The 56,955-nt window shown below is 59.8% G+C and carries 57 protein-coding genes and 2 pseudogenes (1 of these 59 only partly in view); 27 read left to right on the top strand and 32 right to left on the bottom strand.

Features of this window, described 5'->3' with window-relative positions; genetic code table 11:
• A protein-coding gene (locus EII30_RS05880) for a YncE family protein (RefSeq protein ID WP_124886400.1) crosses the window boundary here: on the top strand, positions 1–253 show its 3' portion. It extends 1,880 nt beyond the left edge of the window; 253 of the gene's 2,133 nt are visible here — the last part of the coding sequence; the start codon falls outside the window, past its left edge; it ends in the stop codon at positions 251–253.
• On the opposite strand, the gene ftsY is transcribed toward EII30_RS05880, so the two are convergent.
• The 8 genes from ftsY to EII30_RS05840 form a co-directional block, all read right to left on the bottom strand.
• Positions 250–1,125, bottom strand: coding sequence for a signal recognition particle-docking protein FtsY (ftsY, locus tag EII30_RS05875; RefSeq protein WP_124886399.1), 876 nt, complete (start codon positions 1,123–1,125; stop codon positions 250–252). The genes EII30_RS05880 and ftsY overlap by 4 nt on opposite strands.
• Before the next feature lie 121 nt (positions 1,126–1,246).
• Positions 1,247–4,996, bottom strand: a complete 3,750-nt coding sequence (locus EII30_RS05870) for an AAA family ATPase (protein ID WP_124886398.1) — start codon at positions 4,994–4,996, stop codon at positions 1,247–1,249.
• Between the two features lie 17 nt (positions 4,997–5,013).
• Entirely contained in the window at positions 5,014–5,991 is a 978-nt protein-coding gene (gene mutM, locus EII30_RS05865) for a bifunctional DNA-formamidopyrimidine glycosylase/DNA-(apurinic or apyrimidinic site) lyase (protein ID WP_124886397.1), read from the bottom strand.
• Complete coding sequence (gene rnc, locus EII30_RS05860; RefSeq protein WP_370267007.1) at positions 5,984–6,718, bottom strand: ribonuclease III; 735 nt, start codon at positions 6,716–6,718, stop codon at positions 5,984–5,986. The genes mutM and rnc overlap by 8 nt, the downstream gene beginning before the upstream one ends.
• Before the next feature lie 28 nt (positions 6,719–6,746).
• A complete protein-coding gene (rpmF, locus tag EII30_RS05855; protein WP_124886396.1) occupies positions 6,747–6,950 on the bottom strand; it encodes a 50S ribosomal protein L32 in 204 nt (67 codons plus the stop codon).
• Between the two features lie 51 nt (positions 6,951–7,001).
• A complete protein-coding gene (locus tag EII30_RS05850) occupies positions 7,002–7,520 on the bottom strand; it encodes a DUF177 domain-containing protein (RefSeq protein ID WP_124886395.1) in 519 nt (172 codons plus the stop codon).
• A gap of 124 nt (positions 7,521–7,644) precedes the next feature.
• On the bottom strand, positions 7,645–8,232 hold the full coding sequence (locus EII30_RS05845; RefSeq protein ID WP_124886394.1) for a pantetheine-phosphate adenylyltransferase: 588 nt from the start codon (positions 8,230–8,232) through the stop codon (positions 7,645–7,647).
• Between the two features lie 17 nt (positions 8,233–8,249).
• Positions 8,250–10,409, bottom strand: coding sequence for an ATP-dependent DNA helicase RecG (locus EII30_RS05840; protein ID WP_124886393.1), 2,160 nt, complete (start codon positions 10,407–10,409; stop codon positions 8,250–8,252).
• 59 nt (positions 10,410–10,468) lie between these two features.
• Between EII30_RS05840 and rsmD the strand changes: the two genes are divergently transcribed.
• Positions 10,469–11,047 carry a 16S rRNA (guanine(966)-N(2))-methyltransferase RsmD gene (gene rsmD, locus EII30_RS05835; RefSeq protein WP_124886392.1) on the top strand — a complete coding sequence of 193 codons (579 nt, stop codon included), beginning with the start codon at positions 10,469–10,471 and terminating at the stop codon, positions 11,045–11,047.
• Positions 11,048–11,244: 197 nt separating this feature from the next.
• Here rsmD and EII30_RS05830 read toward each other — a convergent pair whose 3' ends face one another.
• Both EII30_RS05830 and thiL read right to left on the bottom strand, forming a co-directional pair.
• Positions 11,245–12,714, bottom strand: coding sequence for an NAD-dependent succinate-semialdehyde dehydrogenase (locus EII30_RS05830; RefSeq protein WP_124886391.1), 1,470 nt, complete (start codon positions 12,712–12,714; stop codon positions 11,245–11,247).
• Between the two features lie 86 nt (positions 12,715–12,800).
• A complete protein-coding gene (thiL, locus tag EII30_RS05825; RefSeq protein WP_233569305.1) occupies positions 12,801–13,796 on the bottom strand; it encodes a thiamine-phosphate kinase in 996 nt (331 codons plus the stop codon).
• A gap of 92 nt (positions 13,797–13,888) precedes the next feature.
• Between thiL and EII30_RS05820 the strand changes: the two genes are divergently transcribed.
• Entirely contained in the window at positions 13,889–14,431 is a 543-nt protein-coding gene (locus EII30_RS05820) for a DUF3515 family protein (protein WP_233569304.1), read from the top strand.
• A 46-nt stretch (positions 14,432–14,477) separates the two neighbouring features.
• On the opposite strand, the gene EII30_RS05815 is transcribed toward EII30_RS05820, so the two are convergent.
• The 7 genes from EII30_RS05815 to EII30_RS05785 form a co-directional block, all read right to left on the bottom strand.
• Complete coding sequence (locus EII30_RS05815) at positions 14,478–15,608, bottom strand: D-alanine--D-alanine ligase family protein (RefSeq protein ID WP_124886390.1); 1,131 nt, start codon at positions 15,606–15,608, stop codon at positions 14,478–14,480.
• Positions 15,605–16,711: an NAD(P)H-dependent glycerol-3-phosphate dehydrogenase gene (locus EII30_RS05810; RefSeq protein WP_233569303.1), complete on the bottom strand. Its 1,107-nt coding sequence runs from the start codon at positions 16,709–16,711 to the stop codon at positions 15,605–15,607. The genes EII30_RS05815 and EII30_RS05810 overlap by 4 nt, the downstream gene beginning before the upstream one ends.
• Before the next feature lie 2 nt (positions 16,712–16,713).
• Entirely contained in the window at positions 16,714–17,481 is a 768-nt protein-coding gene (locus EII30_RS05805; protein WP_199731586.1) for a 1-acyl-sn-glycerol-3-phosphate acyltransferase, read from the bottom strand.
• Between the two features lies 1 nt (position 17,482).
• Entirely contained in the window at positions 17,483–18,802 is a 1,320-nt protein-coding gene (gene murA / locus EII30_RS05800; RefSeq protein ID WP_370267013.1) for a UDP-N-acetylglucosamine 1-carboxyvinyltransferase, read from the bottom strand.
• 65 nt (positions 18,803–18,867) lie between these two features.
• Complete coding sequence (gene leuD, locus EII30_RS05795; protein ID WP_124886388.1) at positions 18,868–19,470, bottom strand: 3-isopropylmalate dehydratase small subunit; 603 nt, start codon at positions 19,468–19,470, stop codon at positions 18,868–18,870.
• 2 nt (positions 19,471–19,472) lie between these two features.
• Entirely contained in the window at positions 19,473–20,963 is a 1,491-nt protein-coding gene (gene leuC, locus EII30_RS05790) for a 3-isopropylmalate dehydratase large subunit (protein ID WP_124886387.1), read from the bottom strand.
• Positions 20,950–21,951 carry a TerC family protein gene (locus tag EII30_RS05785; protein ID WP_124886386.1) on the bottom strand — a complete coding sequence of 334 codons (1,002 nt, stop codon included), beginning with the start codon at positions 21,949–21,951 and terminating at the stop codon, positions 20,950–20,952. The genes leuC and EII30_RS05785 overlap by 14 nt, the downstream gene beginning before the upstream one ends.
• 266 nt (positions 21,952–22,217) lie before the next feature.
• Between EII30_RS05785 and EII30_RS05780 the strand changes: the two genes are divergently transcribed.
• Together EII30_RS05780 and EII30_RS05775 are read left to right on the top strand one after the other, a co-directional pair.
• The gene (locus EII30_RS05780; RefSeq protein ID WP_370267004.1) at positions 22,218–23,006 is read left to right on the top strand and encodes a queuosine precursor transporter; all 789 of its coding nucleotides are present in this window, start codon (positions 22,218–22,220) and stop codon (positions 23,004–23,006) included.
• Between the two features lie 3 nt (positions 23,007–23,009).
• The gene (locus EII30_RS05775; RefSeq protein ID WP_124886385.1) at positions 23,010–23,300 is read left to right on the top strand and encodes a YdeI/OmpD-associated family protein; all 291 of its coding nucleotides are present in this window, start codon (positions 23,010–23,012) and stop codon (positions 23,298–23,300) included.
• Between the two features lie 85 nt (positions 23,301–23,385).
• Here the strand turns inward: EII30_RS05775 and EII30_RS05770 are convergent, their stop codons facing one another.
• The 4 genes from EII30_RS05770 to EII30_RS05755 are packed head-to-tail and all read right to left on the bottom strand — an operon-like array spanning position 23,386 to position 25,722.
• Positions 23,386–24,216 (bottom strand): formate transporter FocA, encoded by an 831-nt coding sequence (locus tag EII30_RS05770; RefSeq protein ID WP_124886384.1) that lies wholly within the window; start codon positions 24,214–24,216, stop codon positions 23,386–23,388.
• Between the two features lies 1 nt (position 24,217).
• Complete coding sequence (locus tag EII30_RS05765) at positions 24,218–24,577, bottom strand: hypothetical protein (protein WP_124886383.1); 360 nt, start codon at positions 24,575–24,577, stop codon at positions 24,218–24,220.
• The gene (locus EII30_RS05760) at positions 24,578–25,174 is read right to left on the bottom strand and encodes a hypothetical protein (protein WP_124886382.1); all 597 of its coding nucleotides are present in this window, start codon (positions 25,172–25,174) and stop codon (positions 24,578–24,580) included.
• On the bottom strand, positions 25,171–25,722 hold the full coding sequence (locus tag EII30_RS05755; RefSeq protein WP_233569302.1) for an RNA polymerase sigma factor: 552 nt from the start codon (positions 25,720–25,722) through the stop codon (positions 25,171–25,173). Before EII30_RS05755 ends, EII30_RS05760 begins: the two co-directional genes overlap by 4 nt.
• 240 nt (positions 25,723–25,962) lie before the next feature.
• On the opposite strand from EII30_RS05755, the gene EII30_RS05750 reads away from it, so the two are divergent.
• From EII30_RS05750 to ychF, 7 genes are all read left to right on the top strand, one after another.
• Positions 25,963–26,382, top strand: coding sequence for an Asp23/Gls24 family envelope stress response protein (locus EII30_RS05750; RefSeq protein ID WP_124886381.1), 420 nt, complete (start codon positions 25,963–25,965; stop codon positions 26,380–26,382).
• Complete coding sequence (locus EII30_RS05745) at positions 26,382–26,570, top strand: DUF2273 domain-containing protein (RefSeq protein ID WP_124886380.1); 189 nt, start codon at positions 26,382–26,384, stop codon at positions 26,568–26,570. Before EII30_RS05750 ends, EII30_RS05745 begins: the two co-directional genes overlap by 1 nt.
• Positions 26,567–26,911, top strand: a complete 345-nt coding sequence (locus EII30_RS05740; RefSeq protein ID WP_124886379.1) for a hypothetical protein — start codon at positions 26,567–26,569, stop codon at positions 26,909–26,911. The genes EII30_RS05745 and EII30_RS05740 overlap by 4 nt, the downstream gene beginning before the upstream one ends.
• Positions 26,908–27,492 (top strand): hypothetical protein, encoded by a 585-nt coding sequence (locus EII30_RS05735; RefSeq protein WP_124886378.1) that lies wholly within the window; start codon positions 26,908–26,910, stop codon positions 27,490–27,492. The genes EII30_RS05740 and EII30_RS05735 overlap by 4 nt, the downstream gene beginning before the upstream one ends.
• Positions 27,493–27,494: 2 nt before the next feature.
• Positions 27,495–28,109 (top strand): hypothetical protein, encoded by a 615-nt coding sequence (locus EII30_RS05730; RefSeq protein WP_124886377.1) that lies wholly within the window; start codon positions 27,495–27,497, stop codon positions 28,107–28,109.
• 78 nt (positions 28,110–28,187) lie between these two features.
• Entirely contained in the window at positions 28,188–28,454 is a 267-nt protein-coding gene (locus tag EII30_RS05725; RefSeq protein WP_124886376.1) for a GlsB/YeaQ/YmgE family stress response membrane protein, read from the top strand.
• A 157-nt stretch (positions 28,455–28,611) separates the two neighbouring features.
• Positions 28,612–29,685 carry a redox-regulated ATPase YchF gene (gene ychF, locus EII30_RS05720; protein ID WP_124886375.1) on the top strand — a complete coding sequence of 358 codons (1,074 nt, stop codon included), beginning with the start codon at positions 28,612–28,614 and terminating at the stop codon, positions 29,683–29,685.
• 27 nt (positions 29,686–29,712) lie between these two features.
• Here ychF and EII30_RS09180 read toward each other — a convergent pair whose 3' ends face one another.
• From EII30_RS09180 to EII30_RS09175, 4 genes and pseudogenes are all read right to left on the bottom strand, one after another.
• On the bottom strand, positions 29,713–29,841 hold the full coding sequence (locus EII30_RS09180) for a DUF3825 domain-containing protein (protein WP_370267012.1): 129 nt from the start codon (positions 29,839–29,841) through the stop codon (positions 29,713–29,715).
• Positions 29,837–30,598 (bottom strand): annotated as a pseudogene (locus tag EII30_RS05715) (DUF3825 domain-containing protein); the annotation flags it as partial. The gene EII30_RS09180 and the pseudogene EII30_RS05715, both read right to left, overlap by 5 nt.
• 66 nt (positions 30,599–30,664) lie before the next feature.
• Complete coding sequence (locus EII30_RS09075; RefSeq protein ID WP_233569301.1) at positions 30,665–31,402, bottom strand: ATP-binding protein; 738 nt, start codon at positions 31,400–31,402, stop codon at positions 30,665–30,667.
• 138 nt (positions 31,403–31,540) lie between these two features.
• Positions 31,541–31,918 (bottom strand): annotated as a pseudogene (locus EII30_RS09175) (AAA family ATPase); the annotation flags it as partial.
• Positions 31,919–32,096: 178 nt separating this feature from the next.
• Between EII30_RS09175 and EII30_RS05705 the strand changes: the two are divergent.
• Positions 32,097–32,519, top strand: a complete 423-nt coding sequence (locus EII30_RS05705; protein ID WP_124886373.1) for a hypothetical protein — start codon at positions 32,097–32,099, stop codon at positions 32,517–32,519.
• 38 nt (positions 32,520–32,557) lie between these two features.
• Positions 32,558–32,737 (top strand): hypothetical protein, encoded by a 180-nt coding sequence (locus tag EII30_RS05700; RefSeq protein ID WP_124886372.1) that lies wholly within the window; start codon positions 32,558–32,560, stop codon positions 32,735–32,737.
• A 183-nt stretch (positions 32,738–32,920) separates the two neighbouring features.
• Here the strand turns inward: EII30_RS05700 and EII30_RS05695 are convergent, their stop codons facing one another.
• A complete protein-coding gene (locus EII30_RS05695) occupies positions 32,921–35,812 on the bottom strand; it encodes a penicillin acylase family protein (protein WP_124886371.1) in 2,892 nt (963 codons plus the stop codon).
• Positions 35,813–36,184: 372 nt separating this feature from the next.
• Between EII30_RS05695 and EII30_RS05690 the strand changes: the two genes are divergently transcribed.
• The 4 genes from EII30_RS05690 to EII30_RS05675 are packed head-to-tail and all read left to right on the top strand — an operon-like array spanning position 36,185 to position 40,086.
• On the top strand, positions 36,185–36,667 hold the full coding sequence (locus EII30_RS05690; RefSeq protein WP_124886370.1) for a thioredoxin domain-containing protein: 483 nt from the start codon (positions 36,185–36,187) through the stop codon (positions 36,665–36,667).
• Positions 36,668–36,669: 2 nt separating this feature from the next.
• Positions 36,670–38,355 (top strand): redoxin domain-containing protein, encoded by a 1,686-nt coding sequence (locus EII30_RS05685; RefSeq protein ID WP_124886369.1) that lies wholly within the window; start codon positions 36,670–36,672, stop codon positions 38,353–38,355.
• Positions 38,356–38,371: 16 nt separating this feature from the next.
• Positions 38,372–39,055 (top strand): response regulator transcription factor, encoded by a 684-nt coding sequence (locus EII30_RS05680; RefSeq protein WP_233569300.1) that lies wholly within the window; start codon positions 38,372–38,374, stop codon positions 39,053–39,055.
• Positions 39,040–40,086, top strand: a complete 1,047-nt coding sequence (locus EII30_RS05675; RefSeq protein WP_199731584.1) for a sensor histidine kinase KdpD — start codon at positions 39,040–39,042, stop codon at positions 40,084–40,086. Before EII30_RS05680 ends, EII30_RS05675 begins: the two co-directional genes overlap by 16 nt.
• Positions 40,087–40,171: 85 nt before the next feature.
• On the opposite strand, the gene trpB is transcribed toward EII30_RS05675, so the two are convergent.
• The 3 genes from trpB to EII30_RS05660 form a co-directional block, all read right to left on the bottom strand.
• Positions 40,172–41,377 carry a tryptophan synthase subunit beta gene (gene trpB, locus EII30_RS05670; RefSeq protein WP_124886367.1) on the bottom strand — a complete coding sequence of 402 codons (1,206 nt, stop codon included), beginning with the start codon at positions 41,375–41,377 and terminating at the stop codon, positions 40,172–40,174.
• A gap of 94 nt (positions 41,378–41,471) precedes the next feature.
• The gene (locus tag EII30_RS05665; RefSeq protein ID WP_124886366.1) at positions 41,472–43,100 is read right to left on the bottom strand and encodes an inorganic phosphate transporter; all 1,629 of its coding nucleotides are present in this window, start codon (positions 43,098–43,100) and stop codon (positions 41,472–41,474) included.
• A 253-nt stretch (positions 43,101–43,353) separates the two neighbouring features.
• On the bottom strand, positions 43,354–44,805 hold the full coding sequence (locus EII30_RS05660) for an APC family permease (protein ID WP_124886365.1): 1,452 nt from the start codon (positions 44,803–44,805) through the stop codon (positions 43,354–43,356).
• A 230-nt stretch (positions 44,806–45,035) separates the two neighbouring features.
• Between EII30_RS05660 and EII30_RS05655 the strand changes: the two genes are divergently transcribed.
• A complete protein-coding gene (locus tag EII30_RS05655) occupies positions 45,036–46,388 on the top strand; it encodes a DNA recombination protein RmuC (protein ID WP_158608671.1) in 1,353 nt (450 codons plus the stop codon).
• A 123-nt stretch (positions 46,389–46,511) separates the two neighbouring features.
• Here EII30_RS05655 and glpX read toward each other — a convergent pair whose 3' ends face one another.
• Entirely contained in the window at positions 46,512–47,498 is a 987-nt protein-coding gene (gene glpX / locus EII30_RS05650) for a class II fructose-bisphosphatase (protein ID WP_124886363.1), read from the bottom strand.
• 163 nt (positions 47,499–47,661) lie between these two features.
• On the opposite strand from glpX, the gene fbaA reads away from it, so the two are divergent.
• Together fbaA and EII30_RS08985 are read left to right on the top strand one after the other, a co-directional pair.
• A complete protein-coding gene (gene fbaA, locus EII30_RS05645; RefSeq protein ID WP_124886362.1) occupies positions 47,662–48,693 on the top strand; it encodes a class II fructose-bisphosphate aldolase in 1,032 nt (343 codons plus the stop codon).
• Between the two features lie 2 nt (positions 48,694–48,695).
• Positions 48,696–49,406 (top strand): DUF6264 family protein, encoded by a 711-nt coding sequence (locus EII30_RS08985; RefSeq protein ID WP_199731582.1) that lies wholly within the window; start codon positions 48,696–48,698, stop codon positions 49,404–49,406.
• 163 nt (positions 49,407–49,569) lie between these two features.
• Here EII30_RS08985 and EII30_RS05635 read toward each other — a convergent pair whose 3' ends face one another.
• Both EII30_RS05635 and EII30_RS05630 read right to left on the bottom strand, forming a co-directional pair.
• Positions 49,570–50,295, bottom strand: a complete 726-nt coding sequence (locus tag EII30_RS05635) for a type I 3-dehydroquinate dehydratase (RefSeq protein ID WP_124886361.1) — start codon at positions 50,293–50,295, stop codon at positions 49,570–49,572.
• A gap of 23 nt (positions 50,296–50,318) precedes the next feature.
• The gene (locus EII30_RS05630) at positions 50,319–51,158 is read right to left on the bottom strand and encodes a GTP pyrophosphokinase family protein (RefSeq protein WP_370267001.1); all 840 of its coding nucleotides are present in this window, start codon (positions 51,156–51,158) and stop codon (positions 50,319–50,321) included.
• Positions 51,159–51,234: 76 nt separating this feature from the next.
• Between EII30_RS05630 and xseA the strand changes: the two genes are divergently transcribed.
• The 6 genes from xseA to EII30_RS05600 all read left to right on the top strand — a co-directional run bounded on the left by xseA (position 51,235) and on the right by EII30_RS05600 (position 56,892).
• Positions 51,235–52,440, top strand: coding sequence for an exodeoxyribonuclease VII large subunit (xseA, locus tag EII30_RS05625; RefSeq protein WP_124886360.1), 1,206 nt, complete (start codon positions 51,235–51,237; stop codon positions 52,438–52,440).
• A gap of 18 nt (positions 52,441–52,458) precedes the next feature.
• Positions 52,459–52,695: an exodeoxyribonuclease VII small subunit gene (locus EII30_RS05620; RefSeq protein WP_124886359.1), complete on the top strand. Its 237-nt coding sequence runs from the start codon at positions 52,459–52,461 to the stop codon at positions 52,693–52,695.
• A 77-nt stretch (positions 52,696–52,772) separates the two neighbouring features.
• Positions 52,773–53,453, top strand: coding sequence for a DUF4245 family protein (locus EII30_RS05615; protein ID WP_124886358.1), 681 nt, complete (start codon positions 52,773–52,775; stop codon positions 53,451–53,453).
• Between the two features lie 51 nt (positions 53,454–53,504).
• The gene (locus EII30_RS05610; RefSeq protein ID WP_370266999.1) at positions 53,505–54,224 is read left to right on the top strand and encodes a carbonic anhydrase; all 720 of its coding nucleotides are present in this window, start codon (positions 53,505–53,507) and stop codon (positions 54,222–54,224) included.
• Between the two features lie 81 nt (positions 54,225–54,305).
• A complete protein-coding gene (locus tag EII30_RS05605) occupies positions 54,306–55,709 on the top strand; it encodes a class II fumarate hydratase (RefSeq protein WP_124886357.1) in 1,404 nt (467 codons plus the stop codon).
• A gap of 175 nt (positions 55,710–55,884) precedes the next feature.
• Positions 55,885–56,892 carry a BCCT family transporter gene (locus tag EII30_RS05600; RefSeq protein ID WP_124886356.1) on the top strand — a complete coding sequence of 336 codons (1,008 nt, stop codon included), beginning with the start codon at positions 55,885–55,887 and terminating at the stop codon, positions 56,890–56,892.
• The last annotated feature ends 63 nt before the right edge of the window (positions 56,893–56,955 follow it).

Below are 56,955 nucleotides of genomic sequence, written 5' to 3'. Positions count from 1 at the left end.
TCAGCAGCCTGCTCAGCCGGTGGATCCGGCGCAGCCAGCCCAGCCTGCTGACCAGGCAAACCCGGCTGACCAGGCGAAGCTGAGCCAGCCGGTGCCGGAGCAGCCAAAACAGCAGCAGCCTGAGCAGCCCGCGAAGCAGCAGCTCGCGGTCACAGGCGGTAGCGGCGAGCTGCTGCCTGGCGCGGGAGCGATGCTCCTGGCTGCGGGCGTAGTACTGATCGCGGCGAGGTTCGCAGCAGCCGCGCGGCGCTAACCAACCAGCTGCTGCGCGAACACGTGCGGGGTGAAACCGGTGAGATCATTGATCCCCTCGCCCTGCCCGACGAGTTTAACGGGCAGCTCGGTTTTCTGCTGCACGCTCAAAACAAACCCGCCCTTGGCTGAGCCGTCGAGTTTGGTGAGCACAAGCCCGGTCACACCGGCGTGCTCAATAAACGCCTGCGCCTGCGAAAGACCGTTCTGACCGGTTGTTGCGTCAAGCACCAGCAGCACCTCTGAGACGGGTGCGAGCTTCTCGATAACGCGGCGGATTTTGCTCAGCTCGTCCATCAGTCCACCCTTGGTTTGTAGGCGGCCAGCGGTGTCGATAATACAGATGTCGTAGCCCTCAGCGATTGCACGCTCAACGGTCTGGTAGGCAACGGATGCCGGATCCTGTCCCTGCTGCTGCGGCTTCACAATCGCCGCACCACCACGATCCGCCCAGGTGGCCAGCTGTTCAACCGCCGCGGCCCTGAAGGTGTCTGCCGCGCCGACGATTACGCGCTTGTTGAAAGTGCCGAGGTATTTAGCAAACTTACCGATCGTGGTTGTTTTGCCGACACCGTTAACGCCCGCGACGAGGATCACGGCGGGGCGCGCTGAGAGCTTCAGCGTCGGATCGAACTTGGCGAGCCGGTCGGTGATGGCGTCACGCAGCATTGAGCGCATATCTTTCACATCGGTGACGTTGAAACGTTCAACATCGGCGCGCAGCTGTTCAAGCACATCATCGGCAACATCCGGCCCGAAATCGGCAGTTATCAGCGCTGTTTCAAGCTCATCCCAGGTGTCTTCGGTGATCGGTTCGCTGCGGTTGAACAGCCCCGAAAACGCTTTTGCAAAGGACCAAGATTTTTCTGCCATACAACAAGTTTATTAGGTTGCGCCCGAGCAAACCACTAAACTTCACTAGCAGCTAAGCTAACTGAGCCCTCCGGCACCGGCCGAGCAGCCAGCCGCGAGCCGACCCGCTAGCCGCTAAGAGCTAAGCGGACTCCTCGCGCAGCCGCTGGCCAACAACCGCGCTAACCCCGTCACCGCGCATCGACACCCCGTAGAGCGCGTCGGCGATCTCCATGGTCCGCTTTTGGTGGGTGATAACGATCAGCTGCGAGCGCTGCCGCAGATCCTCAAAGGCGTTAAGCAGCCTGCCAAGGTTCGCGTCGTCGAGCGCCGCCTCAAGCTCGTCCATAATGTAGAACGGGCTCGGCCTCGCCTTAAATATCGCGATCAGCCAGGCAATCGCGGCGAGCGACCGTTCACCGCCGCTGAGCAGCGACAGTCTCTCAACCTTCTTACCGGCGGGTTTCACCGCCATCTCGATTCCGGTGTTCAGCAGGTCTTGTGGATCCGTCAACGAGATGCTGCCACTGCCTCCCGGGAACAAAACCGGGAACACCTCATTAAACGCCTGTTTTGTGTCGGCGAAAGCGGCGGCGAAGATGTTTTCCATCTTGGTGTCGAGGTCACTGATGATCTTCAGCAGGTCCTGTTTGGTGTTCTTCAGATCGCCAAGCTGCTGGTGCAGGAAGTTGTTACGCTGTTCAAGCGCCGCAAACTCTTCAAGCGCGAGCGGGTTAATTCTGCCGAGCTCCGCGAGCGCCGCTTCGGCGCGCTTTAAGCGCTGCTGCTGTTCAGCCCTGACGTAGGAAACCGCCGGGGTTTCACCCTCAGCAGCGGCAGCATCACCGGTTTCGGCGGCAGCGTCGCCATCACCCGCGGGCTGCGTCACAACCGGCTGGTCGGGGCCGTACTCGGCGACCAGCAGCTGCTCGGTCATGCCGAGCTCGTTGTGGGCGCGCTCAATCAGCGACTTCAGCTGCAGTTTACGCTCGTAGCTCTTCAGCTCGGCGGAGTGGCCGCGCTCGGTCAGCGCCTGCAGTTTGCCGCGCAGCTCCGCCGCCTCAGAGCGCACCAGGATCAGCTCCTGGCTCTGCTTGGCCCGATTCTCCTCGGTCTGCCGCTGCCTGCTCTTCGCCTCAACAACCGCCGACTGCGCAATCTCCAAAAGTGCGGGCAGCGCGTCAGCAACCCGCTGCGCCCGCATACTCTGCTGATCCCGCAAAACCTTCCGGCGTGCACGCTCCAGAGCCGCCTGCTCCTGCGCAACAAACTGCCGCTGCAGCGACTCGGCGGTGAGCTTCGCTGCCCGCACCCGCTCCTTCGCCGCCTGGGCCTCTAACCGCGCCTCAATCTGGGCGGATCGCGCTGCCTCCTGCGCCGCAACCAGCGGATCACGCTCAGCCGCGTTAAGCACCGGACGCGGTTTCTCCTGCGCCTCCTGCAGCGCCGTTGCCGCCGTTGCCGCTGCCTGCTCTGCTGCGCTAACCGCGTCAGCGAGCGCCTCCCGGTTCTGTTTTGCGCGACTGTGCTCGGCAGCCGCAGCCTCCGCGGTGACGGTCAGCCGGTTTCGTTGCTGGGCGATGCGGGCCTGTTCAGCGTCCGCGTCACGCAGCTGTTTCAGGGCTGCCTGCGCGGCTGTTTTCGCGTCCGCGACCCGCTGTTTCAATGAACCGAGGGTCTCGCTTTTGGCCTCCAGCTCAGCAGCGAGGTGAGCCTGCCTGTCGGCTGCCTCAGCGATTTCGGCCTGAATCTCCAGTTTTGAGGGCGCGCTGGCGGATCCGCCATCAATGGTGTAGCGACCGAGCACCGTGTCGGTCACCCCCGCTCCATCCGGCTCGGCACCCTCCGGCACCGCGCCGCCCGCGGTCACAATCGTAAAGTTCACCGAGGACTCACTGAGCGCCCTGTGCCCGGCGATCGCGCTGTCAATATCGGGCGCAACAAAGGTGTTAGCGAGCAGCTGCCTGAGCGCCGCCGGAGCGCTAACCGCGTCAGCGAGCGACCGCAACCCAGCCGCGGCAGCAAGTTCTGTCAGCTCGGCGTTTGTGACGGATCCACCAGCCGCAGCCGCGGGGTCGCTGATTAGGAGCCGCACCCGCCCGAGATCCTGTTCGGCGGCGAAGCGGGTGACCGAGGTCGCCTGGTCGGTGTCGGCCGCGCAGATGGCGGTCGCGAACTGGCCGAGCGCGGCGCTAACCGCGGCCTCGTAGCCGGGTGCGATCTCGGCGACGTCGGTGAGGCTCTGCAGCTGTTTGAAACGCGGATCCGCCAAAACCGCGCTGCTCGCGTCAGGGGTTTGCAGGGTTGCGGTGAGTGCGCTGATCCGCGCCTCAAGGCCCGCGATCTCCCGCTCCAGGCGGTGCACATCGCTCTGCACGCTGTCGCGCTCGGTTTCGAGTTTGGTCTGCTGTTCGCCAGCGGCCTGGTAGGCGGCATCCAGGCTGCCCGCGCCCGCGCCCGCGGCATCGCCCGAACCAGCGCCAGCTGCGCCAGCACCGCCCGCCGTTCCGGCACCCCCGGCCTCACCGCCAGCTTCAGCAGCTCCCGCGCCCGCGGCACCACCCGCCGGCCCGGCCTCACCGCCGGGGTTCGCCTCGTTAAACTCCTTTAACGCCCGGTTCGCTTCCTCCAACCGGGCGGCCGCCTCGGCGAGTGTGCTCTCGCGCTGGTTCGCGTCCGCCTGCGTCGCCCGGAAACGCTGCTCGGCCGCCTCAGCCTCACCGCGCAGCTTGGTTATCGCCAGATCGTAGGCGCTAACCGCCGCGCTCCGCTCGGCAATCTCAGCGTCAACCGTGTTCAGCTGCTCGGTTGCTTGATTCAGCTGCTCGGTTGCGTCCGTGAACTGCTGTTCGGCGGCGGGTACCAGATCCGCCAGCCGCGTGGTCTCAGCCTCGGCGGCGCTCACCTGCTCGGGGGTTATCAGGTCTTGGGCGGTTGTGGTCTCAACCTGACCCGCCAAGAAGGTGAGCCGCTGCTGCGCCTGCGAGAAGAGTCCACGCAGTTTCGCATGCACCGCCTCCGCGTTCAGGGTTACCCGTCTCGCCTGATCCACCTCGTCGTTTTGCCTGAGCCGCTCCAGTTCGTTAATCTGTCGCTGTTTCTGGCCGAGCTTGTCCTGATAAACCTGCTGCTCAGCCTGCCGCTGTGCGTCGTCCTTCGACAGCTCCCCCAGCTCGAACTGCAGCCGGGTAATATCGTCCGCTAAAAGCCGCGCTTTTGCGTCACGCACCTCGGCGGCAATCTGCTGTGCTTTCTTCGCGATCGCAGCTTGTTTACCGAGCGGCTTTAACTGCCTGCGCACCTCAGAAGCGAGATCCTCAAGCCGCGTCAGGTTCGCCTCCATCGACTCAAGCTTCCTGAGCGTCCGTTCGCGACGGCGGCGATGCTTCAGAATTCCGGCCGCCTCCTCAATAAAACCTCGCCGATCCTCCGGGCTTGCGCGCAGCACCGTATCCAGCTGTCCCTGCCCAACAATCACGTGCATTTCCCGGCCGAGACCGGAGTCGCTGAGCAGCTCCTGCACATCAAGCAACCGGCAGCCCTCGCCGTTGATCGCGTACTCGCTGGAGCCGTTACGGAACAGGGTGCGGCTGATCGTCACCTCGGTGTAATCAATCGGCAGCGCACCGTCACTGTTGTCAATCGTCAGGCGCACCTCCGCGCGGCCGAGCGGGCCACGGGAGGCTGTTCCCGCGAAGATCACGTCATCCATTTTGCCGCCGCGCAGAGTTTTTGCGCCCTGTTCACCCATAACCCAGGCGAGCGCGTCCAAAACATTCGATTTGCCGGATCCGTTCGGCCCGACAATCGCGGTCACACCCGGCTCGAACTCGAACGTCGTCGACTGGGCAAACGACTTAAAACCCTTCAGCGTGAGACTCTTTAGATGCACGGCTTCGCCCCCGCTGCCTAACCCCGCCTACGGCGTTTTGCCTGGCAGACCGGGCAGAAAACACTCGATCTGTCGATAACCTCGCTGCGTTTCAGCGTCTCCCCGCACCTGTTACACGGTTTCCCGCTGCGGCCGTAAGCGTTCAGCGAGTGCGCAAAATAGCCCGCCTCGCCGTTAACGTTCACATACTGCGCGTCAAAGCTTGTGCCGCCCTCCGCGAGCGCCTTCTGAAACACAAACTGCACCGCCGTCAGCAGCTCATTCAGCCGCTTTGCCGAAACCTGGTTCGCGGGCAGTTCCGGGTGGATCCGCGCCGCCCACAAAGCCTCGTCAGCATAGATGTTGCCAACCCCGCTGAGGATCCGCTGGTCAAGCAGCGCCATTTTAATCGGCAGCGACTTCTGCCTCAGCCCCCGCACGGCAGCATCCTGCTGGAACGCCGGGTCGAGCGGATCCCGCGCAATATGCCCCGCCTGCTGTGGGATCAGCGGCAGCTCAGTGCCAAGGCCGCCGGGGTGACTGTCGTCGGTTGCCACCAGCTCGTCAATTGCGAGCGAACCGAAACGGCGTTGATCGGCAAAATCGATCCGCAATTCGCCGTGCACCGGGTGGTTTAGCCAGATACGGATCCGCACGTTTTTATCGTCCGGCGCGTCAATGCCGCGCAGCAGCAGCTGGCCGCTCATCGCCAGGTGCCCGAACAGAACCGACGAACTGCCCTCGATGTGGATCCACAAAAACTTGCCGCGCCTAACCGCCGGCCCGAGTGTCACACCGGTTAGCCGCTTCTCAAAATCGGCCGCGCGCAGCTGCTGGGTTGCCGCGTCGAGGGTTCTGCCGTGCCCCTGAGCGATCTCGCCGGACTGCTGCTCAATCAGGCTGATGTGTCGTTTCAGCGACCGCGCGTCAAACACCTCAACGCCGGTCACGGTTGCGCCGTTAACCGCGGGTGCAAGCCCCGCCCTAACAACTTCAACCTCGGGTAGTTCAGGCATCGCTCTGCAGTTTGGTGAGGCGGATCACGGCTCTTCTCGCCGCAGCGAGCTCGGCGGCTTTTTTGCTTGTGCCCTCGCCCGAGCAGGTGACACCCAAGAGCGAAACGGTCGCTGTGTAGCGGCGATTGTGGTCTGGGCCGGTTGAGGTCAGCTCATACTGCGGGGGCGGCGAGTCACGTTTCACCGCGAGCTCCTGCAGCGTGGTTTTTGGATCCATCATCTCGGTGAGAGCGTCAATATCGGCGAGCAGCGGCGCGAGCAGCTGCAGCACAAAATCGACAGCGGTTTTCGTGTCGTTCGAGAGATAGACTGCGCCGATCAGCGCCTCAACGGTGTCCGCAAGGATCGAGTCTTTATCGCTGCCACCGGTTAGTATCTCGCCGCGGCCGAGCTTTAGGTACTTGCCGAGCCCGATCCGTCTGGCGGTTTGTGCGAGCGCAACGGTTGATACAACCGCGGACCTGCGCTTCGACAGATCCTCTTCTCGCACATTTGGAAAATCTGCGTACAGTTTAGCGGCGATAGCGAAACCGAGCACGGAGTCGCCAAGGAACTCCAGCCGCTCATTGTGCTGCGCGCCGCGGTGCTCGGCCGCCCAGGAGCGGTGAGTGAGCGCGATCTCTAGCAGCTCCGGGTCAACGGTAATGCCGTAGTTAGCAAAAAAACTGCCCGCGTCGGCGGGCTCAGCCGCTGCGTCAGGCAGTTTTTTTTGAGTTTTTTTCGTCACTCTGATCGTTTTAACGTCAGTTTAACCGTTAGGCGTCAGCTACGCGACGTCCCTTGTACTCCAGGAACAGCGGAGTGCCCTGAGCATCCTCAACAACGCGTGCGCGGTGAGGCAGGCTGTAAACGGTGCGGCCGTTCTCAACGGTCTTTACAAGCGCTGGTGCGCTTGCTTTCCACTGTGAGCGACGGTGACGGGTGTTCGAGCGTGACATTTTACGCTTTGGAACTGCCATGGTGTCTCTTTCTTGTCTTACTGCTGAATCTTGGCGCGCCTGTTTGGCGGTTTAGTGTTCAGCACCTGATTTGTCATTGTCAACCGAAAAACCAGCCAGGGCAGCCCAGCGGGGATCAACCGCGGGAGTTGCTTCGGCTGCTGCTTCTGAAGTGAGTCGCTCGCCACTGTCTGGATCAAGCCCAAAACAGTCAGCACGACACACCGGCTGGAACGGTAGTGCAAGCACAATTGCGTCCCGCAGCGGGGGTTCAAGGTTCACGTGATCACCGTGAACCCCGTATTCATCGGCCTCCGTAGGATTATACGCGAAAAGCTCGGTAAAGTCGACTTGAAGCGTTTCTGTGAAGTGTTGCAGGCACCTGCCGCACTCTGCGTCAAACTCGGTTGCTGCGTCCCCGGTGAGCAAAATCCCCTCGTGAACAGACTCTGCGCGACCGTTAACGGCGATGGTGGATCCAGCAGCAACAGCCGCCAGACCCTCACCCCACGGCTCAGCCAGCACATACTCCTGCTGCAGCTCCCGCATCTCCCCCGGACGGTGCACAAGGTCGCGCACGTTCAGGAGCATTTTTGACGTTTTATTCACCCGTCTATCTTAGCCGCTTTTATAATCTCGCGCGCGCCGGGCCTTTCAGCCGGGCCTTCAGCCGCGCCTTTCAGCCGCGCTTTTAGCCGCGCTTTTAGCCGGGCCTTCAGCCGCGCCGCTGCTGCAGGTACCGCGCAACCGGCTCGGGCACATAGGGATCAAGACTCTGCTCGCTCGCGGCGATCTGCCTTACCAGCGTGCTGGAGATGTGGGCGTACGCCGGATCCGGCAGCAAAAACAGCGTCTCAATCCCGGTCATCTCGCGGTTCATCAGCGCCATCGGCTGCTCGTAGGCGAGGTCGAGCTGCGATCGCACACCCTTGACAATAACGTCCGCGTTAACCCGCTGACAGTGCTCAACCAGCAGGCCGCTCGAAAGCTCAGCGACGCTAACAACACCGACGACGCCCGGATCCACCCCAGCGGCGAGCGCGTCAGCCCCGGCGAGCGCGTCAGCCCCGGCGGCTTCGGCGCTCTCGCCCGGCCGCTCCCGCTGCACCCTAATCCCCTCGGCAGCAAGCGACTCAACGAGCAGGCTGACGCGATCCGCAATGCTAATCAGCCCCTGCTTTTCGGGGTTGTGCACAACAACCACCTGCACCCGCTCAAACAGCCCTGTTGCCCGCACAATCACATCGAGGTGCCCCCTTGTGACGGGGTTAAATGAGCCGGGAATAACCGCTAGTTTTGCCATAGCTTTAAGCTTATCCGCTACGACTTAGCGAGCGCTGTTAACTCCGGCTGTCGCTCGCTAATCCACCGCCTGAGTTCAGCGTGTTTTGCCAGGTGCGGATCCGCACTGAGCAGCGCCTCAGCGGCGTTGCGGGCCGCAGCAATCACCTCGCCATCGCGGGTGACACGCAGCAGTTTCAGTGTAGACTTGCCGCCTGACTGGGCTGTTCCGAGGATATCTCCCTCGCGTCGCTGTTCCAGGTCGATCTCGGCGAGCGCGAAACCGTCGGTTGTTTCGGCGACCGCGGCAACCCGCTCCCACGCGGTTGACTGCAGCGGGGCGGTTGTCAGCAAAAGGCAGATACCGGCGTGGCTGCCGCGACCAACCCGGCCGCGCAGCTGGTGCAGCTGCGAAACCCCGAAACGGTCCGCCTCCAAAACCAGCATCGCGGTCGCGTTCGGCACGTTAACACCGACCTCAATCACCGTCGTCGCAACCAAAAGATCCAGTTCACCGGCGGCAAACTTCGCCATCACCGCATCTTTTTCGGCGCTTAAAAGAGCACCGGTGAGGATTCCGATCCGCACACCCGCATAGTCTGGCCGCCGCCGCAGCTGCTCGGCGACCTGCTCAACGCCCGCTCTGCCGCGCTCCGCTGTTCCTTCCTGGGACTCCTCCGCTGCCGAGATTGCGGGGCAGACAACATAAACCTGCCGGCCTGCAGCGATCTCCTCACGGGCACGCTGCCAGGCGCGCGCCTCCAGGTGTGGCTGCTCAAAAACCTGCACGGCAAAACTGCTGATCCCGGCGCGACCGGGCGGCAGCTCCCTAATCGTCGTCACCTCCAGATCACCAAACACGGCGAGCGCAACCGTCCGCGGGATCGGTGTCGCCGTCATCGCCAGCAGGTGCGGCGCTGCGGAACCCTTCTGCCTGAGCGCCTCCCGCTGCTCAACCCCGAAACGGTGCTGCTCATCAATAACGGTGAGCGCGAGATCCGCAAACACGGTGCTCTCGCTAAACAGCGCGTGCGTGCCAACCACCAGCAGCGAAACCCCGGCGGCAACGTCGAGCAGCGCCGCCTTCCGCTCCCGCTGCGACATCTGGCCGGTGATCAGGCGCGGTTTCAGTTGGGCGGTTAGTTCCTCACCGAGCAGCTCCGTAATCGACTGAAAATGCTGGGCCGCGAGCACCTCGGTTGGCGCGAGCAGCGCACTCTGGCCGCCCGTCTCAGCAACCTGCAGCATCGCCCGCAGCGCCACAAGGGTTTTCCCGGATCCAACCTCGCCCTGCAAAAGCCTGTGCATCGGATAGTCACGCGCCAACTCCGCCGCGAAAATCTCGCCAGCCCGCCGCTGATCCCCCGTCAACTGGTACGGCAACTGCGCATCGAGCCGCTTTAACAGCGATCCCTCACCGAGCGGCCTGGCAACCGCCCGCTGCTGCTTCAAACCCGCTGCGCGCACCCCGAACGCGAGCTGCAGCTCAAAGGCCTCCCGAAACTTCAACGACTCGGTCGCCGCTTGCCACTCGGCGTCACTCTCCGGGGTGTGGATCTGCCTAAGCGCCGCGTCATAGCTGATCACGCCCGCATGCTCGCAGACCTCCCAGGGTAGCGGATCCGCCTGCTCAGGCAGCTGCTCAAGCACCGCGGTGATGTGCTTCGCGATAACCCAGGTGGGCAGCGTGCCGGTTGCCGCGTAGGTGGGAATCGGTTTGCGTGAGAACGCGAGCGCGGCCGCCTGACGCAAAGCCTCCCGGTCAACACCCGCTGCCTCCGGCTCTTCCTCGCTCGTGAACATCTGATACTCGGGGTTTTGCAGCTGCAGGGTGCCGCGATAGCTTTTCACCTTGCCCGCGAACTGCCCGTGCCTGCCGGGGCGCAGATCCTTTTCCCGCCACGGCTGGTTGAAGAAGGTGAGCGTCATATAGCCGGTGCCGTCGGTGATCCGCGCCGTCAACAGTGTGCCGCCGCGGCTCTGCATCCGCCTGCTCTGCACATCAAGCACCTGCGCAACAACGGTGACGTGCTCCCCCAGCGGCAGTGACTCCAGCGGCGTCAACTCACCGCGTTTTGTGTAGCGGCGAGGATAGTGCTCCAGCAGATCGCGCACGCTCTGATAGTCAAACGCTTTTTTGAACGCTGCCGCGGTTTTCTCCGGCAGCGCCTGACTGAGCGGCGAATCAAGGGAAATCATCTGAGACTAACTGTAGCAAACCGGGACGCAAACCGCGCCGATTTCACTAGAATTGTAGTGTGACACGAATAATTTCGGGGGCGGCAGGATCCATCCGCCTGACAGTTCCGCCGCGCGGCACCCGCCCAACCAGCGACAAGGTGCGCGAGGCGATCTTCTCAACCCTCGATTCGTGGGGTTTTGTCACAGACACCCGGGTGCTCGACCTCTATGCCGGATCCGGCGCGCTCGGGCTGGAGGCACTCAGCCGCGGCGCTGCCCACGCCGACCTCGTCGAAAAACACCCCGGAGCGGTGAAAATCATTACCGCGAACACGGCTGCCGTGCAGAAGGCGCTGCAGGCCGCCGAGGTTAGCGCAACGGCAACAGCCCACCAGCGCGACGTCCAAAGCTACCTAGAGGGCTATGGGGGATCCGCCTACGACGTTGTGTTTATTGATCCACCCTACGACTTTACTGAGGATGTTATCACCGCCAATCTGACGGCGCTGCTGCCGCACCTCACCGCCGACGCCTGTGTGCTTGTGGAGCGCGACAGTCGCAGCCCGGAACCGCGGGTGCCTGCTGGGTTAAGGCCCGTAAAGCACGCGAAATACGGTGAGACCACCTGCTGGTGGTATGAGCCGGCGGGCGACTAGCCGCGCCGCAGCAAAACAACAAAACCCACCAGCACAGCGCCCTGCGGCCCGACCCCGCGAACGCGACTAGCCGCGCCCGGCCGCGCACCCCGGCAACAAAGCAAACGCTCCCCGCTAAGCGCCGCACCAAATACGGTGCTGAAGCTTAACGGGGAGCGCCGTGGCGGGGTCCACCCGCCAAAACTGGCTAGGCTGGCCTAGCGGTTAGGGATGAAGGTGTACTTGGTTGACAGGAACTCTTCGATACCCTCGTGGCTGCCCTCGCGGCCGATGCCGGACTGCTTGATGCCACCGAACGGCGCAGCAGCGTTTGACATAACGCCCGCGTTAACCGCCATCATACCCGCCTGAATCTCGGTGATCATGCGCTGTGCACGGGCGAGGTTCTCGGTGAAGACGTAGCTTGCGAGTCCGTACTCGGTGTCGTTTGCGAGGTCGATTGCCTCCTGCTCGGTCTTGAAACGGACAATACCGAGAACAGGGCCGAAGATTTCCTCCTGCACCATAGCGGCCTCGGTTGTCAGCTTGTCAACAACGGTTGGCTCGAAGAAGCAGCCCTCTCCCTCCAGCGCGTTACCGCCGGTGAGCACGTCTGCGCCGCGATCCCGTGCGTCAGCAACGAGACGCTGCACATTGTCAACAGCCTTCCGCTCAACGAGCGCACCGATCTGTACGCCCTCCTCGGTACCGCGGCCAACCTTCATCGCAGAAACACGCTCTGACAGGCGGGAAGCGATCTCGTCGGCGATACCCTCCTGCACGTAGATGCGGTTAGCGGCGGTGCAGGCCTGGCCGATGTTGCGGAACTTCGCGGCGAGGATACCCTCGATCGCGGTGTCAACGTCGGCATCATCAAAAACGATCAGAGGTGCGTTACCGCCGAGCTCCATTGAGGTGCGCAGCACGTTCTTGGCGGCTGCCTCAAGCAGTTTCACGCCAACCGGGGTTGAGCCGGTGAAGCTGAGCTTGCGCAGACGGGTGTCTGCGAGCAGGGTTGCTGACTGTGCGCTTGAACGGCTTGTCTGCACAACGTTTACAACACCCGCTGGCAGGCCAGCCTCCTCAAGCAGCTGCTGGAAGTAGATGGTTGTCAGCGGGGTGAGAGCCGCTGGTTTGATAACGACAGTACAACCGGCTGCGAGCGCTGGCGCGATCTTGCGGGTTGCCATCGCCAGTGGGAAATTCCACGGGGTGATGAAGTAGCATGGGCCAACAGGCAGCTTGGAGACGATCATGTCACCGGTGCCCTCTGGGTTCTGGCCGAAACGACCGCCGATCCGCACAGCCTCCTCAGAGAACCAGCGCAGGAACTCACCGCCGTAGGTGACCTCACCGTTTGCCTCAGCGAGTGGCTTACCCATTTCCAGGGTCATCAGCAGTGCGAAGTCATCACGCTTCTCCTGCAGCAGGTCGAACGCGGTGCGCAGAATCTGTGAGCGCTGGCGCGCAGGAGTTTTAGCCCATTCAGCCTGAGCTGCAACGGCCGCGTCAAGTGCCCGCTCCGCGTCAGCAACTGTCGCATCCGCGATGCTCTTCAGCAGCTCGCCGGTTGCTGGATCAAAAACATCCAGGGTGCCGCCGTCTTCAGCGTCAACCCACTCGCCACCGATTGCGAGGCGACCTTCAACGCGTTCTAGCAGCTCTTTCTCCTGCTGGGTAAGTGCCATCTCACTTCCTTTCAAATAATTTGATTAAGCACATGCAACGTAATCAAGAATACCGGTTACACACTGCAAAATGTGCATTTTATTGCCTAAGGTGCCTGCGAGCTGAGGTTTCCGCTGTTTTGAAACGGATCCCAGCCGCTCCCACTAAGCTCCTCACCGTCGAGCAAAACCGCCGGTCTGCCCGCGATAATCTGCCCAATCACGGTGAACTCGGGAGGCACACTCGCCGCCTGAAAACAGGCGAGCATACCGTGATCCTCACCGCCGTAGAGCATGCTGTTAAGGGGCGGCCCGGGTGGATCCACCCTCCCCGCGTTAACCCGCTGCAGCTGCTCGCTGCTGAGGCTCACCCGCACACCGCTTGCCCTGGTGATTCTTGCCGCGTCAAGCACCAGCCCGTCTGAGACATCGAGCATCGCGCCCGCGCCCGCCTCGGCGGCCGTCACACCCGCGCTCACCGCAGCGGACGGGGTGAGGTGTTCGTAAAGCGCCCGCGGGCAGAGCCGCTCGGCTTCCTGGCGGCCGTGTTCAGCGAGCAGTTGCAGGCCGTAACCCGAGAGCCCGAGAAGCCCCGCGTAGGCGATAACCATTCCCGGCCTGGCACCCGACCTGGTGACCGGTTTTCTGCCGCACATCTCACCGAGCGCTGTGACCGCGCAGACAAGCTGTTTCGCGGTTGCGAGATCCCCGCCAACAACCGCAGTTCCGGGCGCGAGCCGGTCGCAGGCGTGGGTTAGACCGCGCGCTATCTGCCGCAGGAAGTCAACCCTGGTTTCGGGCGGGCAGGCGATTGCGACGGTTAGCACGGTCGGAGTTGCCCCCATCGCGGCGACGTCTGCGAGGTTCGTTGCCGCAAGTTTCTGCCCGAGCTCGAAACCGGTGTGCCAGTCGAGCCGGAAGTCTGGCCCCTCAATCATCGTGTCCGTTGTGATCACGGTGTCGCCGCTGTGTCGCAGCACCGCGGCATCATCGCCGTTTGCAACCGTTGCACAGTCTGGGGTTTTTAATTCGGCGAGGATCACATCAAGCAGCGCCAGTTCACCAATCTCACCGACTGTTTGCTCGCCGCTATTCACCTTCACCACTCGCTTCGCTGTGTTTTCCCCGGACGGGGTTTTGGCGGATCCGCCAGATAAAAATTTTACCCTTGAGGTTTTAGCGTTACCCTTGAAGTGTGCTGAAATTTTTACGACCCCTAACCGCCGCTTCCGCTCTCGCCGCTGCCGCAGCGACCATCGCGCTGACCGGCTGTGCGGGCACGGTGTCGCTGGAGCCCGCCGAGGACGCGAACAATCCGCTGTGCGCGCAAGTGACGGTACGACTACCCGCGACAATCGGTGAGCTTGAGAAGCGGTCAACCAACGCGCAGGCAACCGGTGCGTGGGGGGATCCAACCGCGGTGATTGTGCGCTGCGGTCTCGCCGTAACCCAGCCGACCGAGCAGGCGTGCATCACGGTTAACGACGTTGACTGGGTGGTTGATGACACGGAGGCGCCGAAGTACCGGTTCACCGCCTACGGCCGTGAACCCGGATTTGATGTGCTTGTCGATTCGGAGCAGATCAGCGGCACCGACACACTGCTGGAGCTGTCGGCCGCTGTGCAGCAGCTGCCGCAGGTGCGCCAGTGCAGCAGCACCGACACGGAGCTGAACTCAAACGACCTTAACTCAACCGATGACAGTGTCAGCGGGGATGATGAAAACAGCGGCGGCTAACGGCGGCGGTGACACCCCTGTTGGAGAACAGCGGCGGCAGCGCTAACTAGCGCTTGGTGAGCCGCGCCAGCTCGATCAGTTCGGTCAGCAGGTCGCTGTAGCCAAGACCCGACTGCTGCCACAGCTTCGGGTACATTGAGATCGGCGTAAACCCGGGCAGGGTGTTGATCTCGTTTAACACCGGCCCGTTCTCGGTGAGGAAGAAATCGAGCCGCGCGTAAACAGCGCAGCCGGCAGCCCGGAACGCCTTAAAGGCTTCGTCGCGGATCGCCTGATACTCCTCAGCGGTGACATCAGCGGGCAGCACCACGTCAGCGCCCGCAGCGCCCAGATACTTCGACTCAAAATCGTAGAAGTCTCTGCCGTTGAACACAATCTCGCCGATGCAGTCGCTCGCGCGCAGGCTGCGCATGTCACGGTTTTCGAGCACCGCAATCTCAACCTCGCGGCCGCTAATGCCCGACTCGATCAGCACCGTGTGATCCTCTTTCAGCGCAACCGCGATCGCCTCAGCAAGCTCGCTCGGGTCGGTGATTCTGCTAACACCAACGCTTGAGCCGGCGCGCGCCGGTTTCACAAACAGCGGGTAGTTAAGGCCCGCATCGAGGGTTTTGATGATTGCCGGATCCGCATCGAGCTGCTGCTGTGTGACCGTGTTCCACGGCGCAACCGCGATGCCTGCGGCGGCGAGCACAACCTTGAGGGTGTGCTTGTCCATGCAGAGAGCGGACGAGAGCACCCCGCTGCCAACATAGGGCAGGTTGATGAACTCGCACATGCCCTGCACGCTGCCGTCCTCACCCCACGGACCGTGGAGCATCGGCAGCACAACGTCGATTTTCGCAACCGGTTCAAGGGTTCCTTCGTCACTCACCTCACGGAGGGTGTGGTCGTTAACGGATCCCGGCCAAACTACCCGGTTGCCGGTTGCTGGCACCTCCGGCAGCTGTTCACTGTCGAGGCTGAACTGCCCAAGCTCCTCCGGGGTGACCCGCACAAGCTCGCCGTTCTTTGTGATCCCAACCGGCACAACACTGTAGCGGCTGTGGTCAAGCGACTGGTAGACGCTGTTCGCTGTCACACAGCTGACACTGTGCTCGCTGGAGCGGCCGCCGAAGAGCAGCGCGATGGTTAGCTTCTCACCGGTGGACGCTGTTTTACTGCCTGCAGTTGTCACTGTTCTGACTCCCTACTAAAAAGCTTCTTAAACCATTCCCAAGCTGAATCACGAACCGGCTCCGCCGTCAGGTTCAGCTCCTCCTGCGGCACATCGTCCTCGGTTGCGAGGTGGGGAGCGAGATCCGCTGGCTTCATTGTGCCGTCAAGCACCATCTTAACCTGCTGCACAATCGGCATCTCCACGCCACGCTTTTGGGCAAGCTCAAGCACCGGCTCAACCGAGCTGATCCCCTCAGCGACCTGGTTCATTTCCGAGGTTGTTTCCTGCAGCGTGTAGCCCTGACCGATCAGCCGGCCCGCGGTTGAGTTGCGTGAGAGCGGCGACTGGCAGGTTGTGATCAGATCCCCCAGCCCGGCAAGACCCGACATGGTTGTCGGGTTTGCGCCGGAGGCGACAGCGAACTCGGTCATCTCGGCGAGACCGCGCGTAATAATCGACGCTTTAGTGTTTTCGCCGTAGCCGACACCGTCGACAATGCCGATCGCGAGCGCGATCAGGTTCTTCAGCACACCGCCAAGCTCGGTGCCGGTGACATCCGTGCTGATGTAGGTTTTGAAGTATGCGGTGTGGCAGGCCCTGGCAACCCAGTCGGCGTTATCCAGGTCAACACAGGCGACGAGCGCACCGGTTGGCTGTTCCTTCGCGATCTCAAGCGCAATGTTTGGGCCGCTAACAATCGCAACCTGCTCAATCGGGATTTCCAGCGACTCGGTCATAACCTCGCTCATCCGCTGCCGGGTGCCCTTCTCAACACCCTTGACGAGACTAACCGCGATCGCGTCACGTCGGAAATACGGTTTTGACGCCACCAGGTTCGCGCGCATTGTCTGGCTCGGAACCGCGTAAAACACCATCTCGGCGCCGCTCACGGCCTCGTCAATATCGCTTGTTGCAACCAGCTGTTTCGGCAGGTTAATGCCGTGCAGGTAGCGGGAGTTACGGTGCCCCATGTTGATCTCGCTGGCAACCTCGTCGCGTCTCGCCCACAGCACCACGTCACACCCCGCATCACACAGGATCTTCGCGAAGGTTGTGCCGAAACTTCCCGCGCCAATCACGGCGACTTTCGGGCCGGTCGGTCGTTTTTTGCGCGCTGCCACGGCTAGAACCTGCCCGTCTCTGCCTGGCCGGTTGCGGCCGGATCCCACCGCGTCTCCGGTGCTTTCTCGCCGCGCAGTTTCGCCACCAGCCTGGTGATCTCCGCCATCAGTTTGTCGGTTGCGTCCGCGAGCACCTGCTGGGTTAGTTCCTTGCCCTCAAACTCGCTGAGATCCAGCGGATCCCCCACCGCCAAAGAGAGCTGCTTACGCGGGAACAGGCTGAGGCCCTTGCTGTAGCGGCCCTTAATCTGCTGGGCTCCCCAGTGCGCCATCGGATAGAGCGGAATCTTGTGTTCAAGCGCGATCCTGATCGCACCCGATTTGCCGCGCATCGGCCACAGTGACGGGTCGCGGGTGAGCGTCCCCTCTGGGTAGATGATAATGCCCGACTGGTTTGCGATCAGCTGCTGTGCGGCAGCGATCGGGTTGCTGCTGTTGCGCTGACCGCGGTTGCGTTCAACAGCGATCTGCCCGGTTGAGCGCAGCACCCAGCCGAGCACCGGCACCCGAAACAGTGACGCCTTCGCCATAAACCGTGGCAGCCTGCCAAGGCGGTAAACACCGACGGCGACAACCAGCGGATCCACCTCACTAAAGTGGTTGCTGGCGACGATGAACGGCCCGGTTGCGGGCAGTTTCGAGCCGGGGGTGATCCGATATTTGGTGAACAGACGCCAGATGTTGTTAACAATCGGCCCAAACAACCAGAACATCGACGGGCGTCGCTTCTCTGGTGAGGAACGGCCCTTGAGTTTGATTGTCTGCTGCATGTTATGCCTCGAAGATGAAGTCGGCGCCGAGTTTGCGGAGTTTCTCAATAAAGTTTTCGTACCCGCGGGAGATGATGCCGAGGTTGGTGATCTTGCTCTGCCCCTCCGCCGCGAGCGCCGCGATCAGGTAGCTGAAGCCGCCGCGCAGATCCGGCACCTCAACCTCCGCGCCGTGCAGCGGGGTTGGCCCTGTAATCACCGCGGCCTGTTCAAACTCGCGGCGCATCACTCGTCGCTGGCCGTCATCGAGGCCCTGCTCGTGCACAACAATCTGCGCACCCATTTTGTTGAGGGCGCTGGTGAAGCCGAGACGGTTCTCGTAAACGGTTTCGTGGATTGTGGAAACACCCTCCGCCTGGGTTAGCGCAACCACCAGCGGCTGCTGCCAGTCGGTCATAAACCCGGGGTGCACATCGGTCTCAATAATCACCGGTTTTAGGGCTTCGCCATCATGCCAGAAGCGGATCCCGTCATCCAGCACCTCGAACTGTCCACCGATTTTGCGGTAGGCGTTGAGGAAGGTCATCATATCTTCCTGGCGGGCGCCACCAACCATAATGTCGCCCTTTGTTGCCAGCGCTGCGGCAGCCCAGCTGGCGGCCTCGTTGCGGTCGAAGATTGCCTTGTGGTTGTAGCCGCCAAGCTCCTCAACGCCCTCAATGAAGATTACGCGGTTTGCCTCGATGGTGATAATCGCGCCCATCTTCTGCAGAATGCAGATCAGGTCAACGATCTCCGGCTCGATTGCGGCGTTCCGCAGCTCGGTCTGACCCTTCGCGAGCACGGCGGTTAGCAGCACCTGCTCGGTTGCGCCAACCGACGGGTATGGCAGCTCAATGTTAGCGCCGTGCAAACCGTTTGGTGCGGTCAGGCTGATACCGCTCGGCAGTTTCTCGATAACCGCGCCGAACTCGCGCAGCGCGTCCAGGTGGAAGTCAATCGGGCGGTCACCGATACGGCAGCCGCCGAGGTCTGGGATGAACGCCTCACCGAGACGGTGCAGCAGCGGTCCACAGAACAGGATCGGGATACGGGATGAGCCAGCGTGCGCGTCAATGTCTGGCGCGTGGGCCACCTCAACATTGCTCGGATCCAGGATCCACTCGTCGTTTTTGCCGCGGGTGATTAGCACACCGTGCAGGGCGAGCAGCCCGGCAACAACACGCACATCCGAGATGTTGGGGACGTTGCGCAGCACGCTCTTTTTCTTACCCAAAAGCGCCGCAACCATCGCCTTGGTGGCGAGGTTTTTTGCGCCGCGCACCTCGATCCGTCCCCGCAGGGGGCGACCACCGTTGATAATAATCTCATCGGAGGTCAGGCCAACTCGCTGCCCGGATTTCTTTGCGTCGAGTTTTAGACCCTCTGCTGTTTTATCGCTCACTGTTACCTCGTGCTGTCTTTCGGGGTTGTCGGCATCCAACTTGGGCGCCGTGCTTCGTAGGCGGCAATCTTGTCTTCGTTTCTGAGGGTTAACGAGATATCGTCAAGCCCCTCCTGCAATCGCCACCGAGTGTATTCATCTATATCAAATTCTATCGTGAGTTCACCACACCGAACTGTGCAGTCTTCCAGGCTCACGGTCACCGGCGTGGTAGGGTCCTTTTTCAGCAAATCCCACAGCTGCTGGGTCTCCTCCTCCGTGATTTTTGCCGCGAGCAGGCCCTGTTTCCCGGCGTTGCCCCGAAAAATATCACCGAATCTGGCTGAGATAACAACCCTGAACCCGAAATCGCGCAGCGCCCAAACCGCGTGCTCACGCGACGACCCGGTGCCGAAGTCTGGCCCGGCGATCAGGATTTTTGCCTCGTTAAAGGGCGGATTGTTGAGCAGGAAGTCGGGATCCTGTCGCCAGTTATAAAACAGCGCGTCCTCAAAACCGCTTTTGGTGATCCGTTTCAAAAACTGCGCCGGCAGAATCTGGTCGGTGTCGATGTTTGACAGTTCAATGCACGCTGCAATGCCGGTGACGGTTGTAAACTTTTCCACCGTTAAACCCCCTCAGCGACGTCGTAGGTGATCCCCCGCTCCGCATCCTGTTTCAGATCCCACGGGCTTGACAGGGTGCCGCGGATCGCGGTTGCTGCGGCAACGAGCGGCGACACCAGGTGTGTGCGCCCGCCCTTACCCTGCCGACCCTCAAAGTTGCGGTTGGAGGTTGAGGCACACCGCTCCCCGGGTTTTAGCTGGTCCGGGTTCATGCCGAGACACATTGAACAGCCGGCGAAACGCCACTCGCCGCCGAACTCCTCAATCACCTTGTCGATCCCCTCCGCCTCAGCGTCAAGTCGCACGCGAGCGGATCCGGGAACCACCATCAACCGCACACCGGGTGCTTTCCGCTTGCCCTTGATCAGCGCGGCAAACTCGCGCAAATCCTCCAGGCGGCTGTTGGTGCAGGATCCCATAAACACGGTGTCAACCGCGATGTCTTTCATCTTGGTGCCCGGTTCCAGATCCATGTAGGTGAGCGCCCGCTCTGCCGCGGCCCGGTCGTTCGGGTCGTCAAAGCTTGCCGGATCCGGCACCTCCTCGCTCAGGTGCACACCCTGACCGGGGTTTGTGCCCCAGGTGACGAACGGTTCAAGCGAGCTCGCGTCAATGAAAATCTCTTTATCGAACTTCGCGCCGGGGTCGGTTGCGAGGGTTTTCCAGTAGGCAACCGCCTCATCCCAGTCGGCGCCCTTGGGGGCACGCTCGCGGCCTTTAACGTAGGCAAAAGTGGTTTCGTCGGGCGCGATCATACCGGCGCGCGCGCCAGCCTCAATCGACATGTTGCAGATCGTCATCCGCCCCTCCATCGACAGGCTGCGGATCGCCGATCCCCGATACTCAAGCACGTAACCAGCCCCGCCACCGGTGCCGATTTTAGCGATCACAGCGAGAATAATATCCTTCGCTGTAACGCCCGGGCGAAGCTCACCCTCAACGTTAATCGCCATCGTCTTAAAACGCTTCATCGGCAGCGTCTGGGTTGCGAACACGTGCTCAACCTCGCTTGTGCCGATACCAAAGCCCATCGCACCGAACGCCCCGTGGGTTGAGGTGTGGCTGTCACCGCAGACCACGGTAATACCCGGCATGGTTAGACCCAGCTGCGGGCCAACCAGGTGCACAATCCCCTGCTCAGCATCGCCGAGCGGGTGCGCACGCACACCAAACTCTTTCACGTTCTTGCGCAGCGTCTCCACCTGGATCCGGCTGTTCAGATCGGCAATCTGCCTGGTGATGTTGAGCGTCGGGGTGTTGTGATCCTCGGTTGCAACGGTGAGATCAACGCGCCGCAGCTGCCGGTTCGCCATCCGCAGCCCGTCAAACGCCTGCGGGCTTGTCACCTCGTGGATCAGGTGCAGGTCAATATAGAGCAGATCGGGTTCACCGTTCTCCCCCGGCACAACAACGTGTGCGTCCCACACCTTCTCGGGCAGGGTGCGCGGTCTAGCACTATTGGCCGCTACCTCCGGCTGACTACTCTTTTTCATACGCACCACCGTGGATCCGCTCGCCGCTCTTGCGCATCTTGATCAGGCTTGCAATGGTCGCCACGAGCATCGCAACCACAATAAAGCCGAGTGACACCCAGGTGTTTGGTGTCCAGATGTCAATGTGCTCACCGTTGTTAATAAACGGCAGCTCGTTGTGGCTGATCGCGTGCAGCACCAGTTTCACACCGATAAAGCCGAGGATCGCGGCAATACCGTAGTGCAGGTATTCGAGCCTGTCGAGCAGACCACCGAGCAGGAAGTAGAGCTGGCGCAGACCCATCAGCGCAAAGACGTTCGCGGTAAACACAATAAACGGACTCTGGGTGATACCGAAGATCGCCGGAATCGAGTCGAGCGCGAACAGAATATCGGTTGAGCCGAGCGCGATCAAAACCAGCAGGAACGGCGTAAAGTAGCGCTTCCCGTCGATTTTCACGGAGGTGTGACCGCCGTGATACTCGTCAGTGAACGGCAGCACCTTCTTAAAGGCGCGCACCATCCAGCCCTCGCCGTCAGCGTTTTCTTCATCGTGTTTAATCTGCTTCCAGGCGGTGTAGATCAGCCACGCACCAAACACGTAGAAGATCGCGCTGAAGCGTTCAATCAGCGCCGCACCGGCGAGAATGAAAATACCGCGGAAGATCAGCGCGAGCACAATACCGATCATCAGGGCGCGCTGCACATACTTGTGCGGAACTTTAAAGGCACCCAGGATCATCACGAAAACAAACAGGTTATCAATCGACAGCGAATACTCTGTTAGCCAACCGGCGAGGAACTCTGAGCCGTGCTGTGCGTCGCCGATAATAAACATTGACGCCGCGAAGATGAGCGCGAGCGCAACATAAACCCCAACCCAGATCGCGGATTCGCGCATGGTCGGAACGTGTGGTCGCTTAATAATCATAAGGAGATCGAACACGAGGATTCCCACGAGGATAACCATCGAACCGATCTCAAACCACACCGGCAGCACAGGACTCAAAACCTCTCCTAACGTCAATAACGTCAAGTAACGTCAAGCTTCAATAATAGCCGTTTCCGCTGTCTAGTAACTTAAAGAGTTTCCTCCTTTTAGCTTTGGTGTATTATTTTTGTGCACCGTCTGGGGCAGCAGGCGTGTACGGGATCGTAGAGATCGTGACACCGTAGTGCATAAGCTAAGCGCGGGTGCGTCGTAAACTGTTCCGCTCCGCGCAAACTTTTAAAGCTACTCTTGCCCTGACGTTTTACGACCCGGAGATATTTGACGTGTCTGCTAACCAAGCCAACCCAACCAGTAAAGCACCCGAGGCTAATCAGCGCGGTGGGGGCGGATCCGCCCACGCCGCGCGGGATGCCGCGCCCGCCGGATCCACCCGCCCCACAAAATCGCAGCCTGTTGGCCGCTTCGCCTCGCACGGCAGCTCTATTTTTACGGTGTTGATCGCGACCATGGCGGTTGTGCTGATTATCTCCAACATTGGCGCATCAAAGGGTGTCACCTTCGGCGAAATCGTCACCGACGGCGGCTTCTTCCTGTTCCCACTCGCCTACATTATCGGCGATGTGGTCTCTGAGATTTACGGTTTTAAGGCGAGCCGCCTGGCGATTATCACAACCTTCGCGCTGAGCGCGTTTGCGGCGGTCTGCTACTGGGTGATTATCGCGCTGCCGGGCGCCGAGTGGTATGACGGGCAGGAGGCGCTGGAGCGCACACTCGGCCCGGTTCCGCTTATCGTCATCGCCTCGCTGCTCGGCTTCTTAACCGGTCAGCTCGCTAACGCTTGGACGCTGGTGCGGCTCAAGCGCAGCACCGGCGAGCGACTGCTGTTTGGGCGGATCGCGCTGTCCACCGTTATCGGTGAGCTCGTCGACACGGTTGTGTTCTGTTCAATCGCGGCGCAGGTTATCGGCATCACCGATTTTGGTACGTTCCTCAACTATGTGCTGGTTGGTTTCGCGATTAAAACGATTGTCGAGATCTGCTTCTCACCGATCACCGTGCTTGTGATCCGCACCTTCAAGCGTCTCGAACCGAGCTACCCGAAGGACGTTTAAGCGATGAGCAAGGAGACCGAACCGGGGCAGTCTGATCCGCTGTTGGGCGGCGCGGTGCACCCGCTGCCCGCTGACCTGGAAACGGCGTTGCTGGCGGATCCGCCCGCCGCTGATCTCTGGCAGGGGCTCACCGTGCTGGGCCGCAACGAGTTTATTTGCTGGGTTGGTGACGCGAAACAGCAGGCGACCCGGGAGCGGCGGATTCGCCGGACGCTTGAGGAACTGCACGAGGGTAAGCGACGGCCGTGCTGCTGGCCCGGCTGTAAACACCGGGAGCGAAACGGGAAAGCGTAGTACCCCACCCGCTCGGCAGCACCAGCTCCAGGCAGCGTAGTAAGCCAGACCACCTGGCGACTGGGCAGCGCCCGGGGCGGCCGGTTTACGGCTCTGCGCGGTTTAGCTGTTCCGCAGCGACCGGCTCTGCGGCGGTGTTAGCCCCGCGGAAGACGAACCAGTAAAACAGCCCGATCATAACGCCACCGCCAACAATGTTGCCGAGCGTCACCGGCAAGAGGTTACCGAGCAGCAGCTGCCCCGCCGTAATATCGGCGCCGAGGAGCATCCCGAACGGCAGCATAAACATGTTCGCAACCGAGTGCTCAAACCCGGTGGCAACAAAGATTGCGACCGGCAGCATCAGCAGAAACAGCTTGTCGATCACGGTTTTACCGGCGTTTGCCGTCCACACCGCAATACACACGAGCAGGTTGCAGCCGATGCCGAGCACAAACGCCTCAAACGGCGAGTGGCTGACCTTATACTCGGCGGTTTTAATCACCAGATCGCCCCAGGCCCCTTCGGCGCTGTGGTGGATCCCGCCAAAATAGCACAGCAAAATAACGCTGACCGCGCCAACCAGGTTGCCGAGATATGAGCGCGTCCACAGGCCGAGCAGCTGCAGTGTTGTGATCCTGCCCGCTGCCCTGGCGCTGAGCGCCATCGTTGAGGAGGTGAACAGTTCACCGCCGGTAACAACAACCAGCACGATCCCGACCGAGAACGCGAGACCACCGATTAGGCGGTGCATTCCCCACGGCATTGCCTCAGCGGCACCGACCTGGCTGGTGATAAAGAACATAAAACCGAGCGCGATAAAGGCGCCGCCGGGGATCGCCCGCAAGAACGAGAGGTCCCAGCGCAGCAGCGTTTTCACTGTCATCTGCGTGGTTATCTGCGCGGCTATTTTTTCGGGGGAAAGAATCGTTGTCATACTAGCTCTGGTGGTTGTCGATGCTTGTTGCAACCAGTTTAATACGCACGCTGTCGCGATCACCAACGGCGGCGACCGCGATCTCGGCGAGCTCGTTGAGTGTCTCGTGGGCGGGAGCGGAGGCGTCAACGCGGACACCGGCGGACAGCTGGGCACTGTCAGCGGTCAGCTCAACCTCGGGGGTTGTGCGCTGCAGGGTGACAAGGTCCTGCACCTTCTGCAGTGTGCTTTTTAGCCCGGTCAGCCCCGGAACAGCGCCGACGCTGGTGACGCGCGGGTGCTCCCGCAGCGCCGCAATCACGGCGTCCGCGTCGGCAGCGGGATCCGCCGCGCCACCCGTGAAACCGGTTTTGTCGCTCAACTAAAGACCCCCTTCAACATCGGTTATTTTGATGTCGATCGCCGCAATGTTCAAAACCGTGTGGGTTTGCAGCGCCTGCCAGGCCGCATCCCGCAGCTCCTCCGCCGCCGTCGCAATCGCGGTGCCACTCGTCACGGTCTCTTTTGTCGCGCTGACATAGAGTGTCACCGTCACCGGGTCACCAATTACCGTCACCGAATCGGAGAACACAATCTTGGTGACAATGCAGCTTGTCACCGTGTCAGCGGCATCACGAATCAGCGCCTTCACCGCGCCCTCGGTTATCGCGAGCTCAACGCTCGGATTTTTTGCCGGGATCGGGATCTCCCGCCCCGCGGCAACCTCCGCCGAGATACCGTCAACGATCTTCTGCCACCAGCCGTCCTGCTGCAGCGGCTGCTCCTCCTGGCTCGCCAGCTGCCCGGTGATGCCGCGGAGTCTGCGCAGTTGCGCGAGCGCGTGCGCCGCCTCCGGATCCGCCTCCAGTTTCTCGTTGCGGGGCTGACAGCCAGCGTCTAGATAGTCACTGATCTCGTCCAGCGTGAAAGCACCTGTTGCGAACTCGCGCGACGGTTCAAAGTTTTGCGCCTCAGTCACTTCCACACCTCCATTTCTACTAGTAGACTTTTTCGTGCCCGAGCGAGGTTGCCGCGCACCGTTGATAGCGGCAGTTTCAACTCATCGGCTATTTCCTGGTAAGAGTAGCCACCCATCTCCTTCAGCACCCAGGTTTGGCGCTGCAGTTCCGGGAGCTTACGCAGCACGGCAGAGGCAGCGTCGAGCTGTGAATTAATCTCGTTCTGGGTTTGCGGATCCGCCCCCGCCGCCTCATTGGTCTCCTCGTTCAACTCCCCGCTGTCGCGTCGCTTGCGGATCACGTCAATCGCCTTGCGGCTAACGATCCGCATCAGCCACGATTTCACCTTGTCGGTTTCACGGAGTGTGTCAAGGGTCTGCCAGGCGGTAATAAACGCCTCCTGCACGGCGTCATCAGCGTCGGCGTGCGAGTTGGTGAGTTTTACCGCGTAGCCGATCATAATTCCCGAGTAGCGTTTCAGCACACAGACGAAGGCGGCGCTGTCGCCGTCGAGCGCGCGGGCAACCAGCGTTGCGTCGCTCAGCTCCCGCAATCTCTCTGTCTGCATCCGCCGTCCTGTTCCACCGGGATCCACCCCCGGAAATCTCCCGCCGATAGCGTCGCTATCGCAGCTCTCGCCGCTCCCGCCGGGAATATCTTCATCTCTGTTTTGCCGCGGAATCTCGGGCTAAAATCGGCGATCAAAAAATTTTTTGAAGTTTTTTGTGACGTTTTGCCACCGGCCCGCGTCTTATTAGTATCCTAGCTCATTTGGCTAGAGGTTAATCCGAAAATAAGGGGGCAGAAAATGTCACAGAACAAAATCACAGCACCACAGCAGCACGGCACTGTTGGCGGCAAAACCGTTATCGAGGACAGCGTTGTAGCTAAGCTCACCGGCATCGCGATCCGCGAGGTTAAGGGTGTTCACGCTCTCGGCGGCGGCGCTGCTCGCGTAGCTGGCGCAATCCGTGACATCGTCGGTAACACCGACCTTGCTCAGGGTGTTTCTGTTGAGGTTGGCGAGCGCCAGGTGGCAGCCGATATTTCACTGGTTGCCGAGTACCCGGTAGCGCTGCAGGATCTCAGTGACCGCGTGCGCGTTGCAGCTGCTAAGGCAATCACCGAGCTGGTTGGCCTGGATGTTGCAGAGATTAACGTCACCATCAACGACGTGCACGTTCCAAGCGAAGATGACAACGATAAAGAAGAGGCACGGGTTAACTAATGAGTCACACAGTTGCTGGCGCACTGCTCGGCGCAGTGATTGCTTTCACCTGGGTTTCGCTCGGGTTTTGGCAGGCACTGTTTGTCGGCTTGGCGATGCTGATCGGCGCGGGCGTTGCGCGCGTGCTCGACGGCAAGCTTGATCTGCGTGGCCTGTTGGACGTTGTGCGAGGGCGTAGATCATCATGACACAGATTCCAGGCCACACACAGTTGACCGCTAAGGCGCTAAACCGGCTCGCAACCGCTATCGCGGCTGAACAGCTGGGCGTTAAAGGTGGCAGCGTGCGAGTTGGCGTTACCGACAGCGCGGGACTGCTCGCGGTGCAGGTAACGGGGCCTATCCGGTTGGCTCCCCTGGGCGCTCTTGAATATAGCAGTAGTGAACAGCACACCCCCCTGCTGGAGCGAGTTGAGCAGATTCGTGCCGCTGTTGCCGAGCGCCTAACCGCGCTAACCGGTAGGCGTGTCGCATCAGTTATTTTGGAGTGCACATCCGCTGAGGTTGCTCCTGCGAGGAGGGTTCAATGAGTTCTAACGCCGACTTTAGCCGGCTTTACCGCCGGCTACTGCGCCGTGAAACACACTCAAGTCGTGCGGCAGTGACCGTGGTTGTTGCGTCACTTCTCATCATCGCGGCGATCTATCTCTGCGTTGAAATTATTTTGCACGTTGCGGGGCGGGATCCGCTCGCCCTGATAATGCCAGAGGTTATTAAAACAGTGCTAAACCCAAGTGAGGTTAAGCAGGTGTGGCTTGGGGTGTTTGCCGCTGTCACCGTACTGCTCGGCCTGTTTCTCGTGTTTGTGGCGCTGCGCTCTGGCAGGCGAGGCAAACACGGCAGGGTGTCTGACCGCACTCTGCTAATTATTGACGACCGGGTACTTGCGAGCAGCGAGGCAGCTAATCTAGCGCGCGTCGCGGGGCTGCCAAGCCAGCAGGTGCGAGTGGCCGTCGATAAACACAGCGTAACCGGCTACCTCACCCCGTTCTCGGGTGTTGAGCTAACCAAACAGGAGCCGCGGAATGCGCTGCGCAGCGAGCTGGATCAGCTGTCGCTGCATCCGAAACTAACCGGCAAAGTCAAAATCAGCAGACAGGGGGCGATCTAGTTATGAAGCAAACACCACGCTTTCTTAATCGCGCGTTCCTGTTTGTTACCGGGCTTGTGCTGCTTGCCGCTGGCGGTCTTACGATCGCCTACCTCGTCAGTGATGAGGTGCGCAAGGTTTGGCGCAGGGTTGCGGCGGAGCTGAACAGCTTCGTCAAAGACACCGGGGACATTGCCGGATACCAGCTGAGTTTCCACTGGGGATGGATCGCGGCTGTGATCACGCTGGTGCTGCTGGCGATACTGCTGGTTGTTTTGATCACCCGTCAGGGCGGCGGCAAGGTAGCAACCCTGCTGCGTGTGAAAAACACCGGTCTGGTAAAAGAAACCGGGCACACTACTGTTGCCACCAAGGTTATTGAGGATCTATTGCAGCAGCGCTTTAGCAATGATCCCGAGGTGCTCTCCCTGAGCGCCACCGGCTTCGAGGTGAAGGGGCAGCGGACCCTCCGGGTCACCGCGCAACTTCGCCGAGGCGCAAATTTGCCTGAAATCGTAACACGGTTTGACAATGTCACAGCCGAGCTTGATAGACTGCTCGGAAAGCAAATTCCGGTGTTTTTGGAATTAACGAGCGGGGTTCGCACCGCTCTTAACCAAAATCAGCGGGTGCGATAGCCGGTTCTGTAACCCGTTTACAGAGCATCCCCCCTATACAACTCAATACTGAAGAAACAAAACAAATAGGAGAAAATAATGGGAATCTTCGGATGGATCGTACTCGGCCTGATCGCCGGCGCAATCGCTAAGCTCATCCTGCCAGGTAAGCAGGGCGGCGGTTGGATCGCAACTCTGATCCTCGGCGTGATTGGCGCGCTTGTTGGTGGCTGGCTCGGCAGCCTGCTGTTCAACACTGGCCTGCAGGACTTCTTCTCACTGCAGACCTGGCTGCTCGCAATCGGTGGCTCACTCGTTGTGCTGCTGATCTGGGGCCTGATCACCAAGAGCACAAGCAAGAAGTAGTTTGTGCCTCTGGCAGTGGCTTAGCGGGGTGGATCCTTTCTGGATCCGCCCCGTTTCTTTTTACCCCCTGCTTCTGGGTCGCTGTTTTGGCGGCTTTGTTTTGGCCGCGTCCGAAACACAGCGGGTTTTCTGGGGCGCTTTCGACTAAGATAGATGCGTGGCTTTAACAATCGGTATCGTAGGTCTCCCTAACGTCGGCAAATCAACCCTGTTCAACGCGCTCACCCGCAACCAGGTGCTCGCCGCCAACTACCCGTTCGCAACCATCGAACCAAACGTCGGTGTTGTGAACCTCCCTGACGAGCGGCTCACGAAGCTCGCTGAGATTTTCGGCAGTGAGCGGATCCTCCCCGCCCCCGTCTCGTTCGTTGACATCGCGGGTATTGTGCGCGGCGCCAGCGAGGGCGAGGGGCTCGGCAACCAGTTCCTCGCTAATATTCGCGAGGCGGACGCTATCGCCCAGGTGGTTCGTGGGTTCAGCGACGGTGACGTTGTGCACGTCGATGGCAAGGTGGATCCGGCAAGCGACATGGAGACGATCAACACCGAGCTGATCCTCGCCGATCTGCAAACCCTCGAGAAGGCGATTGTGCGCTATGAGAAGGAGCTGAAGGCGAAGAAGCTCGACCCGGCGGTTATGAACGCCGCAAAAGACGCGGTCGCGGCGCTAAACGACGGCAAGCTGCTGTCTGCTACCGACATTGATTTGGAGCCGATTAAAGAGCTCGGGCTGCTAACCGCTAAACCGTTCCTCTATGTTTTCAACGTTGACGAGCAGGTGCTCGGCGATAAGGATCGCCTGGCTGAGCTCGCGGAGCTTGTCGCCCCCGCGAAAGCGATCTTCCTCGACGCCAAACTGGAGAGCGAACTGATCGAACTGAGCGACGAGGAAGCTGCGGAACTGCTCGCCGAGGTTGGGCAGGCAGAGAGCGGCCTCGACCAGCTCGCGCGCGTCGGCTTCGACACCCTCGGCCTGCAAACCTATCTGACGGCCGGACCAAAGGAGAGCCGCGCCTGGACGATCCGCAAGGGCTGGAAAGCCCCGCAGGCGGCTGGCGTGATCCACACCGATTTCGAGAAGGGCTTTATTAAAGCCGAGGTTATCTCGTTTGCGGATCTCGTTGCCGCAGGTTCTGTTGCTGAGGCGAAGTCGCAGGGTAAGGCCCGCATGGAGGGCAAAGACTACGTAATGCAGGACGGCGACGTTGTCGAGTTCCGCTTCAACGTTTAAGCGCTTCGCTTGCTCACAAAGCAGGCGCTAGGGAGCTAACCAGTCCGGGTCTGGGCTGGCGACCAGCCTCGCGTTCGCGTATGCCATGTCGAGCGTTAGCACGGTGTCCCCACGATAGGTCCTCTCCCCCCACCTTTGAAACAACCAGCGCCACATCAACGTTGCCGTCGCCGCTCAGATCGAGCGGCAGCAAGAACTGCACCCCGCCGTCTTTCAACTTGGGATACCACTGCGGCACAATAATCCGATAGTTTCTTTTCACCTTGCGGATCGCGTCAGCAACCGCCGCATCGAGCGCCCGCTTTGCACGCACCGGGTTGTCTGCCATGTCTTCAGGGAAGCGGTCTGCATTGTCGCCGATGATGTGATCGTAAGCGAGCTTTAATTCATAACGCCACTCATAGATCAGGTCAGCGGCTGAACTCACATACTCCGCCATTGGAGGCTGCACACTGAACACTCGCATAAACTCACGGTCTGATTCACTCGCCCAGCGTTTGAAGAACCAGGGCTGCTTGTCCTCGTGAAGGTTCTTTTTAAACAGAGCGAAAATCTCTTCACCGTGCTGTGTTAAAAGCCCGGTGTTAAAAGCTGCGTGCTGACCGTCCTCGGTAACCACGATTTTATCTTCTAGCACGAGACGCTGGTAAGTGTAGATAATATACTTGTGCAGAACCGGGCAGGAATGCCCAGATTGATCGGAATCTCCCCAATCTTCGTAAGCAGCGAGTTCCGCCAGCTGCTCAATCTTCTTGTTCCGGGCAAGCTTTTTCACATCATCGTATAGCCCCGCCCTTTCTCCCTCTAGGAGGAAGAAAGCAAACTCGAAAATAGTCTCGGGGTACTTGCCCTCAGAAACAACGCCGGTCGACGGTGTGCTGCCGTCAGTGCTGTATGCTAATTCGCTTCCCATACATGAATTCTACTAGCGAAGACAAGCGACCAACACCCTGATTTAGTGCGTCTCGGTCCGATAAACCTAGCCAGCCATTATTGGACGCAGCAGGGCAAGTGGCACAACGTGCACGCCGCTCGGCAGTGTGAACAGCCTTGAACCTCCGGTAATGATGGCCAGGAACTTAGGGGGCTGTTTCATCCGGTCGTTAGCTATCCTCAGCAGGTTGCGCTCCGCACTTTCTAAAACGCCCGGTGATTCACCAAGTTTAACCTCAAAGCCGGCCCAACCACCAGCAAAGAACTCCATGAGCAGATCGATTTCAAGGTTTGACTCATCTCGATAACCAAAGCAGTAGGCATCTATCTGCTCTGCGTATGTGCGCAGGTCACGAACAGCCATGCTCTCGAATATCTGGCCAAAGAACTCTGGATCTGTTGCGAGCGAATCAGGAGATATCTGTAATGCGGCACACGCTAGTGACGGGTCACAGAAGTGCAGTCTCGGCTGCTTTCGCAATCGAGACTTAGATCGCAACGATCCGCTCCAAGCAGGCAGTTCTTCAAGCACAAATATCCGAGCTAGTGCGTCAAGATACTTGCGCACTGTTACCGGGGCAACGGATCCACCGTCTGCTGACACATCCGCAGAAAGCGTTGTCGCGGCAGCCTCACTAGAACTGTTTCTAGAGATGCTTCTTAACAGCCGTCGCACTCTCTCAGGAGCAAAGTCAGAACCCAGCTGAGACATGTCGGCGTGAACGATATTTTCAATATAGTCACGGTTGAAACGCATACTCGGCTGCAGAGCTAAGCCAATCAAACCGGGCCACCCTCCGCGCACAGCCAATTCAGCCAGCTGCAGGTAGCTGACCTCGCTAAGCATAACCTCCAGCTTCGGTTCAGACAACAGCTGGTTTAGGGTAATTCCCGGAACACTCTGGAATTGCTCCCCCAACGCGAGGGGTCTCATCCGAGTGCGCGAGAACCTACCTGCTCCCGTGTGCCGGGTTGAATCATCTGCGGGTGATGCAGAGCCAGAAAGCACAAACTGACCGGGGCTGCGCCGAGCATCTATTTCGTGCCTTATCTCATTCCAAATTTCAGGCACCATCTGCCACTCGTCTATCAACCGTGGCGTAGCGCCCTCCAACGCTTTACTCGGGCTTAGCAGTGCGAGCTCTCTGCTGCTGCTCTGGTCAAGTCGAATTTGAGAGTTAGTGACGTGCAAACCAGTCTCTGTTTTACCGCAGCCACGAGGCCCCTCAAGCAGCACTGCACCAACGCTTTGAAGCGCCAGATTGATGGTGTAATCTACAGCTCTCGGGATGTAACTCATAGCATGCAGCCTAACAGAGAAAGAGGCAAATGTCACTTTTGCGAGACTTTGAATGATACTTTTGCGAGACTTTGAATGACACTTTTGCGAGGTTTCCAACGTCACTTTTGCGAGATCACCCCAGCTCCACTTAACAACGAATATTTGAAATAGCTACCGTTTTGCTAGTATCAAAAGCATGGAACCAAAGCGGGTTTACGGCATAATGGCGTTCAGTGCCTTTGTTGTTTTGACGCTGTGTGTCATCACCCTGTACTCGTGCAGATCGTCCGGTGTGAAAGTCCCAGATGGTTATTACGAGCTGCCAATCTGCGAGAGACAGACGATCAGGGTTGAGGATCTAGACACAGGTATTGGTGAGGGCTGTAACCTCTTGGGCTCAGCTGTTGTTTTCCCCGATGGTGTCACCCACGGTATTGTGGACTATACCCCTTCATTAACGATAATGCCGTCAAACAAGGAAGAGGCTGTAGTCTATAGCGTGCATAACTGGGGTGTTCCGGGAGTCAGTGCAAGTATGACCCGCTACGGCAAACCCGTACAGGTTTGGGCGTCAACTCCCGAAGCTCGCGAGCTACACAGACAGGCGTTCAACGAGTAACAGCGAACAGATCACAGACACTAATATAAGGAGTTCTAATGTCATCAATCAACCCCCTGGGTGACGAAGAAACAGATACCCGGGCAGCAGAGGCTACAGAGTGTTTTGACCCTAACACCGAATCTCTCGCAGCTATCGCAGAGTCTGAACAGATCCTTGACAGTGGTCAGCGAAGATTTAAGACTGCCGAGGATGTGTTTGAAGCCCTAGATATCTAGCGCCCGTAAACCGATCCACTGCCCTAGCACCCTCCCACCCTCCCTGCCAAGGCGCCCAACCAGCGGGATCCGCTACGGCACTCAACCAGCGGGATCCGCTGCGGGTTTCAGCGTCAGCACCTCATGCTGCTGCTCAGTTATCGCCTTGCGGCTAAACCGCCAGCTGAAGTATTCGCCCGTCGCTCAGTGCTCGAACTGATCATTAACGTGCGGTGAAAGCGGGTGTCCTGAACTGCCAGAGGTGTTCACCCACAGCACCTTATTCACACCGCTCATATCAACCGCGTAGCGCATCGAAGCTGCTAGATGATTTTCGTAGCTCACCGTCCCATCGGGGTTGACCGCGGGATTAAAGTAGCTGAGCTGCGGGGCTGATGGTCCGCCCGCGAGCTCGTGTGCGTCGCGAGAGAACAGCGCGCGAATAAACCACGGCATCCCCTCACCACCAAACAGCGGGTGAGCCGGTGTTTCCTTGTGCAGGTCACCCCAGCGCCACTCGGCAGTGTTGGTGCCCAGCTGCTGGCTAAGGTCACGGTATGCGTCAACATAAGCCAGACGCAAAATATCGTTCGCGGTCTCGGTGATCTCCGGCGTCGAAACATCATCCCACAGCGGGTTTTGCGGATCCGCCAACAACCCTCTCAGCAGCTCGATGGCGGTCGAAGATGGGTCGGGGGCGAACTCGGCGGGCTCGGGCTGAGCGGCCGCAAACTCGTCAGCAAACAGCCGATACTGCAGGTGAGACGCGAGCGAGGCGGCAACGGGCATGCCCTGCGCGTCAACATCGCTGTGGCTGCCGTCCCTAACCCAGGAGCTCAGCAGCTCCCGCATCTCCTCCAGCTGCTTCACTGTCGGGGTGTGCTTGGGCTGCTCCACTCCCTCACGAGGTTTCACACCGGTCGGATCAAATCCTGCAAATTCCACCGCCGCCAGGTCATCACCGATCACATAACCGACCGGTACGCGATCAGCGAGCATCACCTGACCGGCCTCTTTCAGCGTCAGGCCGCCATCTTTTGCAAACTCAACAATCCGCTCACGCATCTGTTTTGCCCGATTACCGTGATCAAACGCGGTACCCAGGTACGGCCCAACCTCGGCGGGCGCAAGATCGTTGTTTGTGCTCACAATTATGCCGTCATCGGGGTTTACCGTTGAAGGGATCTGCTCGTTCTCGTAGAGTCCCCGCCAGTCGTAGCTGGAATCCCAGCCCGGGCGCGGCCATCGACCATCGGCGCCGAGGTTGTCTGCGCTCGGAACCCCATCAACAACGAAATCGCTCTCTGCTTTCTTTGGGCGGATCGGGATTTTACCGGTGCTAACATAGCCGATATCGCCTGCGTCAGTCGCGTAAACAAGCGACAGGTTAGGCCCGGTAATAAGCTTTGCGGCCCGCTGCACCTCTGTCGGGTTCTTTGCACGGTTCAGCGCCAAGAATCCCTCACCGGTGTATCCGGGCTGGTCCCCTGTTGCCTGCAGAGCTATCGAGTACCGGCTAAAGCCCGCCTCGGATCCGCCGCTCGCCTCGGATCCGCTGCCCGCAGCGTCTTGGAACGCGGGCAGGCTGTTTAGCGCGTCCACGCTCACAAACTGTTTATCGGGCACAATCGGCCCGTGCACGCTGCGCTTCAGCTCCCTGCTAAAGCTCTCACCGCCCGCAACCTTAAACTCCTCGGTCCTGGTCTCGTAAGCAACCGGAACACCGTCACGTTCATAGCTGTCCTCACTCAGATTGCGCTCAACCACCAGGTCAGCGGTGTCGCCGAGGAAGGATGTAATCCCCCACGACAGCTGCGCATTCCGGCCGATCATAACGCCCGGAACCCCGGCAAACCCAAAGCCCGCAACATCAAAACTGCAGCCCTCACCGGATCCAACACAGTGCAGCCCGACCTGATGCCAGGTTGAGGGGTAAGAAATCGGCAGGTGCGGATCGTTCGCGAGGATCGGTTTACCGCTCGCGGTGTGCTCACCCGAAACAACGAAGGCGTTCGATCCCAGCGCCACATTCGCGTCAACAATCCGGGTCACCCGCTGCAGTTCACGCGCCACGGTTTCAAGCTGCGCGGCAACAGGGTCAGCGGTGGGAGCTGCGGCGGTAGAGGTGGTGGCGGTGTCTGCGGCAGTGGGGGCTGCGGCGGCGCTAGACTGGCCGGTTGCTGGTGGATCCACAACCCCGCCCTGCTCGCTCGAACCGCCCGAGCTGCTCGCCCCGGCGCCCGAGCCAGCCGACCCGGCTCCATCAGCCCCGGCACCGTCAGTCTCAGCACCCGAACCAGCCTCAGCGATATACTCGTCGCGCGACTTCACCTGCGACACCTCATCGGCGCTGAGAATCGGCGGATACTCACTCTCGTTGTTCCGCTTATTAAACTCCTCCGCGATCGCGGTGTCACCAAACACGCTGTAGCTTTGCACCCTGCTGCTCTCTTGATGCGGGTTAGCCTGCAGATCGTAAGCAATTGACCGCAGCCAGCTGAGCGAGTCGGCGATCGTCCACGGCTCAATCTCTGTGCCAGTGCCGCTCAACCCCAAAAGCACGTACTCGTTAGCCACCTGCCAGGGCGCTTTCCCGTGCAGATACTCGTTAACGCCGGCAGCGTACGCCTCATAGAGGCCGCGCGCTTCCTCGCTCAACAACTCGGCGTCCTGCTCTGCCCTGTCCCGCCACTGCAGCGAGCGGATCAGCACATCCGAGTCCTTAATCTGCTCCACGTCACCAAGCATTTCGGCGAGCCTGCCCGCGGTTTGGTGCCTGCGCACATCCATTTGAAAGAACCGGTCCTGCGCGTCAACGAACCCCTGTGCGCGCATCAGATCCGCATCACTCTCGGCGTAAATGTGCGGGATCCCGAGCACGTCACGCACAACAGAAACCTCCCCGCTCAGCCCCTTAATCTCGAGCTCACCGGCGGTTTTTGGCAGCGGTGCACGCAGCACATAGACAACCGCCAGGGTTGCGACGAGGGCGAGCGTCAAGAGGGTTGCTGAGCTCCAGAGCAAAACCCGCTTCAGAACCCTGCCTTTCTTCCTCGGCTTTCGCTGCTCACGCGAGTCCGCTGTGTCGTATCCCATTTCACTCCCCCTGTCTTTCGCAAACCCGGTTTGCGTCCCGGTTGCCTACACACTTACTGTTCATGCAATTGCGTGCAATCCCTAACTCAACCTAGTTGACAGGGCAAGGCAGAGCTACCAGCTGAATAACAGCAAAAAGGGGCTAAAAAGCGAGGTTTCTGGACAAAAAACAGCGTGATTTCAAGCGAACAGGGCGGGCAGGGCGGATCCGCCCCCGCCGCCATAAATAGGGATAGCCGTAATAACATAGAGGGCTACCCCACCGGGCAAAATCAGCCTCAGCAGAAATCGAAACAGCCTGACTAGAAAGCGTAAGAAATTGGTAATAAATTAGACCCATGCCCTGTAATATCTGCTCGGCATACTGGAGTTATGAACAAAAAAACATCAGCAGTAATCATGTCCCTTATCGCCGCTTCAGCTTTCTCACTCACCGCGTGTAGCACCGGTGACGCGATGGAAGCAGACAAGGCGATGACCAACGAATCCATGGAAAAAGACAGCATGGAGAAGGACTCAATGGAGCACGACGCCATGATGAGCGCCTCCTACACAACCTACAAAGAGTACTCGAGCGCGATGAGCAAGTACGACGGCAACCGCGTTGTGCTGTTCTTTGCCGATGACGCGGCAACCAGCTCTGCGATCGACAAAACCTTCAGCGAGGACGCAGCGAGCATCCCAGAGGGCACAACCGTGGTTCGTGTTAACCTCGAAAGCCACCAGGATGTTGCCGACAAGTACAGCGTCACCTCAGCGCCAACCTTCGTTGAGCTTGACAGCAACGGCGACGCAAAAGAGAGCTGGGTTCCTGAGAGCGCCGCTGACCTGGTAACCGGAGCGATGAGCAACTAAATATGCTGGTCACAATAGTACTCTCACTCTTTGCCGGAGTGATCTCGGTACTCGCGCCGTGCGTCCTGCCTTTCCTCCCCGTCATCGTGGGAGGAAGTCTGGGCGCACAGTCGCGTTACCGCCCGTATCTGATCTCCCTCGGCCTGGTGGTTTCGCTGCTCGCGTTCACCCTGCTGCTCAAGGTTTCAACCCTGGCCATCGGAGTGGATCCGCGATTCTGGTCGATAGCGTCCGGCGTGCTCGTCATCATCCTCGGCATTTTCATGCTGTTCCCTGACCTGTGGACGAAAATCTCCGTCAAGTTCGGGCTCGGCAACAAATCACACAAGCTCCTGGATCGCGCCCAAAACACCGGTGGCGGCCCGGTTTCTGCGCTGCTGACGGGCGCGGCACTCGGCCCCGTGTTCAGCTCCTGCAGCCCCGTCTATGCGTGGGTTATCGCGACAGTTCTGCCCGCACAACCGGTTGCCGGTTTCGTCTACATCAGCGCCTACTGCATCGGCATGGCGGGTATGCTGCTCGCCATCTCCCTGCTCGGCCGCAAACTGATCGCGAAACTCGGCTGGGCCGCAAACCCCCGCGGCTGGTTCCAGCGGATCGTCGCAATCCTGTTCATCCTCGTTGGCGTGCTGGTTGCAACCGGTGTCGACAAGAAAGTGCAGGCTTGGGCTGTTGGCAATGTGCCAATCATCTCCGATATTGAACACCAGCTGATCCCCAAGCAGACCGGTTCTGAGGGGGATAAAGACGGTGGCAGCGGATCCACCAGCGGCAGCGTCTCAGGACCCGCAGCGCCGGAGTTCACCGGGATTAAAGAGTGGATCAACTCGGATCCGCTCACCATTGAGGGACTGCGCGGCAAGGTTGTGCTCGTTGATTTCTGGACATACTCATGCATCAACTGCATCCGCACCCAGCCGTACCTGAACGCCTGGTATGAGCAATATCACGATCAGGGCTTTGAAATCGTCGGCGTGCACGCACCCGAGTTCGCGTTTGAGCGGGAGAGTGCTAACGTGCAGCGCGCGGTTGTTGACGCCGAGATTAAATATCCGGTCGCACTCGATAACGATTTCAAGACCTGGGCTGCCTACCACAACAACTACTGGCCAGCGAAGTATCTGATTGACCAGGACGGAAACGTTGTCTGGAGCCACTTCGGCGAGGGCGAATACGAGGAGGCTGAGGAACAGATCCGGAAGCTGCTTGGCAGCAGCGGCGAGAAATCAAAAACCACCGGTGAAATCAGCAGCACAACCGTTGGCCAATCCCCCGAAACCTACCTGGGGACGCAGCGGGCACGCGGCTTTGCTGGCGAGCCTCGCCTGCGAAACGACAGCAACGACTACAGTGCCGCGAAACTGCGCGACGTCAACAGTTGGACACTCGATGGCAGGTGGCAGGTTGATGAGGAATCAATCACCTCAGAAGCAGACGGCGCAAGCCTCAGCTACCGATTCTCGGGGCGGGAAATGTTCCTGGTGATGAGCGGGCCAGCAGGATCCACCGCCACCGTGACCGTTGACGGGACACCCGCAAACCCCGGTGCCGATGTTGTTGATGGCACCGTCCAGGTGGGTGATGCGCGGCTCTACAAGCTCGTGAAATTCGACAAACCGCAGTCGGGAGCAACCGTGAAAATAACCTTCAGCAAGGGTGTTAAAGCGAATGCATTCACATTCGGATGAGCACTATACTCAGAGTGTGAGCACAATCCTGATAGTTGACGACGATGCCACCGTGCGTGGCGTCGTCGCCGACTATCTGCGGGCAGACGGGCACACGGTTTTACAGGCAGGTGACGGCGCTGCCGCGCTCACAACAATCGCCGAAACACCGGGGCTTGACCTGGTTATTTTGGATCTGATGCTGCCGAAGCTTGACGGCCTGGAGGTGTTCCGACGCCTGCGCCCAAGCCACCCCAACCTGCCGGTTATCATGCTGACCGCGAAAGACAGCGAAGCGGACCGGATCCTCGGGCTTGAGCTTGGCGCCGACGACTATCTCACCAAACCGTTCAGTCCTCGCGAACTGGTTTTGCGGATCGGGGCGGTGCTCAGGCGCTACGCTGCGGCGCTCACACCCGGCGAAACCCTGCAAGACGGCGACCTAGTAATCGACCTGGAGAGCCGCAAAGCAACCCTCGCGGGCAGTGAACTAAACCTGACTCTGCGAGAGTTTGACCTGCTCGCCCACTTTGTTTCACACCCCAACGTCGTGATGAGCCGCACCGAACTGATGGGCGCGGTTTGGGGCTGGAACTACGGCGACTCAACAACCGTCACCGTGCACGTTAGACGCCTGCGCGGCAAAATCGAGCCCGACCCCTCCAACCCTAGCCGACTGGCAACCGTTTGGGGGCGCGGCTACAGATGGGAACCACAGTGATGAGCCTACCCGTGCAGTCAGTGCTGCTCGCCCTCACCGCAACCGCCGCGGTGGGGCTTCTGTGTGCCCTAATCACCTCCCGCATCGCCCGCGTCTCAATGTGCTGGGCAGCCCTGCTCGCGCCACTCGCGGTTGTGCTGTCAATGGCAGCGGGCCTCTGGGTTGGCGTTGCGCAGATGCTAATCGACGCCCGCGTGCCACTGCTAATTCTCGCCGTCACAGCGCCTGTAGCGTTGCTGATCGGTGTGTTTGTGTCGATCCGCTCGCATCAGCAGCTCGCCCAGGCGCAGGCCGCGGCCGAACAGGAGCGTCGCAAACACGAGGTTGAGGCGGGCAGACGTGAACTAATCAGCTGGGTCTCCCACGACCTGCGCACCCCGCTCGCCGGCATCCGCGCAATGGGCGAGGCGCTGGAGGACGGGATGGCGGATGACCCCGAACGCTACTACCGCGCAATCACCGCCGAAGCGAAACGCACCTCCGAAATGGTTGACGACCTGATGGCGCTCGCGGGCCTGCACAGCGGCGCGGTCGGCATCGCCGTTGAACCGGTTTCACTCTCGGACGTTGTCTCCGACCTGATCGAGCAGCTGGCACCGCTCGCCAGCCAGCGCGACGTCACCCTCACCGGCGGCACCACAACAACCGCCGAGGTAATGGGCGATGCGGGACTTTTAACCCGCGCAATCCAAAACACTATCGCCAACGCGATCGCCTACACGGCGCCGCAAACAAGCGTTACTGTCCGGGTTTCTGCGGGCACCTCCCCGGGCGGATCCCCCGCCGTCACCGTCACAGTCACCGACGGCTGCGGGGGCTTAAGCAGCAGTGAACTGGAGCACGCCTGCGACGCGGGCTGGCGCGGCGATATCGCACGCACCCCCGGTGACCAGGTTGGATCCGGGCTCGGGCTCGCAATCGCCCGCACCATTATCGAGTCACACGGCGGCAAGCTAACGCTCGCGAACACCCCCGCGGACGCGGCAGCGCCCACCGGTTGCACAGTAACCTGCGTGATCCCCGCCGCGTAAACCGCGATCCGCTTGGCGGCCTGCGCGATCCGCTCGGGCAGCGGGGCTCAGACGGTGCAGGCCCCGGCAGCGTGGCTGCGATCCGCTAGATGCCCAGCTTCTCGGCGACGTAGTCGATATCTTTATCGCCGCGACCCGATAGGTTCACAATAATCACACTGTCGGCAGGCAGCTCTGCGGCGAGTTTCATAGCGTAAGCAACCGCGTGGCAGGACTCCAGCGCCGGAATAATTCCCTCGTGCCGACACAGCGCCTTAAACGCCTGCAGCGTCTCCGTATCGCTCGCGGTCTGGTAGCTCACCCGGCCTGTCTCTTTCAGGAATGCGTGCTGCGGCCCAACACCCGGATAGTCGAGCCCCGAAGCGATTGAGTGCACAGGGTTCGGGTTACCCTCCTCGTCCTGCAACACCAGGGTCTGCATTCCGTGGATCATACCCGCGCTGCCGTGTGTCATGGTTGCGGCGTGCTCCCCCACAACCTCCAGGTTCTTACCCGCTGGCTCAACGCCGTAAATCTTCACGTCGGCATCGTCGAGGAACTCAGTGAACAGCCCGAGCGCGTTGGATCCACCACCGACCGCTGCAACCAGCGCATCCGGCAGTCTGCCTTCTTTGGCGAGGATCTGTTGCCTCGCCTCACGGCCAACAATAGACTGGAAATCACGCACCATGTTCGGGTACGGATCCGGCCCCACCGCCGAACCGATCGCGAACATTGTGTCTTTGTAGTCGCGCGCAAACACCTCAAAGGCAGAATCAACCGCTTCTTTTAGTGCGCCGCCACCGACAACGTTCTCACCGACCGGCACAACCTTGGCACCGAGCAGCTCCATCCGCAGCACGTTCGGGCGCTGCTTCGCCACATCAATCGCGCCCATGTGGATCTCGCACTCCAGGCCAACAAGCGCCGCCGCCGTCGCCAGTGCGACACCGTGCTGACCCGCGCCGGTCTCAGCGATCAGCTTCTTCTTACCCATCCGCTTTGCCAGCAGTGCCTCACCAATGCAGTGATTGATCTTGTGAGCGCCGGTGTGGTTGAGATCCTCACGCTTCAAATAGATTTTCGCGCCTCCGCACTCGGCGGTTAGTTTCTTCGCGAAGAAGAGCGGGGTTGGGCGACCCACATAGTCGGCGAGCAGCTGCTCCCACTCGGCGAGGAACTCAGGATCGCGCACCGCCTCCGCGTAGGCTGCTGCGACCTCAGCGATCGGGGCTTCAAGCTGCGGTGGCACGAACCTGCCACCGTAACTGCCAAAGTAGCCGTTTACATCAGAGGTTTTGTAGTTAGTCATGGTTTTGTTCCGCGCCATTCTGATGAGTGTTTGAGTTTATAGAACGAGTGTTTGAGTTTAACAGGATTGAGCCTGCGGGGGGGGGATCCGCTTGTTAGAAGATTGCCCTGATTGCAATAACCCCGAGCGCGCCGATAATTGCCGCAACCGGCAGGGTGATAACCCAGGCGAGACCGATTGGGCGCATCATCTTCCAGTTCGCTGCACGGTTTACCATGCCGACACCGAGCACCGCGCCGATCAGAATGTGGGTTGAGCTCACCGGCAGACCCAGCTGTGAGGCGAGCATCACGGTCATCGCCGCCGCGAGCTCCGCCGCGTAGCCAGAGCTCGGGTGCATCTTGGTGAGGCTTGTGCCAACGGTGCGGATCACGTTACGACCGATGAACCAGAGTCCAACAACCAGGGCAACACCGAAGGCGAACAGCACAACGCCAGGCACAACCGCAGCCTCAGAAACCTCACCGGTTTTCAGCACGTCGAGCACCGCAGCGAACGGGCCGATTGCGTTCGCAATATCGTTTGAGCCGTGTGAGAAGGCGAACGCCGCAGCAGTGAACACCTGCATCCACGAGAACAGAATGAAGGTTGCCCGTGACAGGTTCTTACCCTTCAGAGTGGACGCAAAAATCGACATCGCAAACCAGACCAGGGTGCCGATCATCAGCAGAATAAACACGGTCTGCACGGTTGTGAACTCCAGGTGGAGGTTCTTTAGTCCCTTCACCAGCAGCATACCGGTGATAATCATCGAACCGATCGCGGCGATCAGCGGCACCCAGACGGTTAGTGCCCGGTGAGCCTGCACCTCAGAAACACCTTTATCCAACTGCCGCAGCGCGTGGTCAAACTTCGCTTCAGCAGAGGGATCGTCTCCCATCGCGAGCGCAGCCCTCGCCTCCCGTGCGAGCGCGTTCGATTCCTCTTTCGGCAGTCGCGCGTTCGCATACGCAGATAGCTGAATGAGTCCGATCCGGTCAACATCCTCATCGGTTGCACCAGACTGGTCGATGAAATCCTGTTTCAGCTGCGACAGCCGGCGATCGGCTTTCTCATTGTAGAGCAGAATATGGCGCTTGATGAAGCCGAACAGGAAGTAGGCAATAATGCCGCCGAGCAGCGGTGAGAGAATCCAGCTGGCTGCGATCTGCCCGATCTGATCCCACTGCACCATCGCCAGCGGATCCCCGTTCCCACTGAGCAGTCCGACCGTTAGGGATGCTCCAACGATCGCACCGATAATAGAGTGTGTTGTTGAAACCGGCAGACCAAACTTGGTTGCGATCAGCAGCCAGATTGCAGCGCCGAATAGCGCGGCCATCATAATGTAGACGAAATCCATCGGGTTAACGGTGATGGCTTCCAGGTTGACGATGCCGCTGCGCACGGTCTCGGTGACATCACCGCCAGCAATAACCGCTCCGGCGACTTCAAAGACAGCGGCGATTAACAACGCCTGCTTCATAGTCAGTGTGCCCGCGCCAACCGAGGTGCCGAAGGAGTTTGCAACATCGTTACCGCCGATGTTAAACGCCATAAAAACACCGAGCAGAATAGCGGTTATCAACAGGAAACTGTGGTTGTCACCCGGAATGTATGCCTTCGCCCAGATCAAAAACCCGATCAACACGATGAGCATAATCGAACCGAAGCTTAAGTGCCACCAGCGGTCTTGCCCCAAGAATGTTGGTTTGCTCTGGGGTTGAATGCTATTTTCGGTCATTAGGGTAAAGATCCGATCTAAAATCAACTACGGGACATCGCAGGTTAGCAGCCGAAAGCGGTAGCCTAAGCAGCAAACCAAACAGCTTAATTTTATCGTAAATCTAGGCAGCCGGAATGCAAACTTTCTAGGGCGGTTCCCCAATAACAGTGTGGCCCCGGATCCGTTACGGATCGGGGCCACAGCCGCTTCGCGCTGGTGGACGGCTAGAACACCGGGTTTAGCTCACCCACGCCAGCGTTTAGCGTTTTGGTTAGCGTTTTGCGCGTCGCTTCTCGACGAGCTCAAGCAGCTCGTGTTCCGCGTTTGGACCAGGGCGCACACCGCCCGGGATCCGCAGCAGGAAGAAGATACCGAAGATCCACCACAGGCCGAAGATAATCCACGATTGGTAGCCGATTGAGGCTGGCAGACCCGGCAGGTAGAGAACGATCAGGAACGCGGTGATTAGCACACCTAGCAGACCGATTATCAGACCACCGGCCTCACCCTTACCACCGATGCGCAGCGGCCGATCCATTGCTGGCTCGCGCTTACGCAGCACAACGAAGGAGACGGTTACCAGCAGGTATGCGATAACGATCATCGGTGAGCCCGCGTCCACAATCCAGCCGAGCATGGTTGGGCCGAAGAACGGAGCCACGGTTGCGATAGCGCCGAGCAGCAGCAGAGCGTTGATCGGGGTGCCGTACTTCGGGTGCAGCTTGCCGATCCACTGTGGCAGCATACCGCCGCGCGACAGTGAGAAGAGGAGGCGGGAAGCACCCATCTGCAGGGAGTTCCAGGAGGTGATAATACCGGCAACACCGGCCGCAACCATGATCTGTGCCATAAACTCGGAGTTGAACATCTGTTTCATCGCCTCAGCGGCTGGCAGGCTTGACTGCAGCTCCTGGTTGCTGAGTGCGGCTGACACGGTCAGCACGATCATGATGTACCAGGCAGCAGCAATAATTACCGAGAGGAAGGTGATGCGACCGATCTTCTTCGGAGCAATGTTTGCCTCCTCAGCCGCCTGCGGGATGACGTCGAAACCAACGAACATGAACGGTACAATAACCAGAACACCGAAGAAGCCGTTGACACCGTCAACGAAGAACGGCTCCATGGTGCTAACGCTCGCACGGCCGAAGAACAGACCGGATACCTGCAGAGCACCGATGATGAACAGGAAGATAACGACAAACACCTGGATGCTGCCGGCAACCTTCACGCCAATAATGTTGATGATTGTGATCAGAATAGCCACCAGCGAACCGACGAGAACCCAGGTCAGGTAAACTTCGCCGCCGTGCTGATCACCGATTGTCCAGAGGTAGTTTGATTTCAGGTCAACCACGCGGTCGATAGCGCGAGGCAGCGCAACCGCCTCAAACGCCACAACGGTCGCGTATCCACCGGTAATCGCCCAGGAACCGATAAGCGAGGCTTTTGGTCCGAGCGCCCGGATGATGTAGTTGTGCTCACCTCCGGCGAGGGGCATTGCCGCAACAAGTTCGGCATAGACGAGAGCAACGATCGCCATCATAATACCGCCGACCAGGAAGGCTGATGCCGCTCCCAGTGAGCCCGCTCCGGTGATCCATCCGCCCACCAACACAACCCAGCCGAAGCCAACCATAGCTCCAACGCCGAGCGCGAGTGTTGTCCAGGTACCCAAATCCCGCTTTAGTTCGGACTTGCTCTCTTTAACGCTTTTGTTCATATATGTGTTAATCCTTTCGGTGCCGCTCTGCTACCGTTTTGCAACGTTTACAAAAGGCTCTCTCAATAGTATATGCCTGAATTTCTGCTGTAAAACCCCCCTTGCAGAATGTTCGACAAAGTTTTTATGATCCTGCAGAATGTGCGCATTTACCCATAAAACCCTGAGTATCCTTACGAAAGCAGCGGATTAGAAACAAAATGTCCCAAGCCTTTGCGAGACTGTTTGTTATGGATTCTCTAGTCACTATCATCATCGTGGTTATCGCACTTATCGCGGGGGCGGCGCTCGGCTGGTTCATCGCCAACCGTGCCTACCGGGCTGCACAAACCAGCGATCGCGAGGCACAGAGCAACGAGAAGGCGCTCGCTGATGTGCTGCACCAGCAGGAGCTAACAACCGCCCGTTCTGTCGCCCAGACCGAGCTGCAGCAGGCCACAGCTCCCCTGCAGCAGCAGATCGCGCAGCTGCAACAGGAGCTCGCCGCAAAACAGGTTGAGGCAGCGCAGCTCGCCAAACAGTTGGAGACACTGCGCAGCGATATGCAGCGACGCGAGACCGAGTCGAATGAGCAGGGGCGGATGCGAGAGCTACTAACCCCGGTTGCCGACAAACTAAACTCTCTCAGCTCAACCGTTGCCGAGCTCGAAACCCAGCGCGCTAAACAGCACGGCGAGATTATCAACCAGCTGCGACAGAGCACCGCCGCTGAGGCGAAGCTCCACGGCACAGCAGAAAAACTCGCCGCCGCCCTGTCGTCCAACACCGTGCGCGGCAGCTGGGGCGAGCAGAGCCTGCGCCGAATGCTCGAAAACAGCGGCCTCATCGCGAGGGTAGATTTCTACGAGCAGCTGCAGCTAAAAACCGATGGCGGATCACAGTACCCCGACGTCACCATTAAACTCCCGGAGGATAGGTTCATCGCCGTTGACGCAAAAGCGCCAATGCAGCAGCTGGTTAGCGCGTCAGACCCGAACATCAACGCGGAACAGCGCAAACAGTCACTGCAACAGCACGCTAAAGCGCTGCGCGGGCACATCGACAAACTGGCCGAGCGCGAGTACTTTAAGGCACTGCCAGACTCCCCCGAACTGGTTATCGCCTATGTGCCGAGCGACGGGATCCTCTATCAGGCGCTGGAGGTTATGCCAGACCTGCTGGAATACGGCTACAAGAAACAGGTTGCGCTCGTCTCACCCGTCGGGCTCTGGTCGGTTCTGCAGAGCATCGCACACACCTGGCGCAAGGTCGCTATCGCCGAGGATGCCCACAGCATCTACGAGCTCGGCCATCTGCTCTACCAGCGGCTCGGGGTGCTCGCCAAACACATTGATGATCACGGTAAGCACATCAACAAAACCGTCACCAGCTACAACGCGCTAATCGGTTCGCTTGACCGCAGCATTGTGCCGGTGACACGCAAACTCGCCGCCTATGAGGGATCCACCAGCATAAAAAGCGACAGCTTCGTCACCGGCTTTGTTGAGGCAGACGAGAGCACCCGCAAACCCACCGCGCGGGAGCTACAGCTAAAACCCGAAACCGACACGGCAGACGGTGACGCTGACGCGGCTAAGCAGTAGCAACCCCGCAGGCTCCGGCGGAGGCTCAAGCACTGAGGAGGCGCGGGCAAAAACAACCGGGGCGGAGTTTAACACCTGGTTAACCCCGCCCCGGCGGTAATGCTCAGCTCCGGTTAGCTCCGGTTACTCGCTCCAGCGATCCGGGCGCATCTCGGAAACAATGTGGCGAACGGTGCCGGAGTGGCCGCGCAGCACAATACTCTCGGTGCGCACAAACCCGCCACGGTACTGCACACCGTCGAGGAAGTCAGCGGCGGTGATACCGGTTGCAACAAAGTAGGTGTTGTCGCTTCGCACCAGCGAATCCTGGTCAAGCACCTCGTTAAGATCGTGACCGGCAGCGATAGCGCGCTCCCGCTCCTCATCATCCTTCGGCCAGAGGCGACCCTGGATTAAGCCACCGAGAGCCTTCACAGCACAGGCGGTGATAATCCCCTCCGGGGTGCCGCCGATACCAACACACATGTCAATCTTTGAATCGTGGCGTGCCGCGTTAACACCGCCCGCAACGTCGCCGTCCATCAGCAGTCGAGTGCCGGCACCTGCCTCACGGATCTCCCGAATCAGATCCGCGTGACGAGGACGATCCAGAACAGCGACACGGATCTCTGACACATCAACGCCCTTAGCCTTCGCGAGCGCGCGCACGTTCTCACCCATCGGCTTGCGAATATCAACAACGCCAACACCAACAGGGCCGCAGACGAGCTTATCCATGTAGAAAACCGCGGACGGATCAAACATGCTGCCGCGGTCAGAAACAGCGATAACCGAGAGCGCGCCAGGACGGCCGTCAGCGGTTAGACGGGTGCCGTCAATCGGATCCACCGCGACATCACACTCTGCACCGAGACCGTTACCGACAACCTCGCCGTTGTAGAGCCACGGCGCGTCATCCTTCTCACCCTCACCGATAACAACTGTTCCCTGCATGGAGACGGTTGAGAGGAAGCGGCGCATCGCGTCAACCGCGGCACCGTCAGCGGCGTTCTTGTCGCCGCGCCCAACAAAGTTAGCCGCCTTAATCGCCGCCGCCTCCGTAGCGCGCACAAGCTCCATACCGAGGTTGCGATCCGGCTGCCAATCATCAAGTTCAAGCTGTTCTGACATTAATGAAGTCCTCTCAAAACACAAAAGATCACCTCTAGCCTACTCGTTAAAGCCCGAAATCGCTCTCGCGAGCAGGAGTTTTGTCAGCAAAGATATAGCCAACGCCCATACAATTAGATACAACCTACCAATCGTTAAAAAGACTCACCACAAAGGAGTTGAAGTGCCAGTAGCAACACCAGAGCAGTATCGCAAGATGCTTGACACCGCAAAACAGAACGGTTTTGCCTTCCCCGCAGTAAACGTTTCAAGCTCTCAGACACTGCACGCCGTGCTGCAGGGTCTCACCGAGGCAGGTTCAGACGGTATCATCCAGGTCAGCCACGGCGGCGCCGAATACTTCTCTGGCCCGACCATTAAAGACCGTGTCACCGGTTCAATCGCCTTCGCCAAGTTTGCCGAGGAGGTTGCTAAGAACTACCCGATCACCGTTGCGCTGCACACCGACCACTGCCAGAAAGAGGCGCTTGACAGCTTCGTCTACCCGCTGATCGCGGCGAGCGCCGAGCGTGTTAAAGAGGGCGGTCTGCCCTACTTCCAGTCACACATGTGGGACGGATCCGCAATCCCACTCGCTGAGAACCTTGAGATCGCAAAGCAGCTGCTAAAGCAGACCTCTGACCTTGACATTATTCTCGAGGTTGAGATCGGTGTTGTTGGCGGCGAAGAGGACGGCGTCAGCCACGAGATCAACGACCAGCTCTACACAACCCTTGAGGACGCGGTTGAGACCGTTGAGGCGCTCGGCCTCGGCGAGAACGGCCGCTACCTGACCGCGCTAACCTTCGGCAACGTGCACGGCGTCTACAAGCCGGGCAATGTGCAGCTGCGCCCTGAACTGCTGAAAGAGATTCAGGACGGGCTCGCCGCCAAGTACGGCACCTCAAGCAGCAAACCCCTCGATCTGGTGTTCCACGGTGGATCCGGATCCACCCCAGAAGAGATCGCTGAGGCTGTGGCCAACGGCGTGATCAAGATGAACATCGACACCGATACCCAGTACGCTTTCACGCGAGCTGTTGCGCACGAGATGCTCACCGGTTACGCTGGCGTGCTGAAGGTGGACGGTGAAGTCGGCAACAAGAAACAGTATGACCCGCGCGCCTGGGGTAAAAAGGCCGAGGCCTCAATGGCGGCTCGTGTTGCTGAGGCGGCAGCCCAGCTTGGGTCAAAAGGAAACTCGATTAGCGCATAACGATGACAGAAAACAGACCACAATTCGGAGAAAAAGCACCAGAGGGCTGGCAGAATCCGCTGCAGAGCCAGCAGGTAAATCAGGAAGCAAACGCGGCTGGGCAGCCGGTTGGCAGCGATGCGGAAACAACTCCGCAGCAGCTAAACGGTGTGCCGCACAACCTGGGCGGCAGCGTGCAGCCTAACCAGCCGCAGCAGCCAGGCCAGTACGGCCAGGGGCAGCCAGGGCAGCCATACCCGGGACAGCCAGGCCAGGGCTACACCGGTGTGACCGGGCAGGAAGTGCCGGAGGAGCTGAGCGGCGGCAAGAAAGCTGACCGCATTGCCACCTTCGTCCTGCTCGGACTGGGATTCCTCGGAACCGCTTTCTACATGCTGGCACTGTTTGGTATGCCAGCCGCCCTTGACCAGCTTGCTTATGTAACAGGGCTGCCAACCTCGGGAAGCGCTGCCCTGCCGTCGGTGATTATCGCCGCCATCGTCGTGCTCGCAATCTATGTGCTGACGATTGTGTTCTCGTTGCTGCTGCTGCGCAAGAAGAAGATCAGCTTCTGGGTGCCGCTGGTCGGCGCTGCGCTCTCTTCGATTGTGTTTTCAATCATGGTGACCGTAGCAACCCTGCAGGTTATTCCGCTTGAGATGCTCAGCGACCCAGCTTTTATGCTGAAGCTTGAGGAGTGGCTGGAATACACCGAGGGTGGTTACTACTACTAGGTTCCGCTAAACACAGCTAAACCCTAAAACCGGGGTGTCATGGGCTTTAAGCCCGGGCGCCCCGGTTTTTGTCTGCACGATCCACGCGCGGGGCGAGCGAACCGGCCAGCAACCAGCCAGCAGACCGCCAAAACAGCCGCCTTAACCAGCGCGATCCACGCGACTAGAGCTTGCGGCGGTACTCAATCTCGGCGACCGAGCACTGCCCCGGCGCCGATGCCTCGGTTAGCACCGCGAAGGTTGCGGCGCAGTCAAACGCCTCGGGCTGCAGCCGCACAACCCTGCCGGTCTCACCCATCGGGATCCCAATCACCGGGATATCCAGCTCGTATGCGGCGCGCATAACCTCCCCCGCAATTGCTTTCACATCCGCGTAGAGCCGCGGGGTGACAGCGATTTTTGCGACGTCCGCGCCGAGCTCGTACATGCGCCGGAACTTCTCCCGCAGCGCCGCCCGCGACGGAGTCCCAGACCAGTCATGCGCCGAGAGCACAATCTTTGCCCCGCTCGCTCTGAGAATGTGCAGCAGCCTGCCGCGCACGGCCCAAAGCTCAACATCGACGGCGGCAACGCCGAGATCCGCCAGCGAAATAATCAGCCGCTCATACTCGATAATGTTGCTGGCATCGTAGCTGCCCCCCTCACGGTTGGTGCGGACGGTCGCGAGAATCGGGAGCCCCGCGCTGCTGAGCGTCTGCGCGATCCCCGCCAGGTTGGCATCACGCCCGAGCAGTTTCGCGGCGGCGACTGCGGCATCCACCCGCCACTCGATAACGTCAACAGACCCGGCGTAGGCTTTTGCTTTGGTGACAAACACGAGCGCCTCAGACGGATTGCGCACCATCGCGGGCACAACAACAGCAGCGTGTCTGCCCGCTAACGCATCCATAAAGGGTTTTCTTGTCAACAAATCTACGCCTCTGACTCTGATTTCACAGCGGGGATCGCTCCCGTCCGTAAAGCACGCTCCTCGCGGTATCTTTCCAGCGCCTGCATGGCATCGCTTGAGCGGCGGATCTTGGTGCCCCTGTCCGCTCCTCTGATGGCGAGGTGTAACCACTCCATTCTATTATCAAGATCGCCCGCCGACTCAGCCGCGTCACGCAATCCGGCGAGCAGCGATTCTGGCACCTCGCGGTCGTATTTGTAGTAGATTTTGTGCTCCAGGCTCGCCCAAAAATCCATTGCAATCGTGCGGATCTGCACCTCAACCGTTGTCATGTGGTTGCCGTCTGAGAGATAGACGGGGATTTCCAGCAGCACGTGTAGGCTGCGATACCCTGTGCTCTTCGGATTTGCGATGTAGTCTTTCACCTGCACAACCGTAATATCGTCGTGCTGCATCAACAGTTCAAGCACGTGATAGACATCGGTGATGAAACTGCAAACAACCCGCACACCAGCGATATCGGTTATTTCTCGGCGGATCTCGTCAGGATCACCGCTGATACCACGTCGCTGAATCTTCTCAATCAGGCTCTCGGGTGATTTCAGCCGTGAGGAAATATGCTCGATCGGGTTGTAGAGGTCAAGCTCGGCAAACTCCTCCTTAAAGATGTTGAGTTTGGTTGTTACCTCGTCGATCGCAAAACGGTACGGCAGCATAAACTTTGTGATCTGGGCGCGCAGCTCTCGCAGCTGCTCTTGAAACGGCTCATCGTGCTGCTGCGCAGTTGCGAACCGCTCAATTACGTCGCTGAACCTGACACCAACTTCGGTGTGGTTCTGGTGCTTTGTTTCAGGATCTGTCACAGAATCAAAGATTACAGTGTGTTACTGAGTTAAACCACAAGATAGGCTAGATGTTGGAAACTATTTTGGAGGCGCTATGACACCACAGCCAGCGGTCGCTGCCGGCCCGACCCGTGACAATCCGTTCTCGGTTGAGCACATCAACACGCAGCTCAGCGCCTACATTAGCCAGCTACCGCCGATCTGGTTTGAGGGCGAGATCACCAAGTGGAATCTGCGGCGCGGCCACGTGTTTGCGACCGTAAAAGACCTGAAGGCCGCCGCAACAACCTCGATTGTTATCTGGAACGCGGCAAACCTGAGCTTCGCGGCCGGCGACCACGTGGTTATGTACGCGCAGGCTAACTTTTGGAAGAGCCGCGGCGACTTCAACTTTGTTGTTCACGAGATCCACCGCGCGGGCGTTGGTGACCTGCTCGCCCAGCTTGAGGCGCTAAAACAGCAGCTCAACTCGGAGGGTTTGTTTGCGGCGGATCGCAAACAGGCACTGCCGTTCCTCCCCGGCTGTATCGGGCTGATCACCGGCGCGAACTCGGACGCGGAAAAAGACGTGCTACAGAACGCCAGACTGCGCTGGCCGGACGTTAACTTCCGGGTGATTAACACCGCTGTGCAGGGGCCGCAAACGGTTCCCGAGGTGCTTGCGGCGCTCGCCGAACTCGACAGCGATCCCGCGGTGGACGTGATTATTATTGCCCGCGGTGGCGGCGACTTTAACCATCTGCTGCCGTTCAGTGACGAGTCGCTGGTGCGCGCGGTCGCTGCCGCAAAAACACCGGTTGTTAGCGCGATCGGCCACGAGGCAGATAACCCGCTGCTCGACTATGTTGCTGACCTGCGTGCGTCCACCCCAACAGACGCGGCAAAACGGGTTGTGCCGGATGTTGCCGAGCAGCTTTTGCTTGTCAGCGATGCGAGGGGGCGGATCCACCGCCGCATCACCGGGATGCTCGACACCGAGACGAGGATTCTGCAGCAGCTGCGGCAGAGGCCCGTGCTCAGTAACCCGCAAAGCTTCATCGACGCCGCAACCAACGACCTTAATCTGCTGGCGGATCGCTGCTTTAACGCGGCCGAGCGAACCGTTGAGCAGCACCACGCGGCCCTGCAGCACACACACGGCCGGCTGCTCGCGCTGTCTCCGCTGGCGACTCTGCAGCGCGGTTACAGCGTTGTGCAGCGGACAGACGGCGCCGTTGTAACAGCCGCCGAGAGCGTAAAAACCGGCGATCAGCTGTTGATTACAACTGCCGCAGGAAAGCTATCAGCAACAACCAACTAGCCACGGTAGGATAAAACTATGACTCAGCCAAATAACAGCGATATTGCAGACCTCAGCTATGAGCAGGCTCGTGACGAGCTTGCCGCGGTCGTCAGCCAGCTTGAACAGGGCGGTGTTGCGCTTGAGGAGTCCCTGGCGCTGTGGGAGCGCGGCGAGGCCCTCGCGAACCGCTGTGAGGAGTGGCTGCTGGGAGCAAAGCAGCGTCTCACCGCCGCCCGCGAGGCAGCAACCGCAGGCCAGTCAGAGCAGGCGTAGCCGGAAAACGCGGCAGGTCGAATAACGACGGCAAATAGCAGCAGGCAATCAACAGCAGCAGGTGACAGACAGGTTCTATGGCTAAGCAGAAGAAACCAGTGGTAGTTGCTGAGCTCGGCAGGCCAGAAACCCCGGCCGAAACCGCGGCCAGGAAGGCGCGAGACAGCAAACTCTACCGCTCCCGCAAAACCCTCAACAATCTCGTACTGTCGCTGCTGGTTAGCCTCGGGCTGGTCGCGGTTGTTTTCCTGATGGTGCCGCGCGGCACCGGCGACTATCTGGAGCGCAATGTTGATGTTGCGCAGCTTGCCAAGGCGAGCACAGACACCGCCGGGATTCCGCTCGCCTCTCCGCAGCTGCCGAAGGGTTGGCTTGCGAAACAGGCCGAGATGCGCTTCTCACAGGACGAGCAGGTCACCTACTGGTACATCGGGTACACAACCCCGAGCGAGAACTATGCGGCGGTGATGCAGGGATCCGTCACCGAGATGGACGCTACCGGGCAGGTTACCAAACCCGCCGGGGTTGCCTGGCTGAAGAAACAGCTGGAGGGCAAAAAAGCTACCGGTGAGATAGAGTTTGCGGGCAGGCAGTGGCAGGTTTATGACCACCAGAAAGACAACCCTGACAGCTCCAATGTGTTGCTCGCCTACGTCACCTACTATGAGCAATTCACGCTCGTGATAAGCGGCACCGCGACAGAGGAGGAGCTGCAGGAACTTGCAACCCAAACCGTTAACAGCATCCCAAACCAATAAAGATTGCCGGTTTGCTTAGCAGACAGTGTGCAGAGAGCATAGACTAGAAGCGTGAAGCAGATTGTTATGACACCGCCGCGAGTCACACCCCAGCAGGCCTGGGATGAGATGGCGCTCGGCAATGCGCGGTTTGTCAGCGGTGGGCAGCAGCATCCACACCAGGATGCGCAGCGTCGCGGTCAGCTGAGTGACGGCCAAAACCCCGACACCGCACTGTTTGGCTGTTCCGACTCTCGCCTCGCCGCAGAGATTATTTTTGATCGCGGACTGGGTGACCTGTTTGTGATCCGCAACATGGGTCACATTGTCGCAGAGTCGATTGTTGCCTCGCTCGAGTTCGCGGTTGCGGAGCTCGGCTGCGCGCTGATTATTGTGCTCGCCCACGACAGCTGCGGCGCTGTAAAAGCGGCGATCAACCTGTCAACCGACTCCCCCGCCGCAATGCCTCCCGCGGTTGAGCAGACACTGCAGCCGGTGTTGCCCGCGGTGCAGCAGGTGTGGCTCGCAGAGAACTCCGATACCCCCTATGTGGATCCCGCCAAAATCGACCCCGATCGTGCAGGCAGGCGGCATCTGCAACTGACCGTCAACACCCTGCTGCACAGCTCGGTGATTCTAAAAGACGCGGTCGCAGCCGGAAAGCTCGGCATTGTCGGGCTGCAGTATGCGCTCGATGACGGGGTTGTGCACCCGATTTGCGCGGTGGGTCCGTTAAACATCGACGATCTCGGGGCCCGCAACAAACAGGATTCGCCGCGGGAAACTACCTAAACCACCAGCAAGCTGTAACCCGCAAGAAACAGTTTTCTAAACCAACCACCCTAACCAACTCCAAACAAGAAAAGGATCAAAGTGAGCGAAATCGAGTACCGTATCGAACACGACACCATGGGAGAGGTGCGCGTCCCCAAGCACGCCCTCTACGCTGCGCAGACTCAGCGCGCCGTTGAGAACTTCCCAATCTCAGGCAGCGGGCTTGAACCAGCACAGATTGTGGCGCTTGCTCGAATTAAGCGCGCGGCTGCGCTGGCGAACAAAGATCTGGGCATCCTCGAGGCCCCGATTGCTGACGCGATCGTTGCCGCAGCGGACGAGGTTATCGGCGGTGACCACCACGACCAGTTCCCGGTAGACACCTACCAGACCGGATCCGGCACCTCATCAAACATGAATATGAACGAGGTGCTCGCAAACCTTGCTACCAAGCACCTCGGCTCAGCTGTGCACCCGAACGACCACGTTAACGCGTCACAGTCATCAAACGATGTGTTCCCAACCTCTGTTCACATCGCCGTCACCGGCGCGCTGCTTGAGCAGCTGATCCCGGCGCTCGACTACCTCGCCGCCGCCCTTGAGGAGAAGGCAGAGAAGTGGCAGACCGCTGTAAAACCGGGCCGCACCCACCTGATGGACGCAACCCCGGTAACCCTCGGTCAAGAGTTCAGTGGCTACGCAGCACAGATTCGCTACGGCATTGAGCGGATCGAGGCAGCTCTGCCGCGCGTTGCTGAGGTGCCGCAGGGTGGCACCGCCGTCGGCACCGGCATCAACACCCCGATCGGTTTCCCCGAGAAGGTTATCGCCGAGATTGCTGCCTCCTCCGGTTTGCCAATCACCGAGGCTCGCAACCACTTTGAGGCGCAAGCTAACCGTGACGGACTCGTTGAGGCGTCAGGTGCGCTGCGCACCATCGCGGTCTCACTGACCAAGATCAACAACGACCTGCGCTGGATGGGATCCGGCCCAAACACCGGCCTTGGTGAGCTGTTCATCCCAGACCTGCAGCCTGGTTCATCGATTATGCCAGGCAAGGTAAACCCGGTTGTTCCAGAGGCCGTGCTGATGGTTGCTGCGCGCGTAATCGGCAACGACGCAACTATCGCCTGGGCTGGTGCGTCAGGCGCGTTCGAGCTGAACGTGCAGATCCCGGTAATGGGAACCGCGCTGCTTGAGTCGATCCGCCTGCTCGCAAACGCAAGCCGTGTGCTGGCAGACAAAACCGTTAAGGGTCTTGAGGCCAACCTGGATCGCGCAGCTGCGCTCGCCGGTATGAGCCCCTCAACTGTGACTCCGCTTAACCGCCTGATCGGCTACGAGGCAGCGGCGAAAATCGCTAAGCACTCCGTTGCCAAGGGAATCACCGTGCGCGAGGCTGTGATTGACCTCGGCTATGTTGAGCGCGGCGAGGTGAGCGAGGCTGACCTCGACAAGGCTCTCGACCTCTTGTCAATGACCCACCCGGGAGTTGCTAAGTAGCATCCGCTACATAACACGCTAGAGCGGTGTGAATCACAGGGGTTACTCCCCGGGTTCACACCGCTTTTTGCTGATTGCGGCGGCGGATAACAGGGTGCAGCTCTAGCCGGATCCGCCCGCGAAAAAAGCGCCGATCACAGCTGCGGGTCAGGGCTTGCTGCTAGCATCGGTGGTTATGCCTATTGCAAACCACGACAAGAACTCAGGCGGCAAGAACATAAGGGCTGCGGCGGTTAGACGTGCGCTGCAGCGGCTACAGCGGCGAGCGGATCCACCCGCGAAGGCCGCGCAGCAGGAGGCAGTGCAGCAGGAGGCGGCCCAGCAGGATGCAGCGGCTATTAGGCGGCATCGGGCTAAACAGTTTCTTGCCGAGGTTAACTACCCGCACAATATTCACCCGGCGCTGGTTCCGGGCGTTTCGATTGAGGATCAGCGGGTGCGTTACGGCGTCGATAAGGCGATCCTCGGTGTTGTTGGCCTGCTGATTATCGGCTTTATTGTCTGGGGTATGCTGCAGCCTGACGCGGTGCTCGACATCTCCAGCACCGCGCTTGACTGGGTTATGGTTAACCTCGGGTGGATTTTCACCCTGCTCGCTGCGGCCCTCACCGTGGTGCTGCTGTGGCTCGCGTTCTCACGCTACGGCCGCATCAAACTGGGCTTGGATGACGAAAAACCCGCCTTCTCAACCGCGTCGTGGGTTGCGATGCTGTTTGCAGGCGGCATCGGTATCGGGATTATTTTCTTTGGCGCCTACGAGCCGCTCAGTTTCTATTTGAGTCCCCGACCCGACACGGTGGATCCGGCATCCACCGCCGCGGTCGGTCACGCTCTCAGCCAGGCGGCGCTGCACTGGGGTATTAACGCCTGGGCGTTTTACGCAATCGTCGGGCTCGCGGTTGGATATGTCTCCTACCGTCGCGGTCGGGTGCCGTTGATGAGTTCGATTCTGGCACCGCTGTTTAAAACCACGCAGCGCAGTTTCAGTTCGCGTGTGATCGACGGCATGGCGATTGTTGCGACGCTGTTCGGAACTGCGGCGTCGCTCGGGATTGGTGCGCTGCAGATTTCGCGCGGGGTTGAGATTGTTACCGGCTGGTCAAAAACCGGTAACACCGTCGCGATTGTGATTATCTGTCTGCTGACCATCGCAACCATTGGGACTGTCTCATTAAGTGTGTAACTAGCATCCCTGTTACCTCTAGTTTTTCTTTGCTTCCGGCCACCGGTCAGCAAACGTGATAGC

It is taken from the genome of Leucobacter sp. OH1287 (assembly GCF_003859945.1).
Classification (GTDB): Bacteria; Actinomycetota; Actinomycetes; order Actinomycetales; family Microbacteriaceae; genus Canibacter.
The sequence above is the reverse complement of the archived record's forward strand: the minus strand, read 5'-3'. Positions and strand labels throughout refer to the sequence as shown.

What these genes read in the sequence shown, in the direction of transcription:
- ftsY (WP_124886399.1), bottom strand. Translation starts at nt 1,125, where the DNA reads ATGGCAGAAAAATCTTGGTCCTTTGCAAAAGCGTTTTCGGGGCTGTTC.
- mutM (WP_124886397.1), bottom strand. Translation starts at nt 5,991, where the DNA reads ATGCCTGAACTACCCGAGGTTGAAGTTGTTAGGGCGGGGCTTGCACCC.
- rpmF (WP_124886396.1), bottom strand. Translation starts at nt 6,950, where the DNA reads ATGGCAGTTCCAAAGCGTAAAATGTCACGCTCGAACACCCGTCACCGT.
- EII30_RS05850 (WP_124886395.1), bottom strand. Translation starts at nt 7,520, where the DNA reads ATGCTCCTGAACGTGCGCGACCTTGTGCACCGTCCGGGGGAGATGCGG.
- EII30_RS05845 (WP_124886394.1), bottom strand. Translation starts at nt 8,232, where the DNA reads ATGGCAAAACTAGCGGTTATTCCCGGCTCATTTAACCCCGTCACAAGG.
- EII30_RS05840 (WP_124886393.1), bottom strand. Translation starts at nt 10,409, where the DNA reads ATGATTTCCCTTGATTCGCCGCTCAGTCAGGCGCTGCCGGAGAAAACC.
- EII30_RS05830 (WP_124886391.1), bottom strand. Translation starts at nt 12,714, where the DNA reads ATGGCACTTACCCAGCAGGAGAAAGAGCTGCTAGAACGCGTTGAAGGT.
- EII30_RS05805 (WP_199731586.1), bottom strand. Translation starts at nt 17,481, where the DNA reads ATGCAGCAGACAATCAAACTCAAGGGCCGTTCCTCACCAGAGAAGCGA.
- leuC (WP_124886387.1), bottom strand. Translation starts at nt 20,963, where the DNA reads ATGAAAAAGAGTAGTCAGCCGGAGGTAGCGGCCAATAGTGCTAGACCG.
- EII30_RS05775 (WP_124886385.1), top strand. Translation starts at nt 23,010, where the DNA reads ATGAGCAAGGAGACCGAACCGGGGCAGTCTGATCCGCTGTTGGGCGGC.
- EII30_RS05770 (WP_124886384.1), bottom strand. Translation starts at nt 24,216, where the DNA reads ATGACAACGATTCTTTCCCCCGAAAAAATAGCCGCGCAGATAACCACG.
- EII30_RS05755 (WP_233569302.1), bottom strand. Translation starts at nt 25,722, where the DNA reads ATGCAGACAGAGAGATTGCGGGAGCTGAGCGACGCAACGCTGGTTGCC.
- EII30_RS05750 (WP_124886381.1), top strand. Translation starts at nt 25,963, where the DNA reads ATGTCACAGAACAAAATCACAGCACCACAGCAGCACGGCACTGTTGGC.
- EII30_RS05745 (WP_124886380.1), top strand. Translation starts at nt 26,382, where the DNA reads ATGAGTCACACAGTTGCTGGCGCACTGCTCGGCGCAGTGATTGCTTTC.
- EII30_RS05740 (WP_124886379.1), top strand. Translation starts at nt 26,567, where the DNA reads ATGACACAGATTCCAGGCCACACACAGTTGACCGCTAAGGCGCTAAAC.
- EII30_RS05735 (WP_124886378.1), top strand. Translation starts at nt 26,908, where the DNA reads ATGAGTTCTAACGCCGACTTTAGCCGGCTTTACCGCCGGCTACTGCGC.
- EII30_RS05730 (WP_124886377.1), top strand. Translation starts at nt 27,495, where the DNA reads ATGAAGCAAACACCACGCTTTCTTAATCGCGCGTTCCTGTTTGTTACC.
- EII30_RS05725 (WP_124886376.1), top strand. Translation starts at nt 28,188, where the DNA reads ATGGGAATCTTCGGATGGATCGTACTCGGCCTGATCGCCGGCGCAATC.
- EII30_RS09180 (WP_370267012.1), bottom strand. Translation starts at nt 29,841, where the DNA reads ATGTGGCGCTGGTTGTTTCAAAGGTGGGGGGAGAGGACCTATCGTGGG.
- EII30_RS05705 (WP_124886373.1), top strand. Translation starts at nt 32,097, where the DNA reads ATGGAACCAAAGCGGGTTTACGGCATAATGGCGTTCAGTGCCTTTGTT.
- EII30_RS05700 (WP_124886372.1), top strand. Translation starts at nt 32,558, where the DNA reads ATGTCATCAATCAACCCCCTGGGTGACGAAGAAACAGATACCCGGGCA.
- EII30_RS05695 (WP_124886371.1), bottom strand. Translation starts at nt 35,812, where the DNA reads ATGGGATACGACACAGCGGACTCGCGTGAGCAGCGAAAGCCGAGGAAG.
- EII30_RS05690 (WP_124886370.1), top strand. Translation starts at nt 36,185, where the DNA reads ATGAACAAAAAAACATCAGCAGTAATCATGTCCCTTATCGCCGCTTCA.
- EII30_RS05685 (WP_124886369.1), top strand. Translation starts at nt 36,670, where the DNA reads ATGCTGGTCACAATAGTACTCTCACTCTTTGCCGGAGTGATCTCGGTA.
- EII30_RS05675 (WP_199731584.1), top strand. Translation starts at nt 39,040, where the DNA reads ATGGGAACCACAGTGATGAGCCTACCCGTGCAGTCAGTGCTGCTCGCC.
- trpB (WP_124886367.1), bottom strand. Translation starts at nt 41,377, where the DNA reads ATGACTAACTACAAAACCTCTGATGTAAACGGCTACTTTGGCAGTTAC.
- EII30_RS05665 (WP_124886366.1), bottom strand. Translation starts at nt 43,100, where the DNA reads ATGACCGAAAATAGCATTCAACCCCAGAGCAAACCAACATTCTTGGGG.
- EII30_RS05660 (WP_124886365.1), bottom strand. Translation starts at nt 44,805, where the DNA reads ATGAACAAAAGCGTTAAAGAGAGCAAGTCCGAACTAAAGCGGGATTTG.
- EII30_RS05655 (WP_158608671.1), top strand. Translation starts at nt 45,036, where the DNA reads ATGGATTCTCTAGTCACTATCATCATCGTGGTTATCGCACTTATCGCG.
- glpX (WP_124886363.1), bottom strand. Translation starts at nt 47,498, where the DNA reads ATGTCAGAACAGCTTGAACTTGATGATTGGCAGCCGGATCGCAACCTC.
- EII30_RS08985 (WP_199731582.1), top strand. Translation starts at nt 48,696, where the DNA reads ATGACAGAAAACAGACCACAATTCGGAGAAAAAGCACCAGAGGGCTGG.
- EII30_RS05635 (WP_124886361.1), bottom strand. Translation starts at nt 50,295, where the DNA reads ATGGATGCGTTAGCGGGCAGACACGCTGCTGTTGTTGTGCCCGCGATG.
- xseA (WP_124886360.1), top strand. Translation starts at nt 51,235, where the DNA reads ATGACACCACAGCCAGCGGTCGCTGCCGGCCCGACCCGTGACAATCCG.
- EII30_RS05620 (WP_124886359.1), top strand. Translation starts at nt 52,459, where the DNA reads ATGACTCAGCCAAATAACAGCGATATTGCAGACCTCAGCTATGAGCAG.
- EII30_RS05615 (WP_124886358.1), top strand. Translation starts at nt 52,773, where the DNA reads ATGGCTAAGCAGAAGAAACCAGTGGTAGTTGCTGAGCTCGGCAGGCCA.
- EII30_RS05600 (WP_124886356.1), top strand. Translation starts at nt 55,885, where the DNA reads ATGCCTATTGCAAACCACGACAAGAACTCAGGCGGCAAGAACATAAGG.